This is a genomic window from Micromonospora sp. WMMD1102 (assembly GCF_029626265.1).
Taxonomy (GTDB): Bacteria; Actinomycetota; Actinomycetes; order Mycobacteriales; family Micromonosporaceae; genus Plantactinospora.
This window is the reverse complement of record NZ_JARUBN010000001.1, coordinates 1,373,998-1,431,035: the sequence shown is the minus strand read 5'-3', so window position 1 is coordinate 1,431,035 and position 57,038 is coordinate 1,373,998. Positions and strand designations below refer to the sequence as shown.

Annotated in this window: 55 protein-coding genes (2 of these 55 only partly in view); 17 read left to right on the top strand and 38 right to left on the bottom strand. The window is 72.6% G+C overall.

Annotated features, from left to right (window positions below):
- From tsf to O7626_RS06550, 3 genes are all read right to left on the bottom strand, one after another.
- Positions 1–8: the beginning of a translation elongation factor Ts gene (gene tsf, locus O7626_RS06560; RefSeq protein WP_278060264.1), read on the bottom strand. The gene continues 823 nt to the left of window position 1, outside the view; only the first 8 of its 831 coding nucleotides appear in the window; the start codon lies at positions 6–8; the stop codon falls past the left edge of the window.
- A 135-nt stretch (positions 9–143) separates the two neighbouring features.
- Positions 144–1,019: a 30S ribosomal protein S2 gene (rpsB, locus tag O7626_RS06555; RefSeq protein ID WP_278060263.1), complete on the bottom strand. Its 876-nt coding sequence runs from the start codon at positions 1,017–1,019 to the stop codon at positions 144–146.
- Between the two features lie 432 nt (positions 1,020–1,451).
- The gene (locus O7626_RS06550; RefSeq protein WP_278060262.1) at positions 1,452–2,807 is read right to left on the bottom strand and encodes a hypothetical protein; all 1,356 of its coding nucleotides are present in this window, start codon (positions 2,805–2,807) and stop codon (positions 1,452–1,454) included.
- Positions 2,808–3,033: 226 nt separating this feature from the next.
- Between O7626_RS06550 and O7626_RS06545 the strand changes: the two genes are divergently transcribed.
- The 7 genes from O7626_RS06545 (at position 3,034) to O7626_RS06515 (ending at position 10,785) form a co-directional block, all read left to right on the top strand.
- Positions 3,034–3,393, top strand: a complete 360-nt coding sequence (locus O7626_RS06545; RefSeq protein WP_278060261.1) for a YraN family protein — start codon at positions 3,034–3,036, stop codon at positions 3,391–3,393.
- 480 nt (positions 3,394–3,873) lie between these two features.
- Positions 3,874–4,281 carry a hypothetical protein gene (locus O7626_RS06540; RefSeq protein ID WP_278060260.1) on the top strand — a complete coding sequence of 136 codons (408 nt, stop codon included), beginning with the start codon at positions 3,874–3,876 and terminating at the stop codon, positions 4,279–4,281.
- A gap of 204 nt (positions 4,282–4,485) precedes the next feature.
- The gene (locus O7626_RS06535; RefSeq protein ID WP_278060259.1) at positions 4,486–6,003 is read left to right on the top strand and encodes a YifB family Mg chelatase-like AAA ATPase; all 1,518 of its coding nucleotides are present in this window, start codon (positions 4,486–4,488) and stop codon (positions 6,001–6,003) included.
- 185 nt (positions 6,004–6,188) lie between these two features.
- The gene (locus O7626_RS06530) at positions 6,189–7,388 is read left to right on the top strand and encodes a DNA-processing protein DprA (protein WP_278060258.1); all 1,200 of its coding nucleotides are present in this window, start codon (positions 6,189–6,191) and stop codon (positions 7,386–7,388) included.
- A 266-nt stretch (positions 7,389–7,654) separates the two neighbouring features.
- Positions 7,655–8,596, top strand: a complete 942-nt coding sequence (locus O7626_RS06525; RefSeq protein WP_278060257.1) for a tyrosine recombinase XerC — start codon at positions 7,655–7,657, stop codon at positions 8,594–8,596.
- A gap of 281 nt (positions 8,597–8,877) precedes the next feature.
- On the top strand, positions 8,878–9,372 hold the full coding sequence (locus O7626_RS06520) for a GNAT family N-acetyltransferase (protein ID WP_278060256.1): 495 nt from the start codon (positions 8,878–8,880) through the stop codon (positions 9,370–9,372).
- Positions 9,373–9,600: 228 nt separating this feature from the next.
- Positions 9,601–10,785 (top strand): aminotransferase class V-fold PLP-dependent enzyme, encoded by a 1,185-nt coding sequence (locus tag O7626_RS06515; RefSeq protein ID WP_278066076.1) that lies wholly within the window; start codon positions 9,601–9,603, stop codon positions 10,783–10,785.
- Here O7626_RS06515 and O7626_RS06510 read toward each other — a convergent pair.
- The gene (locus tag O7626_RS06510; RefSeq protein ID WP_278066075.1) at positions 10,769–11,359 is read right to left on the bottom strand and encodes a M23 family metallopeptidase; all 591 of its coding nucleotides are present in this window, start codon (positions 11,357–11,359) and stop codon (positions 10,769–10,771) included. The genes O7626_RS06515 and O7626_RS06510 overlap by 17 nt on opposite strands.
- 669 nt (positions 11,360–12,028) lie before the next feature.
- Here O7626_RS06510 and O7626_RS06505 point away from each other — a divergent pair.
- Entirely contained in the window at positions 12,029–13,240 is a 1,212-nt protein-coding gene (locus tag O7626_RS06505) for a sulfite oxidase (RefSeq protein WP_278060255.1), read from the top strand.
- Here O7626_RS06505 and O7626_RS06500 read toward each other — a convergent pair whose 3' ends face one another.
- The 13 genes from O7626_RS06500 to O7626_RS06440 form a co-directional block, all read right to left on the bottom strand.
- Entirely contained in the window at positions 13,241–13,564 is a 324-nt protein-coding gene (locus tag O7626_RS06500; RefSeq protein ID WP_007075222.1) for a DUF2469 domain-containing protein, read from the bottom strand.
- On the bottom strand, positions 13,561–14,373 hold the full coding sequence (locus tag O7626_RS06495) for a ribonuclease HII (protein ID WP_278060230.1): 813 nt from the start codon (positions 14,371–14,373) through the stop codon (positions 13,561–13,563). Before O7626_RS06495 ends, O7626_RS06500 begins: the two co-directional genes overlap by 4 nt.
- Before the next feature lie 3 nt (positions 14,374–14,376).
- Positions 14,377–14,835, bottom strand: coding sequence for an NUDIX domain-containing protein (locus tag O7626_RS06490; protein ID WP_278060228.1), 459 nt, complete (start codon positions 14,833–14,835; stop codon positions 14,377–14,379).
- Positions 14,836–14,924: 89 nt separating this feature from the next.
- Complete coding sequence (gene lepB / locus O7626_RS06485; protein WP_278060226.1) at positions 14,925–15,572, bottom strand: signal peptidase I; 648 nt, start codon at positions 15,570–15,572, stop codon at positions 14,925–14,927.
- The gene (gene lepB / locus O7626_RS06480; RefSeq protein WP_278060224.1) at positions 15,569–16,465 is read right to left on the bottom strand and encodes a signal peptidase I; all 897 of its coding nucleotides are present in this window, start codon (positions 16,463–16,465) and stop codon (positions 15,569–15,571) included. The genes lepB (O7626_RS06485) and lepB (O7626_RS06480) overlap by 4 nt, the downstream gene beginning before the upstream one ends.
- A gap of 275 nt (positions 16,466–16,740) precedes the next feature.
- Positions 16,741–17,097: a 50S ribosomal protein L19 gene (gene rplS, locus O7626_RS06475; RefSeq protein ID WP_278060222.1), complete on the bottom strand. Its 357-nt coding sequence runs from the start codon at positions 17,095–17,097 to the stop codon at positions 16,741–16,743.
- Between the two features lie 141 nt (positions 17,098–17,238).
- Complete coding sequence (gene trmD, locus O7626_RS06470) at positions 17,239–18,015, bottom strand: tRNA (guanosine(37)-N1)-methyltransferase TrmD (RefSeq protein ID WP_278060220.1); 777 nt, start codon at positions 18,013–18,015, stop codon at positions 17,239–17,241.
- A gap of 66 nt (positions 18,016–18,081) precedes the next feature.
- A complete protein-coding gene (gene rimM / locus O7626_RS06465; protein ID WP_278060218.1) occupies positions 18,082–18,648 on the bottom strand; it encodes a ribosome maturation factor RimM in 567 nt (188 codons plus the stop codon).
- A gap of 15 nt (positions 18,649–18,663) precedes the next feature.
- Positions 18,664–18,924 carry an RNA-binding protein gene (locus tag O7626_RS06460; protein ID WP_199853371.1) on the bottom strand — a complete coding sequence of 87 codons (261 nt, stop codon included), beginning with the start codon at positions 18,922–18,924 and terminating at the stop codon, positions 18,664–18,666.
- Positions 18,899–19,366, bottom strand: coding sequence for a 30S ribosomal protein S16 (rpsP, locus tag O7626_RS06455; protein WP_278060214.1), 468 nt, complete (start codon positions 19,364–19,366; stop codon positions 18,899–18,901). Before rpsP ends, O7626_RS06460 begins: the two co-directional genes overlap by 26 nt.
- A gap of 267 nt (positions 19,367–19,633) precedes the next feature.
- Positions 19,634–20,500: a carbohydrate ABC transporter permease gene (locus O7626_RS06450; protein WP_278060213.1), complete on the bottom strand. Its 867-nt coding sequence runs from the start codon at positions 20,498–20,500 to the stop codon at positions 19,634–19,636.
- Positions 20,497–21,501 (bottom strand): sugar ABC transporter permease, encoded by a 1,005-nt coding sequence (locus O7626_RS06445; RefSeq protein WP_278060211.1) that lies wholly within the window; start codon positions 21,499–21,501, stop codon positions 20,497–20,499. The genes O7626_RS06450 and O7626_RS06445 overlap by 4 nt, the downstream gene beginning before the upstream one ends.
- Positions 21,498–22,805, bottom strand: a complete 1,308-nt coding sequence (locus tag O7626_RS06440) for an extracellular solute-binding protein (protein ID WP_278060208.1) — start codon at positions 22,803–22,805, stop codon at positions 21,498–21,500. Before O7626_RS06440 ends, O7626_RS06445 begins: the two co-directional genes overlap by 4 nt.
- A gap of 139 nt (positions 22,806–22,944) precedes the next feature.
- Here O7626_RS06440 and O7626_RS06435 point away from each other — a divergent pair, with 139 nt between their 5' ends.
- A complete protein-coding gene (locus O7626_RS06435) occupies positions 22,945–24,003 on the top strand; it encodes a LacI family DNA-binding transcriptional regulator (RefSeq protein ID WP_278060206.1) in 1,059 nt (352 codons plus the stop codon).
- Positions 24,004–24,028: 25 nt separating this feature from the next.
- Here O7626_RS06435 and O7626_RS06430 read toward each other — a convergent pair whose 3' ends face one another.
- From O7626_RS06430 to ftsY, 14 genes are all read right to left on the bottom strand, one after another.
- Positions 24,029–24,673, bottom strand: coding sequence for a DUF402 domain-containing protein (locus O7626_RS06430; protein WP_278060205.1), 645 nt, complete (start codon positions 24,671–24,673; stop codon positions 24,029–24,031).
- Between the two features lie 20 nt (positions 24,674–24,693).
- A complete protein-coding gene (gene proS, locus O7626_RS06425; protein ID WP_278060203.1) occupies positions 24,694–26,100 on the bottom strand; it encodes a proline--tRNA ligase in 1,407 nt (468 codons plus the stop codon).
- 127 nt (positions 26,101–26,227) lie between these two features.
- On the bottom strand, positions 26,228–27,307 hold the full coding sequence (locus O7626_RS06420; protein ID WP_278060201.1) for an amidohydrolase family protein: 1,080 nt from the start codon (positions 27,305–27,307) through the stop codon (positions 26,228–26,230).
- A gap of 63 nt (positions 27,308–27,370) precedes the next feature.
- Positions 27,371–27,796 carry a Uma2 family endonuclease gene (locus O7626_RS06415; RefSeq protein WP_278066074.1) on the bottom strand — a complete coding sequence of 142 codons (426 nt, stop codon included), beginning with the start codon at positions 27,794–27,796 and terminating at the stop codon, positions 27,371–27,373.
- Between the two features lie 295 nt (positions 27,797–28,091).
- Entirely contained in the window at positions 28,092–29,636 is a 1,545-nt protein-coding gene (ffh, locus tag O7626_RS06410; protein ID WP_278060199.1) for a signal recognition particle protein, read from the bottom strand.
- 289 nt (positions 29,637–29,925) lie between these two features.
- Entirely contained in the window at positions 29,926–30,624 is a 699-nt protein-coding gene (locus O7626_RS06405; RefSeq protein WP_278060197.1) for a response regulator transcription factor, read from the bottom strand.
- A 44-nt stretch (positions 30,625–30,668) separates the two neighbouring features.
- Complete coding sequence (locus O7626_RS06400; protein ID WP_278060195.1) at positions 30,669–31,823, bottom strand: sensor histidine kinase; 1,155 nt, start codon at positions 31,821–31,823, stop codon at positions 30,669–30,671.
- Between the two features lie 45 nt (positions 31,824–31,868).
- Positions 31,869–32,744 carry an ABC transporter permease gene (locus O7626_RS06395; protein ID WP_278060193.1) on the bottom strand — a complete coding sequence of 292 codons (876 nt, stop codon included), beginning with the start codon at positions 32,742–32,744 and terminating at the stop codon, positions 31,869–31,871.
- Entirely contained in the window at positions 32,722–33,684 is a 963-nt protein-coding gene (locus O7626_RS06390) for an ABC transporter ATP-binding protein (RefSeq protein WP_278060191.1), read from the bottom strand. The genes O7626_RS06395 and O7626_RS06390 overlap by 23 nt, the downstream gene beginning before the upstream one ends.
- Before the next feature lie 194 nt (positions 33,685–33,878).
- A complete protein-coding gene (locus O7626_RS06385; RefSeq protein ID WP_347404753.1) occupies positions 33,879–36,254 on the bottom strand; it encodes a [protein-PII] uridylyltransferase in 2,376 nt (791 codons plus the stop codon).
- Positions 36,255–36,268: 14 nt separating this feature from the next.
- Positions 36,269–36,607 carry a P-II family nitrogen regulator gene (locus O7626_RS06380; protein ID WP_196205300.1) on the bottom strand — a complete coding sequence of 113 codons (339 nt, stop codon included), beginning with the start codon at positions 36,605–36,607 and terminating at the stop codon, positions 36,269–36,271.
- Between the two features lie 25 nt (positions 36,608–36,632).
- On the bottom strand, positions 36,633–38,030 hold the full coding sequence (locus O7626_RS06375; RefSeq protein WP_278060189.1) for an ammonium transporter: 1,398 nt from the start codon (positions 38,028–38,030) through the stop codon (positions 36,633–36,635).
- A gap of 230 nt (positions 38,031–38,260) precedes the next feature.
- Entirely contained in the window at positions 38,261–39,088 is an 828-nt protein-coding gene (locus tag O7626_RS06370; RefSeq protein ID WP_278060187.1) for an aminoglycoside phosphotransferase family protein, read from the bottom strand.
- A 51-nt stretch (positions 39,089–39,139) separates the two neighbouring features.
- Positions 39,140–40,333 carry a signal recognition particle-docking protein FtsY gene (gene ftsY / locus O7626_RS06365; RefSeq protein WP_278060185.1) on the bottom strand — a complete coding sequence of 398 codons (1,194 nt, stop codon included), beginning with the start codon at positions 40,331–40,333 and terminating at the stop codon, positions 39,140–39,142.
- A gap of 159 nt (positions 40,334–40,492) precedes the next feature.
- Between ftsY and O7626_RS06360 the strand changes: the two genes are divergently transcribed.
- Positions 40,493–42,256: an alkaline phosphatase D family protein gene (locus O7626_RS06360; protein WP_278060183.1), complete on the top strand. Its 1,764-nt coding sequence runs from the start codon at positions 40,493–40,495 to the stop codon at positions 42,254–42,256.
- 47 nt (positions 42,257–42,303) lie between these two features.
- Here O7626_RS06360 and O7626_RS06355 read toward each other — a convergent pair whose 3' ends face one another.
- Entirely contained in the window at positions 42,304–44,124 is a 1,821-nt protein-coding gene (locus O7626_RS06355) for an ABC transporter ATP-binding protein (protein WP_278060181.1), read from the bottom strand.
- 80 nt (positions 44,125–44,204) lie between these two features.
- Here O7626_RS06355 and O7626_RS06350 point away from each other — a divergent pair, with 80 nt between their 5' ends.
- The 5 genes from O7626_RS06350 (at position 44,205) to O7626_RS06330 (ending at position 47,688) form a co-directional block, all read left to right on the top strand.
- Positions 44,205–44,783 carry a TetR/AcrR family transcriptional regulator gene (locus O7626_RS06350; protein WP_278060179.1) on the top strand — a complete coding sequence of 193 codons (579 nt, stop codon included), beginning with the start codon at positions 44,205–44,207 and terminating at the stop codon, positions 44,781–44,783.
- A gap of 30 nt (positions 44,784–44,813) precedes the next feature.
- Positions 44,814–45,332: a DinB family protein gene (locus O7626_RS06345; RefSeq protein WP_278060177.1), complete on the top strand. Its 519-nt coding sequence runs from the start codon at positions 44,814–44,816 to the stop codon at positions 45,330–45,332.
- A gap of 99 nt (positions 45,333–45,431) precedes the next feature.
- The gene (locus tag O7626_RS06340; protein ID WP_278060175.1) at positions 45,432–45,734 is read left to right on the top strand and encodes a type VII secretion target; all 303 of its coding nucleotides are present in this window, start codon (positions 45,432–45,434) and stop codon (positions 45,732–45,734) included.
- On the top strand, positions 45,734–47,290 hold the full coding sequence (locus O7626_RS06335) for a hypothetical protein (RefSeq protein WP_278060174.1): 1,557 nt from the start codon (positions 45,734–45,736) through the stop codon (positions 47,288–47,290). Before O7626_RS06340 ends, O7626_RS06335 begins: the two co-directional genes overlap by 1 nt.
- Before the next feature lie 11 nt (positions 47,291–47,301).
- Complete coding sequence (locus tag O7626_RS06330; RefSeq protein WP_278060172.1) at positions 47,302–47,688, top strand: hypothetical protein; 387 nt, start codon at positions 47,302–47,304, stop codon at positions 47,686–47,688.
- 93 nt (positions 47,689–47,781) lie between these two features.
- On the opposite strand, the gene O7626_RS06325 is transcribed toward O7626_RS06330, so the two are convergent.
- The 4 genes from O7626_RS06325 to O7626_RS06310 form a co-directional block, all read right to left on the bottom strand.
- Positions 47,782–48,240, bottom strand: a complete 459-nt coding sequence (locus O7626_RS06325) for a protease inhibitor I42 family protein (RefSeq protein WP_278060170.1) — start codon at positions 48,238–48,240, stop codon at positions 47,782–47,784.
- 57 nt (positions 48,241–48,297) lie between these two features.
- Complete coding sequence (locus tag O7626_RS06320; protein WP_278060168.1) at positions 48,298–48,921, bottom strand: HAD-IA family hydrolase; 624 nt, start codon at positions 48,919–48,921, stop codon at positions 48,298–48,300.
- A complete protein-coding gene (gene smc, locus O7626_RS06315) occupies positions 48,922–52,500 on the bottom strand; it encodes a chromosome segregation protein SMC (protein ID WP_278060166.1) in 3,579 nt (1,192 codons plus the stop codon).
- A 392-nt stretch (positions 52,501–52,892) separates the two neighbouring features.
- Complete coding sequence (locus O7626_RS06310; RefSeq protein ID WP_203858414.1) at positions 52,893–53,087, bottom strand: hypothetical protein; 195 nt, start codon at positions 53,085–53,087, stop codon at positions 52,893–52,895.
- A gap of 418 nt (positions 53,088–53,505) precedes the next feature.
- Here O7626_RS06310 and O7626_RS06305 point away from each other — a divergent pair, with 418 nt between their 5' ends.
- Both O7626_RS06305 and O7626_RS06300 read left to right on the top strand, forming a co-directional pair.
- A complete protein-coding gene (locus tag O7626_RS06305) occupies positions 53,506–54,591 on the top strand; it encodes a CAP domain-containing protein (protein WP_278060162.1) in 1,086 nt (361 codons plus the stop codon).
- A 118-nt stretch (positions 54,592–54,709) separates the two neighbouring features.
- Positions 54,710–55,534, top strand: a complete 825-nt coding sequence (locus O7626_RS06300; protein ID WP_278060160.1) for an endo alpha-1,4 polygalactosaminidase — start codon at positions 54,710–54,712, stop codon at positions 55,532–55,534.
- 25 nt (positions 55,535–55,559) lie between these two features.
- Here the strand turns inward: O7626_RS06300 and mutM are convergent, their stop codons facing one another.
- Positions 55,560–56,420, bottom strand: coding sequence for a bifunctional DNA-formamidopyrimidine glycosylase/DNA-(apurinic or apyrimidinic site) lyase (gene mutM / locus O7626_RS06295; RefSeq protein ID WP_278060158.1), 861 nt, complete (start codon positions 56,418–56,420; stop codon positions 55,560–55,562).
- A gap of 13 nt (positions 56,421–56,433) precedes the next feature.
- Positions 56,434–57,038: the 3' portion of a ribonuclease III gene (gene rnc / locus O7626_RS06290; RefSeq protein WP_278060156.1), read on the bottom strand. 262 nt of this gene lie beyond the right edge of the window; the window shows 605 of its 867 coding nt (coding positions 263–867); its start codon lies off the right edge, out of view — the gene reads right to left on this strand; its stop codon occupies positions 56,434–56,436.

The following is a 57,038-nucleotide window of genomic DNA, read 5'->3' as shown; positions in this document are numbered from 1 at the left end:
TTGGACATGACTCTCTCTTCGGTGTGTAACGCGGCTGATTCGTGGTCTTCTGCTGGATTACCCGGATCGGGATCCGCCGTGCCTCGTACCGGGTCGGGGACCGCCGGCCGGAACGATCAGCCGGCGGATCCCGACGCCAGCGCTCACTCGGCGGCGACGCCCGCCGGCTCGCCGGCCTTCTGCTCCGCGTCGCCGGCAGGCTTCTGCTCCGCGTCGCCGGCCGCCTTCTTCTCGTTGTCCTCGATCAGCTCGCGCTCCCACTCGGCGAGCGGCTCGTCGGCGCCGACCACACCCGGCTCGGGCTTCTCGTCGGCACCCCGGCGCTTGCCGGAACGGGCGATCAGACCGTCACCGACGGCCGCCGCGATGACCTTGGTCAGCAGCTCGGCGGAGCGGATCGCGTCGTCGTTACCCGGGATCGGGAAGTCGACCTCGTCCGGGTCGCAGTTGGTGTCGAGCACGGCGATCACCGGGATGCCCAGCTTGCGGGCCTCGTCGACGGCGATGTGCTCCTTCTTGGTGTCGACCACCCAGATCGCGGCCGGGACCTTCTGCATGTCCCGCAGGCCACCGAGGGTGCGGGTCAGCTTGTCCTTCTCGCGGGAGAGCTGCAGGGTCTCCTTCTTGGTGTAGCCCTGCGCGGTGCCCGACAGGTCGCCGAGGGCCTCCAGCTCCTTCATCCGCTGCAGCCGCTTGTAGACCGTCTGGAAGTTGGTCAGCATGCCGCCCAGCCAACGGTGGTTCACGAACGGCTGGCCGACCCGGGTCGCCTGCTCGGCGATCGCCTCCTGGGCCTGCTTCTTGGTACCCACGAAGAGGATGCTGCCGCCCTCGGCGACGGTCCCACGCACGAACTCGTACGCCTTCTCGATGTAGTCGAGGGTCTGCCGCAGGTCGATGATGTAGATACCGTTGCGCTCGGTGAAGATGAAGCGCTTCATCTTCGGGTTCCAGCGCCGGGTCTGGTGCCCGAAGTGGACGCCGCTCTCCAGCAGCTGACGCATGGTCACTACGGCCATGGTGGGGTGCTCCCTTGTTGTCCCTGGTTGTCACGCCGGGCCGGCGGCCTGGCGTCCTGGCGCCTGATCGCCGGCCATGACGGACCCGATCGGAATCGGGACCAGGGGGCCGTCGCTCCGCGGACGGACCGTGGAGAGGGCACGCGAGGTCGACCGCGCGAGGCGGTCGCCAATGGCCAAGTGTACGCCCCGTCGTACCCACCAGCACACAACCCCCACCCGGCACCGCCCACCGGCGGATCCGGCCGAAACCCGGGTCGACTGCGAGGCCCGGTTGTCCGGTTTCCAGCGCTCCCGGGCGCCTGCCGGGCGCCCGCCGGGCGGGTTGTCCTCCTTCTGGCCGGATGTCCGGATCGAGTGTTCTGTCGGCCCGGCCGGTCAGCCGTCAGGGCTGGTCGTGGTGAACTCGGTCAGCCGGTGGCGAGCACGCGGTCAGCCGGTGGCAAGGGCGGCCGCGACGAAGAGCACGAGGCCGATGGGAAGATAGCCGGTCGGCGGACGGAGCCAGGCCCGGAGCGGATCGGCCAGGGCGGCGGTGCTGGTAGCCAGGCCGTACAGACCGGCGGCGAAGGCCGGTAGACCCAGCACCAGGAAGGTCCCGGAGAGGACCGCCGTCGGCCGGAGCGGATCGCCGAGGGCACCGTCGAGGAGCAGCCGTACCGCCGGCAGCTCGAAGACCACCGCGAGCACCGCGAGGACCACGGCCAGGGCGGGCCGGCGAGTCCGGTACACGCCGTCGCCGGGCGGCACCCCGAGCCCGCCGGGCACCCCGGGGGCCACCGAGCCGGGCGAGGCTCCGGATGCGCTGGAGGCGCTGGAGGCGCTGGGCTGGTGCGGAGCCGCCGGGGCGACGTGATCGGTGCGCCCGCCCAGCGGGTCGACACCCAGCGGCACGCCGCCCGCACCGGCTCGCGGATCGACCTGCGGTACCAGGTTGGTCGGCTGATCGAGCGCGCCGGCCGATCCGCGATCCGGCTGCCCGACGCTGGCTGCCCGTTGCGGCTGCACCAACGGGTATCCGGCCAGCGGTGACCTTGCCGGGTCCATGGTCGCGGACGAGTGCGCCGGGTCCGCTGCCGCGGACGAACGCGCCGGGTCCACGATCGGGGACGAACGCGCCGGATCGGCCGACGTGGCGAACGGCTGGCCCGGTTCGGCGGCTGGGACGCCGTGTCGGCCGCCCCCGCGAGCCGCGTCCGTCGCGAGGGCCACCGTGTCGGGTCCCCGTCCGGCCGGGGTGCCGCCCGTGGCCAACGGCGTGGAGTCGAGCCGGCCGGTGACGGCGGTCGCACCGGGGACGGTGCCCGGGATCGGTCCGGTCGGATCCGCTCCGGCCGGATCCGCGGCCCAGGCGGCGGGCGGGTAGGGCTGGGTCGCGGGCGGTGCGGCGCCGAAGCTCGGCAACGGCACCTCCAGGGAGTGCCGGGGCTGCTCGGAGGTGTCCGCCGGGACGAAGCCGGGATAACTGCCACCGTCGAGCGGGGCCCCGCCGCGCGGTTCCGGCGCCGCATACCGGTCCGGGCCGGACTCCGGTACGCCGAACCGGGGCGGGTCGGCGTACCGGTCGGTGCCGAACGGCTGCCCGTACCCACCGTCCGGTGCCGGTGTGGGCACGGGTGTCGGTGCGGGCACGGGCGTACCGGGCTGTGTCGGGGCCGCCGGCTGTTCGGTACCCGGGTGACGGTCTCCGCCGACGCCGGTCCAGCGCTGGTCGGCGTAGCCGCGGTCGTCGGCCCGCCAGCGGGGGGCCGGCTCGTCCGGGAAGTTGCGTTGCTGCTCCACGGTCACGCACCGTATGTGACCTGCCCCGGTACCCGCCAGTTGACCCTGTCGGACCGGTGCCGGAGTTCTCGCGCAGCCGGAGCGCTGGGTGACCGGAACGCCTCGTGTACCGGAACGCCTCGTATAGCAGACGTCGGGCTTGATCGTCCGCACGTCCACAGCACCCTCCGATATCCACAGCCGGGCACTTCGCGGTTGTCTCCGAGTACCGGCCAGGGCCAGGGTCCCAGCCATGACAGCGGCGAGACGGGCGATCGGCGCGTACGGGGAGCGGTGTGCCGTACGGCATCTGGTCGAGGCCGGGCTGCGGGTGGTGGCCCGCAACTGGCGGTGCGCGCAGGGCGAGATCGACATCATCGCCTGGGAGGGGGACGTCCTCGCCTTCTGCGAGGTCAAGACGCGGCGGGGCGACGCGTTCGGCACTCCGGCCGAGGCGGTGCTGGGTAGCAAGGCACAACGGTTGCGGCGGTTGGCCGTCGAGTGGCTGCGGAGCAGTGGCGTACATCCGGAGCAGGTCCGGTTCGACGTCGTCGAGGTGTACCCGGCCCGCAGCGGCCCGGCCCGCGTCGAGCACCTGCGCGCGGCGTTCTGAGTAGGGGCGTCGTCTTGTTGCATAAGATTGGCAACAAGGCGATGCCGAACGTCGCGGCCGGCACGCGTTCGCCGCGCACCCGCAGACCCACCTGGACGTGTGGGAACAGCGGGGCTACCAGGTCGTACACGGACTGCGGTTCCATCCGGTCGGCGACCGCCACCGGCTGATGACCGGGGCCGCGCTGGCGTCGGTCAGCGAACCACTGGCCGCGGTGGTCTGGGAGTTGCCGCAGCGGGACATCGGCGGGCAGCTTCCCGAGTGGGACGACCTGCGCGACCAGGTCGCGGCCGTCCGGGCCCGGGGTGCGGCGGCGCATCTGGACGGTGCGCGGATCTGGGAGGCGCAGACCTACTACCGGCGGCCATTCGCCGAGATCGCCGGACTGTTCGACACCGTCTACACTCGCTCTACAAAGCTCTGCTCGGTGTCCGGGGTGCCGTCCTCGCCGCCGACGCCGCGACCGTCGCCGAGGCGGCGGTGTGGCGGGCGCGGCTGGGTGGGGCGATCCACGACGCCTGGCCGCTGGCGCTGGCCGGCCTCGCCGGCCTGGACGACCTGCTGCCCCGGATGCCGCGGTTCCGGGAGCACGCGATCGCGATCGCCACCGCGATCAACACTGACGGTGTGGCCCTGGCCTGGCCCGATCCGCCGCAGACGCCGATCTTCCACGTCCACCTCCCCGCGTCGAAGGAGAACGTCGAACGGGCCGGCGCGGACCTGCTCGCCGCACACGGAGTGCAACTCTTCCCCCGGCTGCTCACCACTGCGGACCCGAGGAGGTGCAGCTTCGAGGTCACGGTGGGCGAACAGGCGATGGCCTTCTCCCCGGAGGAGGTGGTCACGCTGCTGCACGAACTCCTCGACCGGGCCGGATCCGGCCAGTAGGCGAGGTTGCGCAAGCCGGGCTCGCTCAGGTTTGTCCCCGTACCGACACGACGGCCCCATAGCACAGCCCCAGCTTGATCGTCCGTTCGTCCACAGAGGCCCTGGTTATCCACAGGCGACCGTGTCGGGCCCGCCGGACGGCGCCGTTCGGGGCACGGTCGACACCATGCCGATACCGCGAGACAGCTATCCCGGGCAGTGCCGATGAGCTACGCCAAGGTGCTCTGCGTGGGGCTGGTCGGAGTGGCCGGGCATGTCGTCGAGGTCGAGGCCGACCTGGCCACAGGTCTGCCCACCGTCGTGCTGTCCGGCCTGCCCGACACCGCGCTCAACGAGGCCCGCGACCGGGTACGCGCAGCGATCGTCAACTCCGGCCAGCGCTGGCCCAACCGCAGGATCACCGTCAACCTGCTGCCGGCGACGCTGCCGAAACATGGCTCGGCTTTTGACCTCGCGATCGCGGCGGCGCTGCTCGGTGGCTCGGGCGAGATGCCGCTCGCCCCGCTGGACGGGGTGGCCGTGCTCGGCGAGTTGGGGCTCGACGGGACGGTCCGACCGGTCCGGGGCGTACTGCCGATGGTCGCGGCGGCGGTCCGGGCCGGCATCACCCGGGTGCTCGTACCGCTCGGCAACGCCGCCGAGGCCTCGGTCGTACCAGGAGTACGGGTCCGGGCCGTCGACACCCTGCACCGGCTGGTGACCTTCATCCGGGACGGCACACCGCTGCTCGATCCGCCGTCGTCACCCCCGGTGCCACCCCTGCTCGGGCCCGATCTCGCCGACGTGGCCGGGCAGGGGCTCGGGCGGCGTGCCGTGGAGGTGGCCGCGGCCGGCGGGCACCACCTGGCCCTGCTCGGCCCGCCCGGGGCTGGCAAGACCATGTTGGCCGAACGGCTGCCCTCGATCCTGCCCGAACTCGACGACGAGGCCGCCCTGGAGGTGACCGCACTACACTCGATCGCCGGTCTGCTGCCGCCGGGCGGGCAACTGCTGCGCCGGCCGCCGTTCCAGGCCCCGCACCACACGGCCACCATCGCCTCGCTGGTCGGCGGAGGATCCGGGCTGGCCCGGCCCGGCGCGGTGTCGCTGGCCCACCGGGGGGTCCTGTTCCTGGACGAGGCTCCCGAGTACGCCCGAGGCGCGCTGGAGGCGCTGCGCCAACCGTTGGAAAGCGGCCGGATCGTCCTGACCCGGGCCCGGGGCGGCACCGAATATCCCGCCAGGGTGCAACTGGTGGTGGCGGCGAATCCCTGCCCCTGTGCGAAACCGTCCGGCGACATCTCCTGCGAGTGCACGCCACTTGCCCGGCGCCGCTACCTCGGCCGGCTTTCCGGGCCGCTGCTGGACCGGCTGGACGTACAGGTGACGGTGAGCCCGCTGCGGGCGGCGGAGCTGATGGCCGCCGAGCAGACCGTCGAGTCCTCGGCCGTGGTCGCCGAACGGGTCGGCAAGGCCCGGGCCGCCGCGGCTGCCCGTTGGGCGGCCGGCGGTTGGCGGGTCAACGCCGAGGTGCCGGGACCGCAACTGCGTCATCCACGGTGGCGGTTGCCGGCGGAGGACACCTGTGCGCTTCGCCGGCTGCTGGACAGCGGAGTGCTTTCCGCCCGTGGCTTCGACCGCGTGATCCGGGTCGCCTGGAGCATCGCCGATCTCGACGGTCGGCAACGTCCGGACGCCGATGACGTCAACGAGGCGATCCAACTTCGTACCGGGAGCATCTGATGACCAAGCCCACACATCCCGCACCGCAACCGCAACGGCAACGGCAACGGCAACGGCAACCGCAACCGCAACCGCAACCGCAACCGAGCGGATCCGACCCGAGCAGGGACGCCCCGAGCGGATCCAACCGGAGCAGGGACGCCTCGAGCAGGGACGCGGCGTCGGCGATTGACGAGCCGGCGGCGATGGAGGAGGACAGGCTGGCGCGGATCGCCCTGAACTGGCTCTTCGAGCCCGGTACCCGGGCGGTGTTCCGGCTCGTGGGCCAGTTCGGAGCGGCCGGGGCACTGCGTCGGCTGCTCGCCGGGAAGGTGCCGGACCATCGCCTCCGCTCGACGGTCGAGTCCCGGCTGGCGGCCGGGGACCCGTGGCAGGTCGCCCTCACCGCTGCCGAGCAGACCGAGCGGCTCGGTGCCCGCCTGGTGACCCCCGCCGATCCGGAATGGCCGGCTCGGCTGGACAGCCTCGGCCAGTTGAGTCTGCCCAGCGCCGATCGCAGGGTCGACCAGGAGACGGCGCCGCCGCTCTGCTTCTGGGTACGCGGTGCCTGGGCGCTCGGGGAGGCGTTCCAACGATCGGTGGCGGTGGTCGGGTCCCGGGCCGCCACCCCGTACGGACTGCACGTCGCCACCGAGATCGCCTTCGGGCTGGCCGAGCGGGACTGGAGTGTCGTCTCCGGTGGCGCGTTCGGCATCGACGCGGCGGCGCACCGGGGCGCCCTGAACGCGGGCGGCCTGACCGTGGCCGTACTCGCCTGCGGTGTCGACCGGCCCTATCCGGTCGGCAACACCGCGCTGTTCGACCGGATCGCCGACGTGGGCGTGCTGGTCAGCGAATGGCCTCCCGGGGCGGAGCCGCTGCGCCCCCGGTTCCTGATCCGCAACCGGGTGATCGCCGCGGCGACCGCCGGGACCCTGGTGGTCGAGGCGGCGGCCCGCAGCGGCGCCACCCAGACGATCCGCCGGGCGATCGCGATGAAGCGGCCGGCGATGGTGGTGCCCGGGCCGGTCACCTCCGCCATGTCGGTCGGCGCGCACGAGCTGCTCCGCGAGTATCCCGAGACACGGTTGGTCACCGGCGTGCCGCACGTCCTGGAGGAGGTGGGCCGGATCGGCGCCGATCTCGCTCCGCCGGTTCGTGGACCGGAGCGCCCTCAGGACTCGCTCGACGACGAATCCGCGCTGATCCTGGAGGCGGTGCCCCGACGCGGCCCGCTCGGTCCGGACGTACTCGCCGCACGGGCCGGCCTCGATCTGCGTACCACCCTGCGCAAGCTCTCCCTGCTGGAACAGTTGGGTCTGGTGGTACGCCGCGACGAGGGGTACGCGCTCGCACCGGCGGCGACCCGGACAGCCCGGGTCCGGTCGAGGCAGTCGGTCCGCTGAGTGCCGCCGCCCGGTAGCCCGTGCCATTACCGGCCGAGCGGCACGAACGGAAACCGCTGACCCATACCGGGTCGACGATCCCGACCAGCCGGCGTAAGCCAGCCGTCCCGACGAGACGACGTGAGCCAGCCGTCCCGACGAGACGACGTGAGCCAGCCGTCCCGACGAGACGACGTGAGCCAGCCGTCCCGACGAGACGACGTGCGTCGGCGGTCCCGGCGGGCCGGCTTGACCTGACCGACGGCCAGGGTCCACCGTCGCGGGTGATGAGTCAGCCCCGTCGCAGTACCCGTGCCCGGCACGAGGCCCTGACACCGGCCCTGCGGGAGAGCGTCGACGACTTCGCCCAGCATCTCGCCTCGGTCGAGAACCGGTCGACGCACACCGTCCGGGCGTACGTCGCGGACCTGGTCTCGCTGCTCGACCATGCCGCCCGGATGGGTTGTTCCAGCCCCCGCGACCTGGACATCACGGTGCTGCGGAGCTGGCTGGCGAAGCTGCGTACCCTCGGCGCCGCCCGCGCATCACTGGCCCGCCGGGCCGCGTCCGCCCGTACCTTCACCGGCTGGGCGCACCGGGCCGGGCTACTGGACACCGACGTGGGAGCGCAGCTGGCGAGTCCCCGGGCGCATCGGGAACTGCCGGCGGTGCTCCGGGCCGACCAGGCGGGCGAGCTGATGGGCTCGACCGGCGAGGGCGGAACCGCCGTGTCGCACCGGGACCGGGTGGTGCTCGAACTCCTCTATGCCACCGGCATCCGGGTCAGCGAACTGTGCGGCCTGGATCTCGGCGACGTCGACCCGGCTCGGCGGGTGATCCGGGTGCTGGGTAAGGGCGCGAAGGAACGAACGGTCCCCTACGGGCTGCCGGCACAGCGGGCACTCGACGACTGGCTGCGAATCGGCCGGCCACGCCTGGCCGGGCGGGACAGCGGCGAATCGCTGCTGCTGGGGGTACGCGGTGGGCGGCTTCAACCCACCGTGGTACGCCGGATCGTCGCCGACTACGCCCGCGCGGCCGGGCTGCCCCGGATCAGCCCGCACGGGCTGCGCCACTCGGCCGCCACGCACCTGCTGGAGGGTGGCGCCGACCTGCGCACCGTGCAGGAACTGCTCGGACACGCCGCGCTGTCGAGCACACAGATCTACACCCACGTCTCGACGGAGCGACTGCGGGCGGCGTACCGCCAGGCACACCCACGGGCCTGACCACCTCCGACCTCGCCACCCGGCCGCCGGACTCCTCGCAGGCAGGGGCCCGACCACATCCGACCTCGGCAGCCGGGCCACCGGATTCTGCGCAGTTCGGGAGCCGACGCTACGAGAACGCCATTCAGTCGTGCGGCGGCGACCTCCGGGTGCCTCCTGGCAACCCGGCTCGACACAGCGGCGGCCCGGTTCGACACAGCGGCGGCCCGGCTCGCGTCGGGCTGTCCTGGCGATCATGCCGGCACCCCGTGGTGGCTGCGTCGACCATAGGATCAGAGGTCATGCACGAGACGCAGCTGACAGTTCGGCGGGCGACCTTGGCGGATGTTCCCGCACTGGTGGAGTTGCGCCTGGCCAACGCCGAGGCACACCTCGCGCTTGACGCCGACACCTACCGGGTTCCACAGCGCGCGGCGGTGGTTCGCCACTTCGCGGGCACCCTCGCCGACGAGGTGGGGCGGGACGGCGTTCTCCTCGCCGAGGATCGCGAGGGCCGAGTGGTCGGCATGATCGAGGTATTGCCGCAGTCCGCTCCGCCGGAGCATCAGATCCTGCGGCCTGTGCCTTCGGCTCAGGTGCACACGGTGGTGCTACCCGATGCCAGGCGCCTCGGGGTGGGATCCACCCTGCTGCACGCGGCCGAACGGTGGGCGACCGAGCGGGGAATTCGGTACCTGTCGGCCGGCATCTACCACCGCAACCTCGAAGCAGTGCGCTTCTACAGTCGGCACGGCTACACCGAGGCCGGCCTGTCCCTCGGCAAGAGTGTGGACTAGCGCAACCGATGCCGGTCGTCGGGTTGGACGGCGCCGGTCATCGGGATCGGACGGTGCCGGCGCTCGCCCGGCCGCTCTCCCACGTGGCCACTTCCCACGTGGCCGCTCGCCCAGGTGGCCGTTTGCCCACCTGGTAGACCTTTCCGCGCATGCGGTGGCCGGCAGCTGCCGGCGGGCACGTTTCCGCTCGGTAGCCGACCGGTACCCGGCTACGATCACCGAATGAGCATCGCCGGGCCGTTGCCGCCCGTGCCGATCCCGGGCGCCCGTCTGCTGTTCTCGCTGGATCCCGGCGTCGCCCATCTGAACCACGGCTCGTACGGCGCGGTGCCGATCGGTGTGCAGCGCGCCCAGCAGCGGCTGCGGGACGAGACCGAGGCCAACCCGATGCGGTTCTTCAACCGGGGCCTGGTCGACCGGATCACACACGCCCGTCGGCACCTGGCCAGTTTCCTCGGCGCCGATCCGGACGGGACGGCGCTGGTCGGCAACGTGAGCATCGGAGCCGCCACCGTACTCCAGTCGTTACGGCTGGAGGCCGGCGACGAGCTGGTCGACACCGACCACGGTTACGGCTCGTTCGCCCTCGCCGTCGAGCGGGAGGCCCGCCGGACCGGGGCCGTCCGGCGCACCCTGAGCGTGCCGCTGACCGCCTCCGACGAGGAGATCGTCGAGATCGTCCGGGCCGGGATCCGCCCAGGACGGACCAAACTGCTCGTCGTCGACCAGCTCACCTCCGCCACCGCCCGGCTCCTCCCGGCAGCGGCGATCGCGGCGGTGGCCCGGGAGCGAGATGTGCCGGTACTCGTCGACGGTGCGCACGCGCCCGGAATGCTGCCGACTCCGGTGCAGAGCATCGGCGCCGACTTCTGGGTCGGCAACCTGCACAAGTGGGGGTACGCCCCGCGGGGCAGCGCCGCACTGGTGGTGGCGCCGCACTGGCGCCGACGGATCGAGCCGTTGGCGGTCTCCTGGCAGGAGGAGGCCGGCTTTCCCAGCCGGGTCGAATGGCAGGCGACGCTCGACTACACCGCCTGGCTCGCCGCACCGGTGGGCGTGTTCACGCTGCGTACGCTCGGGTTGGACCGGGTCCGGGCGCACAACGCCGAGCTGGCCGCGTACGGGCAGGGGGTGGTCGGCCGGGCACTCGGGATCGCGCCGGCCGATTTGGTCGACCCCGGCGGGCCGACGGTGTCGATGCGGATCCTTCCCCTGCCGCCCGGTGTCGCGACCAGCTATCCGGACGCGGTGGCGCTGCGGCAGCGGATCGCAGACAAACTCAACACGGAGGTGAACGTCAATCCCTGGCGCGGCCGGGGTTGGCTGCGACTGTCCGGCCAGGTCTACAACCGGGCGGAGGAGTACGACCGTCTCGCCGAGCGCCTACCGGCCCTGCTCACCTCGCTTTCCTGATCGACTCGGCCGCGTGTCCCGGGGCGGCTGAGGTCCGGCCGGACCAGGGGACCGGCAGGCTGCCCGCCAGCGGAAGCAGGCGGACTCGGCCGAGGCCCAGCAGGAGCAGAGGATCGAGATACTCGTCACCGCGCCGCAGGCCCCAGTGCAGGCAGGCCGATCCGGCCCCTGGGCAACCCGGATGACCGCTCAGGAGCACGCCGAGTGGGTCACCGGCCCGAACCGGCTGTCCGGCAGCCAGCCCTGGCCGGACCGGCTCGTAGGTGGTGCGCAGCCCACCGGCATGGGCGACGCTGACCAACGGGCGGCCAGCCACCGTACCGGCGAAGAACACCACTCCCGGGCCTGCCGCCCGGACCGCGGCGCCGGGTGGGGCAGCCAGATCGACGCCCCGATGTCCGGCCGCCCACGGCTGCGGGGGCGGATCGAACCGGCGGACGACCGGAGGCGTCCCGTCGAGCGGCCAGCGAAATCGTCGCGCAGCCGGCTGGAGCACCGGCATCGACCGGCGCGACAGCTCGGGTGTCGATCCCGCCCTCGCCAGGCTCGCGGCCGCGATCGGAGCCATGACCACGACCTGGGCGGCCGAGCTGCCGACCGGGCTGCTCGCCGGGCTACCGACCGGGCTACCGATCGAGCTGCCAGCCGAGCTACTGATCGAGCTGCCAGCCGAGCTGCCGGCCGAGTCCGTGACCGCCCGAACCGAAGTCGCGGGCAAAACCGCAGTTGCCCCGACCGACCTGCCGGGCGGGGCGGCGCCGGCCCGGACCGGTGGTGGACCCACCACCAGCAGCGACACCGCGAGCAGGATCACCGGCCCCGGCCTGTGCCATCTCCTCGTCATGGTCATGCAGCGTCACGGCGGCAGGCGCTCCGCGCAACGCCCCGACCCACTCCCTGTGCACAACCAGCACCGCTGTGGAAAACGTCCGCACTTCCCGATGATCTGCTATGCGCCGACCGGCCTCCGGGTGCCTACCGAGCGACCGGCCTACCGATCGCACCAGCTTGCCGGACAACCGGCCTACCCGACGCACCAGCCTGCGGGGCAACCGGCCTACCCGAGGCCGACGCCGACGCACCAGGCTGCCGGGCAACCGGCCTGCCGAGCAACCGGCTACCCGACCCGGGCGGTCCGCCCCGGCCCTGTTCACACCGCTCCGGCTCCGCCCACCAGGCTCGCCTAGGCTGGACGGCCGGGAGGCGGGAACCCGCTCGCCGCCGGACCGACCGAGGAGCGGCTATGAGCACAGTGGACGACGTCAGCCGGCCTTCCCGGCTGGCCGATCCCGACGAGGGCATCAGCATCGAGGAGTTGGGGCTCGCCGCGCGCAACCACGCCCTGCCGCTGGAGGCGCTGCGCTACGACGTCACCCCGGTGGGCCTGCACTACCTGCTGATCCACTACGACATCCCGGAGCTGGACGCGGAGCGGCACCTGCTGACCGTCGACGGCCGGGTCGACCGCCCGCTGACCGTCGATCTCGCGGCTCTGCGTGCCCGGCCCCGGGTCACCCGGCGGGTCACCCTGGAGTGCGCCGGCAACGGCCGTGCCCTGTTGACCCCCCGGCCGGTCAGCCAGCCGTGGCTCTCCGAGGCGGTCGGCACCGCCGAGTGGACCGGCACGCCACTCGCTCCGCTGCTGCGCGAGGCGGGGCTGTCGACCGACGCCGTCGATGTGGTCTTCTCCGGCGCCGACCACGGGGTGGAGCGCGGCGTCGAGCAGGACTACCAGCGTGGCCTGCCGGTCGCGGAGGCGCTGCGCGAGGAGGTGCTGCTGGCGTACGAGATGAACGGTGCCCCGCTGCTCCCCCAGCACGGCGCGCCGCTGCGCCTGGTGGTGCCGGGCTGGTACGGCATGGCGCACGTCAAGTGGCTGACCCGGATCACGGTACTGGACCGGGAGTTCGACGGATATCAGAACGCGGTCGCCTACCGGCTGCGCACCTCCGTTGACGACCCCGGTGTTCCGGTCACCCGGATCGAGCCCCGTGCCCTGGTCCAGCCGCCCGGCTTCCCGGACTTCATGTCCCGGACCCGGGTGGTACGTCCCGGACCGTGCACCGTGCGGGGCCGGGCCTGGTCCGGCCACGCGCCGGTCACCTCGGTCGAGGTGACGACGGACGGAGGTCTGACCTGGGCCGCCGCCACCCTCGCCCCGGCCACCCCGGAGGGGCGGCACGGGCCGGGCGGGCAGAACGAGCAGGACGGGCGGGACGGGCAGAAGAGGCCGGACGACGACGGGCGCTGGGCGTGGCGCAGCTGGCGGTACGAGTGGCCGGCGACCCCGGGGCGGTACACGCTCGGTGCGCGGGCCAGCGACGCGTCCGGGCGTACCCAGCCGGTCGAGCAGCCGTGGAACCGGGGCGGGTTCGCGAACAACCTGGTGCAGCGGGTGGAGGTCGTGGTCACCGGGGAGCGCCAGGTCAGCGAGCCGCGCCGGCTGTCCCCTTGATCAACCACCGAATCCAGAGTCAGCGGGAAGGGAGATGTCCGGCTTTTCGAGTTCTTCGACGTTGACATCCTTGAAGGTCATTACTCGGACATTTTTCACGAAGCGCGCCGGCCTGTACATATCCCAGACCCAGGCGTCGTGCATCTCCACCTCGAAATACACCTCACCGTCGGAGTTGCGGACGTGCAGGTCGACCTGGTTCGCCAGGTAGAACCGCCGCTCGGTCTCCACGACGTAGGAGAACTGGCGCACGATGTCGCGGTACTCCCGATAGAGCTGCAGCTCCATCTCGGTCTCGTACTTCTCGAGATCTTCCGCGCTCATCCCACTCCGCCTTCCATGGCCACATCTTCCCCCACCAACGCCGACGGCCGAAGCCGCTCGCCCAACGCCACGCCGACGGTACTCCCTGCCCGGCCTCCGTGCGCCATCGACTCGATGCCGCCGAGGTGCGCCGGACGCCGAGAGCGCGGCGGCCGGCCGGCCCGGCCGGACACGGTGGCGACGTTGACGTACGAAAAGCGATGCTCCGGGCACGGACCGTGTCGTTCCAGGGCGGCGCTGTGCTCGGCGGTGATGTATCCCTTGTGCTCGGCGAAACCGTAACCGGGGTGCTGTTCCTCCAGCTTCACCATGATCCGGTCCCGGGTGACCTTGGCCAGCACGCTCGCCGCCGCCACACAGGCCGCGACCTGGTCACCCTTCCAGACGGCGAGGCCCGGCACCCCCAGCCCGTCCACCCCGAAGCCGTCGGTGAGCACGTAGTCCGGCACGACCGGCAGCGAGGCCAGCGCCCGGCGCATCGCCGCCAGGTTGCACACGTGCAGCCCTCTGGCGTCCACCTCGGCGGCCGGGATGACCACCACGGCGTACGCCAGGGCCCGGGCCACCACCTCGGCGTAGATCCGCTCCCGGGCGGCCGGGGTGAGCAGTTTCGAGTCGGTCAGCCCGTCGATCTCGCCGCGCCGGCCCTCCGGCAGCACCGCGGCGGCGGCCACCAGCGGCCCGGCGCAGGCTCCCCGGCCGGCCTCGTCGGCACCGGCGACGTGCGGGAAGCCGCGCCGCCGCAGGGCCCGCTCCATGGCGTAGATGCCGCCCTCGCGGCGGATCACCGTACGGGGTGGGGTCAGCACGGGCTACTCGCTCTCCAGCGCCCGGCGCAGCAGCTCGGGCAGGTCGGTCGGATAGAACCGTTCCGTCGTCCGGTCCAGCTCGTCGGCGGACCACCAGCGGTGGGTGTCGATCGTCTCCTGCTCGACCGCGTCGAACCCGGCCGTGTCGACGGCCCAGGCGGCGACCCGGACCAGGAAGAAGTGCTGTTCCTGCCGGTACCACAGGCCACCGAAACTGAACTCGGCGACCTCCTGCCGGATCGGCGCGCCGAACTCGGCGGGACGCAGCCGCAGCCCGGTCTCCTCGGCCAGCTCGCGGGCAGCACCGGCTGCCGGTGTCTCGTCCGGATCGAGGCCGCCGCCCGGGGTGAACCAGTAGCGGAATTCGGGGCGGGCCGGGTCCCAGCCGTGGAACAGCAGCACCCGGAGTCCGGCGTCGACCAGGAGCACCCGCGCGGCCTGGCGGGGGGTGAACACGGTCACCCGGTCAGCCTAGCCCCGCCGTTGCCGGACCCGCCGCCGACGGCGGCGGCGTGCCGCCCCCGGACCGCCGTCGATCGCACGGACCGCCGTCATCCCTGCGGGTCGGGGACCGCGCCGTAGGAATCGGGTACGGAGAGCCAGGTGGCCCGGCCGACCGGCCAGAAGACGGTGAAGGCCCGCCCCACCACCGACTCCTCCGGAATCGTCGCCAGCTGGATGTCCTTGCGGCTCTGCTGCCAGTGCTCCAGCGAGTCGCCGGAGGCGGAGCGGTGGTCGCCCATCACCCAGAGCCGGCCGGCCGGCACGGTGATGTCGAACTCCTCGTCGGCCGCCGGGTCCCGCACCCCGTTCTCGGTGAAGATGTACGGCTCGTCCAGCGACTGCCCGTTGATCGTCAGCCGGTCCTGCTCGTCGCAGCAGACCACCCGGTCCCCGCCGACCCCGATGACCCGCTTGATGAAGTCCTCACCCTTCGGGTTGCCGGTCCACTGGGTGGGCGCTTTGAATACGATGATCTCCCCCCGGTGTGGCGACCGGAAGTCGTAGACCAGCTTGTTGACGAGCACCCGGTCGTAGATGTCGAGGGTGTGCTCCATCGACGGCGACGGGATGTAGAAGGTCTGCAACACGAACGCCCGGACCAGGACAGCGACCAGGACGGCCACGCCCACCAGGATGGGCAGCTCCCGCCAGAAGGAGCTGCGGGGCTTGGACTTGTCGGTCTGCTCGTCAATCACGGGTGGAGCCTACGATGCCGGGTCCGACGGAAGCGCCGGGAACGCGCGGTGACGAGTAGCGAGCCCAAGATTGGCATTGCAATTGCTGTTTCTCCCGTGTCTGGGCCGTTCTGCGGGTTGTCGGCCGGGCTGTGCTGCGGGTTGTCGGCCGGGCTGTGCTGCGGGTCGTCGGCCGGGCTGGGCCGGCCGGTGTCGGCAGGCGATCCTCCGGGCGCGGGCGCCGCCGCCGGTCTGGGCAGTTCGTCGAAGGTGTCCGGCACCGGCAGCGAACTCCAGTTGGCGAATGGCCAGACGACCACGAAGGCCCGGCCGATGACGTTCTCGATCGGTACCGGTCCCTGGCAGCGGGCGTCCTGCGACACCAGCCGGTGATCGCCCATCACGAAGATCTGGTCCGGCGGGACCACCACCTCGTCGAACCGGCGCGACCGGCACTCCTGGCGGTTCGGCGGTACGTCCAGTGGGGAGTTCTCCAGCACGTACGGCTCGTCGATCGGGGTGCCGTTGACGGTGACCCGCCCCTGGTCGTCACAGCAGAGCACCCGGTCGCCGGGGAGTCCGACCACCCGCTTGATGAAGTCCTTCTCGCCCGGCCGGCTCACCCCGACCAGGTCGCCGACGGTGCGGCCCAGCTTGGCCACGAACCCCGGATCGGCCTCCTCGCGGACCTCGGGCGCCCAGGCGGCCGTGCCACGGAAGACCACGATCTCGCCGCGCACCGGGTCGCGCACGTCGTACACGATCTTGTTGACCAGGACCCGGTCGCCGATCAGCAGGGTGTCCTCCATGGATCCCGAGGGGATGTAGAACGCCTGGAGCAGGAAGGTCCGGATCAGCACCGCGAGGCAGAACGCCACGATCAGCAGTAGTGGCAGCTCCTGCCACAGTGGCATCTGCTTACGGGTGCGTCGGGATCGTCGCCGACGACGCCACGGTTCGACATCGTCCTCGTCGTCCACCCTACGCACCACGCAACTCCCCGGTCCCGAGATATCGCGCCGTCACCCGCTGGCCGGGCGACGGGCACCGCGAGCGGAAGCGCGGGGGTGACAGGCGACCCCGGCGGTTGCCGGGGTCGCGTCGTCTCGCGTCTGCCCGTCCGGCCAGCGTAGTCGGCGTTGGCCGGGACGGCACCCCGCGATCGGTGTCGGCGTGCCCGACGGGAAGGTCAGCCGACCCGCTTCTCGCGACGCTCCTTGATCTTGGCCTTCTTGCCGCGCAGCTCACGGAGGTAGTAGAGCTTGGCCCGGCGGACGTCACCACGGACGGTCACCTCGATGCGGTCGATCGCCGGACTGTTGACCGGGTACGTCCGCTCCACGCCGACACCGAAGCTGATCTTGCGGACGGTGAAGGTCTCCCGCAGGCCCGCGCCGTGCCGCCGGATGACGACGCCCTCGAAGACCTGCACCCGGGACCGGCTGCCCTCGACGACTCGGGCGTGCACCTTGACGGTGTCACCGGCCCGGAACTCCGGAATGTCGGTCCGCTGCGACTGGGCGTCGAGGGCGTCCAGGGTGTTCATCGCTGCATCCTTGAAGGCTCACGGCGCACCGGGCGTCGGCGCGCGGATGGGTGATTCTGATCTCCACGGCGGGGTCCGGAACGGCGACCCCGGCGGAGATCCTCGCAGCCGTCCGTGGCACGGGCGACTGCGGCAACCCCCCTACTTTGCCATATCACCGGCCGGAGGCTGAAATCCGGCCCCGGCCAGCGCGCTGACGTCCCGGTTGTCCAGCCGCTCGGCGGGCAGCGCGGCCAGCATGTCGGGCCGGCGCCGGGCCGTCCGGACCAGCGCCTGGTCGCGCCGCCACCGGGCGATCCGGCCGTGGTCGCCCGAGCGCAGGATCTCGGGTACGTCCTGACCGCGCCAGCTCGGCGGCTTGGTGTAGACCGGTGCCTCCAGCAGCCCGTGCGCGTGCGACTCCTCGACCAGCGAGTCGGCGTTGCCGAGCACTCCCGGCAGCAGGCGGGTCACCGCCTCCATGATCACCAGTACCGCGACCTCGCCACCGAAGAGCACGTAGTCGCCGAGCGAGACCTCGGTCACCGGCATCCGGGTGGCGGCGTGGTCGAGGACCCGCTGGTCGATCCCCTCGTACCGGCCGCAGGCGAAGACGAGGTGCGACTCGGCGGCCAACTCGTGCGCCATCGGCTGGTCGAACGGAACTCCGGCCGGGGTGGGCACCACCAGCCGGGTCCCGGGCTCCCGGCCGGGCGGCACCAGGGCGTCCAGCGCCTCCCCCCACGGCTCGGGCCGCATCACCATGCCCGGCCCGCCGCCGTACGGGCTGTCGTCGACCGTACGGTGCACGTCGTGGGTCCAGGTCCGCAGGTCGTGCACGGCGACGTCGAGTACGCCGGCCGACCGGGCCCGCCCGATCAGCGACAGCCCCAGCGGGGCGAGATAGTCGGGAAAGATCGACACCACGTCGACGCGCATGTAAGGAAGGGCCCCCTCTTATCGCATTCTGTATAGGAAGGGGCCCTTCCTAACAGACCTCGCCGCTCAGAGATCCAGCAGGCCCGGCGGGGCGTCCACCACCACCCGGCCGGCGGCCAGGTCCACCTCCGGGACGATCGCCCGGACGAACGGGATCAGCGCGGTACGCCCCTCCGGGCGGCGCAGCACCAGCAGGTCGGAGGCGGGCGCGTGGTCGATCCGGGCCACCTCGCCGAGGGACTCGCCGGCCGGGGTGACCACGGCGAGCCCGATCAACTGGTGGTCGTTGAACTCGTCGGGGTCGTCCGGCGGCGACAGCTCGGCGCTGTCGACCACGAGCAGGGTGCCGCGCAGCGCCTCGGCGACATCGCGGTCGTAGACGCCGTCGAAGGCGACGAGCAGCCTGCCCTGATGCCACCGGACCGCCTCGACGGTGAGCCGGTCGGGCACCCGGAACAGCTCTCCGGGCCCGCTGTCGAGCGGTGCCGGGGCTTGGCCGGCTGCCGCCGCCGGGTCGGTGCGCAACACCGTCCCGACGGCGAACCGCGCCTCGGGCTCGTCGGTCCGCACCTCAACGGTCACCTCACCGCGGATGCCGTGCGGACGGCCGATCCGGCCGACGGTCAGGAGCATCGAGGAGTCCGCGGGTCAGTACGAGTCGACGATGTCGACGCGTACCCCACGGCCGCCGATCGACCCGATCACCTGGCGCAGTGCCTTCGCGGTACGGCCGCTGCGGCCGATCACGGTGCCCAGGTCCTCGGGGTGCACCCGCACCTCCAGGCGCTTGCCGCGCCGGGAGTCGACCATCCGGACCCGTACGTCGTCCGGGTGGTCGACGATGCCCTTGACCAGGTGTTCGAGCGCTGGCCGGAGCGCCACGTCAGGCCTGCTCGCCGGAGTCCGCACCGGCCTGCTCCTCGGTCTTGGGTGCCTCGGCCTTGGGCTCCTCGGCCTTGGCGGGGGCCGCCTTGGCCGCCTTCTTCGCCGGCTTGGCCGACTCGGTCAGCCCGGCCGCGGCCTTCGCCTCGGCCTCGTAGGCCGCCGTGCGGTCGGCCTTCTCCGGCGCCACCAGCAGCGGCGGCGGGGCCGGCAGGCCCTTGAACTTCTGCCAGTCGCCGGTCTTCTCCAGCAGGCGCTGGACGGCCTCGCTCGGCTGGGCGCCGACCGAGAGCCAGTACTGCACCCGCTCCGACTTGACCTGGATCACCGAAGGGTCTTCCTTCGGCTGGTAGATCCCGACGAACTCGATCGCCCGGCCGTCACGCTTGGTGCGCGAGTCGGCGACGACAATACGGTACTGCGGGTTGCGGATCTTACCCATCCGCAGAAGCCGGATCTTTACGGCCACAGTGTGTTCGCTCCTGTTGCGATTCTCACCGGCCCGGACACGGGCGGTGCGCGGGTGAGAGCCGACCGGCACAGTGGGGTTTGAGCCGGGGACTGCTCGATGGACTGGCGACGCGCCCGGGTTAGAGGGCGCCGGACGCGCGCCGGATACCAGCGACCTATTGTGCCAGACCCGGCCCGGGAAGCTCACACCGGCCGGCGAACTCGCCGGCCGGTGTGAGCTGGTGGGTGATCGAGATCGGCCCGATCCTGACGGCGGACCGCCCCGTCACCCCTTGACCGCGCCCTGGAGACCACCGACGATCTGCTTCTCGGCGAACGTGAAGAACGCCAGCGCCGGCAGCATCGCCAGCGAGGTGAAGGCGAGAATTCCCGCCGTGTCCGCGGTGTACTGGCTCGAGAAGTTCTGCACGCCCAGGGGCAGCGTGTGCAGATTGACGTCGCTGAGCACGAGCAGGGGCAGCAGGAAGGCGTTCCAGCTCGCCACGAAGGCCAGGATCCCGACCGTGACGAGCGCGGGGCGGGACAGCGGCAGCACGATCATCCAGAGGAAGCCGAGCCGCCCGGTGCCGTCGATCGCGGCGGCGTCCTCCAGCTCGCGGGGGATCGCGGCCAGGAACGGTCGCAGGATCACGATCGTGAGCGGCAGGGCGAAGGCGATCTGCGGCAGGATCACCGCGTAGTAGGAATTGACCAGGCTCAAATCGCGCAGCATGAGGTAGAGCGGCAGGATCGCCGCGCCGGCCGGGAAGAGCAGACCGAGCGTGAAGAAGGTGTAGAGCGCCTCGCGCCCGCGGAAGGTGTACCGGGCCAGCACGTACGCCGCGCAGACGCCGAGCACCACCACCCCGAGCGTGGTGCCGAAGGCGATCACCGCGCTGTTGAACACCTGGCCCCAGAAGTCGCCGCGGGTCAGCACCCTGGCGTAGTTGTCGAACACCCACGGGTCGGGCAGGCCGGCCGGGTTCGCGACGATCTGCGGGGTGGTGCGGAAGCCGCCGACGATCACGTAGACGACCGGGGCGATCGACACGGCCGCCACCGCGAGCGCCAGCGCGTAGGTGAGCGGGTTACCCCACGACACCGGACGGCGCTGGGACGGTCGGGGCAGGGCTGCGTTCGCGGCCACGGTCATTTCACCCTTCTGGTGGTGATGGCACCCTGGATGTCACGGCGGAGCAGGAACCGCTGGAAGAGCAGCGCCGCGACGAAGGAGATGACGAAGAGGATCACGGCGACCGCGTTGCCGTAGCCCCACAGCCGGGCGAAGAAGCCGTTGTCGACCATGTAGGTCGCCATGGTGGCCGACGCGCCGAGCGACCGCACCGCGGGCACCGAGGTCACCCAGATCACGTCGAAGACCTGCAACGAACCGATCATCGACAGGAACATCCAGATCCGGATGGTGGGGCCGAGCAGTGGAAGCGTGATGTGCCGCTGCACCTGCCACCAGCTCGCCCCGTCGATCGCGGCGGCCTCGCTCAGCTCCGGCGGCACGTTCGACAGGCCGGCGAGCAGCAGGATGATGGCGAAGCCGACGTACTTCCAGGTGAGGACGAAGAGCAGCGTCCAGATGACGATGTCGAGGTCGGCGAGCCAGGCCTGCACGAAACTGCCCAGCCCGAGCGAGCGCAGCAGCGCGTCGACCGTCCCGCCGTCGGTGAGGATCAGCTTCCACATGATGCCGACGGTGACCTCGGCGAGCACGTAGGGCACGAAGACCAGCAGCCGGAACACGGTGCGGCCGCGGAAGCGGCGGTTGAGCAGCAGGGCGACGGCCAGCGCGATCGGACCCTGCACCAGCAGCGACCCGACCACGACGATGGCGTTGTTGCGCAACGCGTCGAGGAAGATCGGATCCTCGAAGGCCAGCACGTAGTTGTCGAAGCCGACGAAGTCGGTGGGCGCTCCGACCCCACGCCAGCGGAAGAGGCTGTAGTAGACCGCGAAGCCCATCGGCACCAGCACGAACATCACGTAGACGATGATCGCCGGCGTGGTCAGCCCGATGATCTCGTACCACTTGCGTCGGTTGTCGGCTCCGCGGGAGGACGCCCGCCGCCGGGCGGGCCGGGCGCCCGCCGGCGGCGCGGATGCGCCGCCGGCGGGGTTCAGGGTGGGGTTGGTGGCGGTCACTTGCGTGCGGCCGCCTTCATCGCGTCGACGACCTTCTCCGGCGTACCGTTGCCGGCGAAGATGGCGACGATCGCGTCGTTCATCGCGGTGCCGACGGTGCTGCCGAACGCCGTGTCCAGCCAGAGCTGGACGTAGGTCGCGTTCGCCGTCGCCTCCAGGATGGACTTCAGCGCGGGATCCTCGACGGCGGACGCCGCGTCCTTGGTGACCGGCAGGCCGGCGCCGGTGGCGGCGTAGCCCTTCTGCACGTCGGGGCTGAGGATGTACTTGAGGAACTCGACGCACTCGGCCGGCGCGTTCTTGGCGCAGGAGAACCCGTCGCCACCGCCGAGGGCGGCCTTCGGGTCACCGGCAGAGCCGGAGATCGCCGGCACCGGGAACCAGCCGAGGAACTTGGCCAGCGCCGCCTTGTCCTCGGCGACGGACTCCAGGGTGCCCTTGTTCCAGTCGCCCATCAGTTCCATCGCGGCCTTGCCGTTGGCCAGCAGCCCGTTCGCGCTGGTCGGGTCGTGTTGGCCCGGGGTGGCGATGAAGTTGGGCTGGAACGGGTTGGTGTCGATGAAGGCCTTCAGGTCCTGGCCGGCCTTGACGAAGCACGGGTCGTCGAAGGTGGTCTCGGTGGAGGCCTTCTTCAGGGTGTCGACCGAGCAGGCACGCAGGGCGAAGTTGTACCACCAGTGCGCCGCCGGCCACTTGTCACCGGCACCGAGGGCGATCGGCACCACGTTGATGGCCTTGAGCTTGGTGACCGCGTCGTTCAGCTCTTCGAAGGTGGTCGGCGGCGCGGTGATGCCCGCTCGCGCGAACATGTCCTTGTTGTACCAGATGCCCTCGATACCCATCCGGTACGGCAGACCGTACTGCTTGCCGTCCACCGCCCAGATCTCGGTGGCGCTGCCGATGTTCTCGACCTCGGTCTTGGTCTGCTCGGTGATGTCCTTCAGGTAGTCGGCCTCCACCTGCTCCCGGACCTCGCCGCCACCCCAGGACGCGAAGATGTCCGGCGGGTCGTTGCTCAGCAGGGCGGCCGGGATCCGGGTCCGCTGGAGCTGGTTGGTCTCGATCGCCTCGATCTGGATCGTGACGGTCGGGTGCAGCGCGGAGAAGTCCTTGGCGACCTTCTCCCAGTAACTCTTGCCGGGCCCGTCCTGTGACTGGTTGTGCCACCAGGTCAGGGTCACCGGGTTCTTGTAGAGCTCTTCCTCAGCGGGCGCTTCTTCGCCGCCGCCACTACATCCGGCAGCAAGGAGTGCGCTGGTCGTAAGCAGCGCCAGGACGGTGCCCGCGCGGCCTTTCATCGCCATCGAATGTCTCCTCGACTATCAGTCGCGGTACTCACCTGAACGGCGAGTTTTACAGCCACGTAACGCGGTGTCAACCGTTGTCGATAACGTTTTCGACTCCCCTGTCACAGGGCGCTTGCCGCCCTCTATCATCGTCGGCGTGGCGTTCCCGAGGCGTGTCAAGATGTCGGACGTGGCCCGTACGGCCGGCGTCTCCGTCGCGACGGTATCCAAGGTGGTCAATGGCCGGTATGGCGTGGCCCAGGCGACCGTGGAACGCGTGCAGCAGGTCATCCACCAGCTCGGGTACGAAGCCAGCCTCGGGGCGCAGAGCCTGCGCAGTCACCGCACCAACGTGCTGGGCATCCTGGTCGCCGAGTTCGAGCCGTTCTCGACCGAACTGCTCAAGGGCGCGTCGCGGGAGGTGGTCGGCACCGGCTACCAACTGCTGGCCTACTCCGGCGGCGACGGCGCCGGCACCGCCATCGGCTGGGAGCGGCGGTCGCTGGCCCGGCTCTCCGGAACGCTCATCGACGGAGCCGTGATCGTCACGCCAACCGTGGTCGAGACCAACCAGGGCTTCCACGTCGTGGCCGTCGACCCGCACACCGGCCCGTCCGGGCTGCCCACCGTCGACTCCGACAACTTCGCCGGCGCCGTACTCGCGACCAACTACCTGCTCTCGCTCGGGCACCGCCGGATCGGGCACATCAGCGGCCGCTCCGACCTCGAGTCGGCCCGGCTGCGCGAGGCCGGGTTCCGCAAGGCGATGGCCGACGCCGGCGTACCCGTGGACGAACGGCTGGTCCGGGTCGGCGGCTTCCGCACCGCCAGCGCCGCCGGCCCGGCCGCCGAGCTGCTGGCCCTGCCCGACCGGCCGACCGCGGTCTTCGCCGGAAACGACCTCTCGGCCATCTCCACCCTCGACGTCGCCCGGCACCTGGGCCTGCGGGTGCCCGACGACCTCTCCGTGATCGGCTTCGACAACGTACCGGAGTCGGCGCTCGTCAACCCGCCGCTGACCACGATCATGCAGCCGCTGCAACGGATGGGGGCCGAGGCGTTGCGCCTGCTCATCGACCTGGTCGGCGGCACCGAACGGGACACCCACATCCGGCTACCCACCGAACTGGTCATCCGGGCCTCCTGCCGCCCGTACGCCCCTCCCCGGCAGGCGGGGCCGGCACTGTCCGCCAACGTCGCGCCGGCCGGCAACTGAGCCGGGCCGGCGGCGGTCCGGGCGTTCAGCGCACGGGTGGGCGGTCCCAGCCGGGCGGCAGCTCCGGCGCGGTCCAGGCCGGGTCGGGGACGAAATCGCACCAGGTGCCGTCGAACGGAAACTCTGCCGCCTCGGCGATCTTGATGACCCGCTCGCCCTCGGCACGTACCGCCGCCGCGTCCGGCACCCAGTAGTGCTCCGGGAGCGCCAGCCGCTCGGCGAACTCGCCCTCGTCCTTCCACGCCCAGCTGTGGTCCGGCCGGACCACCACGTCGAGGTCCTGGTCGACCATGTCGACCCCGGCCAGGTCGCCGTCGTCCCAGCGGACGCCGTGCTCCTCCAGGTTGACGTACCAGCTGGCGAACCGGTCGGCCTCGTCCCGGAAGAACCAGACCGAATGGTCCGCACCGGCCGGCAGGAACTTCAGCACCGGCGGGCCGGCCCAGGTGGCGACCCGCATCCGGTACGTCGATGTGATCCACTCGGTGAACGGCATCGCCCGCATCCCCTGGCCGTCCGCGCTGACCTCGCTGGCCACCTGGGTGCCCCGGGCGACCCAGAGCAGCAGGCCACGGTCGTCGTCGCTGACCACCCGGGCCGGGCGGACCCAGCCGATCCGCCCCCGCCGGACGTTGCGGTGCACGACGACGCGGCCCGGCGAAAAGCGCATCCCGGTCTCGACCCCCCGGATCAGTAGGAACGGGCCAGGATGGCGGTCAGCTCCGGTTCGTCCTCCGAGTCCGGCACCGAACCGTCGGCCCGGCGCAGGCAGCGCACCGTCACGCCCTGGGCGTTCGCGGTCGCCTCCCCCTCGGCGCCGACCGCCGACCACGGCACCCGGGCGAAGCCGGTGCCGGCCGCCTCGATCGCCTCGGCCAGCGAGTCCACCGACACGGTCTGCGACTCGCGCCGGGCCAACGCCTCGTCGTAGAGCGCCTTCTGGTCGGCGTCGAGCGCGGCGAGCACCCCGGCCACCACGTCCGGCACCGGGACCGGGGTCTTGGCGCCGGTGGTCCGGCGGACCAGCACCGCGTTGCCGGCGGCCAGGTCGCGGGGACCGAGCTCCACGCGTACCGGATAGCCCTTGAGCTCGGCGTCGACGGCCCGGCGGCCGAACGGGGTGTCCACCCGGTCGTCGAGGGCGACCCGGACCCCGGCGTCGCGCAGCGCGTCGCAGAGCTTCGCGGCCGCCTCGGCGACGCCGTCGCCGGCCTTCACCACCATCACGTACGCCTGCACCGGCGCCAGCTTCGGCGGCACCCGCAGCCCGTTGTCGTCGCCGTGGCACATGATCAGCCCGCCGAGCATCCGGGTGGAGCTGCCCCACGAGGTGGTCCAGGCGTGCTCGACACTGCGCTCCGCCGAGGTGTAGGTGATGTCGAAAGCCTTGGCGAAGTTCTGTCCCAGCTCGTGCGAGGTGCCCATCTGCAACGCCTTGCCGTCACCCATCATGCCTTCGAGGGTGTACGTGCGGGTGGCACCGGCGAACCGCTCCCGGGCGGTCTTCAACCCGACCAGCACCGGAATGCCGAGCACCCCGACCATGAAGTCCTCGTAGACCTCGTGCAGGATCTTCCGGGCGTACGCCCGCGCGTCGGTCTCGTCGGCGTGCGCGGTGTGCCCCTCCTGCCAGAGGAACTCGCTGGTCCGCAGGAAGATCCGGGGACGCAGTTCCCAGCGCACCACGTTGGCCCACTGGTTGAGCAGCAGCGGCAGGTCGCGGTAGGAGTCGACCCACTTCGCCATGAACTCGCCGATCACGGTCTCGCTGGTCGGCCGGACCACCACCGGCTCGGCGAGCTGCTTGCCGCCACCGTGGGTGACCACCGCCAGCTCGGGCGAGAAGCCCTCGACGTGCTGTGCCTCCCGGCGCAGGTAGCTCTCCGGGATGAAGAGCGGGAAGTACGCGTTCTCCGCGCCGGCCAGCTTGATCCGAGCGTCCATCTCGGCCTGCATCCGCTCCCAGATGGCGTAGCCGGCCGGTCGGATGACCATGGTCCCCCGCACCGGGCCGTTGTCGGCGAGCTGCGCCTTGGCGATCAGGTCCTGGTACCAGCGGGGGAAGTCCTCCGCACGGGGAGTGAGCACGCGTGCCATGAGGGCACATCCTATGCGCCGCCGCCGAAGCCGACGCGCCCGGCCCGGGTGAAAGGAAGGGCCCCTCCTTATCGCTTTTTGTTGTAGAAGGGCCCCCGCCTTACAGCTCAGGCTGGTGGGGGCTGGGTCAGCGCAGCAGCCGGCCGCGCAGCACGATCCGCTCCGGTGTGCGTACCACCCGCAGGTCGGTGCGCGGGTCGCTGGGATAGACCACCAGGTCGGCGAGGCCGCCCTCGACCAGGCCGGGGAAGCCGAGCCAGTCCCGGGCCCGCCAGGAGGCGGCGGCCAGCACGTCGACCGGGGACATCCCGGCCCGCTCGTGCAGCAGCAGCATCTCCTCGGCGGCCAGCCCGTGGTCGATCCCGCCGCCCGCGTCGGTGCCGACGTAGATCGGCACGCCGGCCTCGTACGCCGCCCCGACCACCGCCGGGAAGTTGTCGCGGAGCGCGAGCATGTGCTTGGCGTACCCGGGGAACTTCGCGGCGGCCCGCTCGGCGATCTCGCCGAAGGTGGCGATGTTGATCATGGTGGGCACCAGTGCGGTGCCCCGCCGGGCCATCTCGTCGACCAGTTCCAGGCTGAGCCCGGTGCCGTGCTCGACCGAGTCGACCCCGGCCCGGACCATCAGCTCGACCCCGACCTCGGAGAAGGTGTGCACCGCGGCCCGCGCCCCGGCCGCGTGCGCGGCGGCCACCGCGGCGGCCACGGTCTCCGCGTCCCAGGACGGCGCCAGGTCGCCGACCTCCCGGTCGATCCAGTCGCCGACCAGCTTGACCCAGCCGTTGCCGGCCCGGGCCTGCTCGGTCACCGCCGCCGGAACCTCGGTGGGCTCGACCTCGACCGCGATGCCCCGCAGGTAGCGCCTCGGCGGCGCGACGTGCCGGCCCGCGCGGGCCAGCCGGGGCAGGTCCGGCTCGTCCTCCAACTCCGGGTACGCGAACGGCGAGCCGGCGTCCCGGATCGCCAGCACCCCGGCGTCCCGGTCGATCCGGGCGAGTTCGCGGGCCTGGTCCAGCGAGGTGACCGGCACCGAGCCCGGGGCGATCCCCGGATGGCAGTGCGCGTCGACCAGACCGGGCAGCACGAAACCGCGGTCGGCCACCGTCACCGCACCGGGCACCGGGGTGAAGGTCACCCGGTCACCGACCAGCCACAGGTCTCGGACCTCGTCGTCCGGGAGCACGACCCCTCGTACGTGCAGCGCCATGCGCACATTCCTACCCGATGGAAGCCCGGCGCACCGCCGCGCCCCGGCGCGGCCCGCCGGAGGTCACCGCTCGGCGCGGTCGCGCAGCCCGGCCCAGCGGCTGGTCAGGGCCGGCAGGTCGACGGTGACCTTCCACGGCCGCTCGGTGTCGAAGACGTCGTCGGTGTGCGCGGCCGGCTCGTATTCACCCGTCGGGCCGAGCACGAACTCGGTCAGGGTCATCCGCTCGTGCAGCGGGTCCACCACCCAGTAGGTCGGCACCCCGGCGTGGCCGTAGACCCGGGCCTTGTCGTACATGTCCTGGAAGGTGGAGTCGGGTGAGATGACCTCGACCGCGATGACGGCGTCCCGCACCGGGACCGGGCTGCGGGTGACGTGCTCCCGGCGCAGTGCCACCACGTCGGGCCGGGGCTCGTTGCGCCGGTCGACCCGCATCGACAGGTCGATGCCGACCACGTACTCCGGCGGACAGTTCGCCTCGAGTGCCAGCAGGATTTCGACACAGAGGTCCTGGTGCAGGTGGGTGGGGACGGCAGGATCAACCTTCCGTTGACCAGTTCGTACGGAAGGTCCTTCGGCAGCTCGCCGAGGTCGTCAACCGTCCGCTCCTGCCGCTCCGGCAGCATCGGCGCCGCGGTCATGACCACCCCTTCCCGCTGACGCCGTCACTCTACGCGGTCAGGCTATCGCCCACTGTCCCGTACGACGGACAGCACGTCCGTCGCCGCCGGCCTCCGGGACGCCCGGCCGCCACCCGAACTGTCACCGGCCACCAGTCGCACCGTCACTTGTCGTTCGGGCGCTTGCCGAGCTTGTTGAAGTCCAGTTTCGGCAGCTTGAAGCCGGGCGGCAGGCCCTGGCCGCCGCCCGGCAGCGCGTTCGGGTCCAGCCCCGGCGGCAACTGCGGCATGCCACCCGGGAAGCCGCCGGCCGGACCGCCGACCCGGGGCCGGCCGCCGCCCTTGGTGCCCTTGCGCTTGTTCTTCGGCGACTTGGTCGCCTTGCGCCGGCCGCCGGGCAGGCCCATCATGCCGCCCATCTGCTTCATCATCTTCTGCGCTTCGGCGAAGCGGTTGAGCAGTTGGTTGACGTCCATCACGGTGACCCCGGAGCCGGTGGCGATCCGGGCCCGCCGCGAGCCGTTGATGATCTTCGGGTTGGTCCGCTCGCCTGGGGTCATCGACCGGATGATCGCGGTGACCCTGTCGAAGTGCTTGTCGTCGACCTCGGCCAACTGGTCCTTCATCTGCCCCATCCCGGGCATCATGGCCAGGACGTTCGCGATCGGCCCCATCCGGCGTACCGCGATGAGCTGGTCGAGGAAGTCCTCCAGGGTGAACTGCTCGCCGCCCATCAGCTTGGCGGTCATCTTCTCTTTCTGATCGGCGTCGAAGGCCTGCTCGGCCTGCTCGATCAGGGTCAGCACGTCGCCCATGCCGAGGATCCGGCTGGCCATCCGGTCCGGGTAAAAGACGTCGAAGTCGGCCAGCTTCTCGCCGGTCGAGGCGAAGAGGATCGGCTGGCCGGTGACCTGGCGTACCGAGAGGGCGGCACCGCCGCGGGCGTCACCGTCGAGCTTCGACAGGACCACGCCGGTGATCCCGACACCGTCCCGGAACGCCTCGGCGGTGCGTACCGCGTCCTGACCGACCATCGCGTCGATCACGAAGATGACCTCGTCCGGGTCTACCGCGTCGCGGATCGCGGCGGCCTGCGCCATCATCTCGGCGTCGATGCCGAGCCGGCCGGCGGTGTCCACGATGACGATGTCCCGGGCTGCGCGCCGGGCGTGCTCGATCGACGCCTTGGCGACCTGGACCGGGTCGCCGACCCCGTTGCCCGGTTCCGGCGCGAAGACCTCGACCCCGGCCCGGCCGCCGAGCACCTGCAACTGGTTGACCGCGTTCGGCCGCTGGAGGTCGGCGGCGACAAGCATCGGCTGGTGTCCCTGCCCCTTCAGCCAGCCGGCCAGCTTGCCGGCCAGGGTCGTCTTACCCGAACCCTGGAGACCGGCGAGCATGATCACCGTCGGGGGCTGCTTGGCGAACTGCAACCGGCGGCCCTCGCCGCCGAGTACGGCGACGAGTTCCTCGTGGACGATCTTGATCACCTGCTGGGCCGGGTTGAGCGCCTGGGACACCTCGGCGCCCCGGGCCCGCTCCTTCAGGCTGGCGATGAAGGACTTGACCACGGGCAGGGCGACGTCCGCCTCCAGCAGCGCCAGCCGGATCTCCCGGGCGGTGGCGTCGATGTCGGCGTCGGTGAGACGGCCCTTGCCGCGCAGCTTGGTGAAGATCCCGGACAGGCGGTCACTCAAAGTGTCAAACACGGCGCAGCATCCCGTTTGTCGTATTTACCCGAGCATGGCAGAGCCGAGACACGGGTTCCCGGCCACCGCAAGGGTAGCCGCCCGCATCCTCCGGCGCCTCCGCCCCGCCCGAGCAGCCGACGACGGCCCGCACGCACAGCCGGGCGGCTCGCCGGTCCGGCGACGAACCCCGACCGAGCCGTCGACACCGGGCGGGTGCACAACCGGGGCAGCTCGACAGCCTCGTGGGCGAATCTCCACCCCGGCCGGGCCGAGGAGCCGGCCGGGGAGTCGCGGCCGTGCCGGCGGGTCAGGGCCCGACCAGACCCGACTGGTACGCGTACACGACCAGTTGGGCCCGGTCCCGGGCACCCAGCTTGACCATCGCCCGGCTGACATGGGTACGCGCGGTCGCCGGGCTGACCAGCAGCCGGCCGCCGATCTCGTCGTTGCTCAGCCCCTCGCCGACCAGCCCGACCACCTGCCGCTCCCGGTCGGTCAGGGTGTCCAACCGAGGGTGCGGGCGGAGCACCCGGGACGGCCGGGTGGCGAACTCCCGGACCACCCGACGGGTCACCGACGGGGAGAGCAGCGCCTCGCCACCGGCCACCAGCCGGATCGCCCGGAGCAGTTCCACCGGCTTGGTGTCCTTGGTCAGGAAGCCGCTGGCGCCGTGCCGGAGCGCCTCGAAGACGTACGAGTCGAGTTCGAAGGTGGTCAGCACCACCACCCGGGTCCCGGCCAGTTCCGGGTCCGCCACGATCCGCCGGGTCGCCTCGATGCCGTCGATTCCGGGCATCCGGACGTCCATCAGCACGATGTCGGGTCGTTCCCGCCGGGCCACCGCCAGCGCGCCCAGCCCGTCGGCCGCCTCACCGACCACCCGCAGATCCGGCTCACTCTCGACCAGGGCCCGCAGGCCCAGCCGCACCAGGTCCTGGTCGTCCGCGATCAGCACACCGATCGTCGTCCCGCTGCCCCCGGTCGTCCCGCTCTCTCCGGTCATCATTCCGCTGTCCTCGTCATTCCGCTGTCCTCCCGGACGGTCCTCGGTCAGTCCCGTGCCGGCGCGGGCAGCCGCGCGAAGATCCGGAACCCGCCACCGGGACGCGGCCCGACCTCCAGGGCGCCGCCGAGGGCGTCGAGCCGCTCCCGCATCCCGGTCAGTCCGTGCCCGGCGCCCGGCCCGGCCGCCCCCGCCCCGCCGTGTCCGGTGTCCAGCACCTCGACGGTCACCTCGGCCGGCAGGTACCCGATCCGCACCGTCGCGCTGGCGGCGCCCGCGTGCCGCAGCACGTTCGTCAGCGCCTCCTGCACGACACGGTACGCGGCCAGGTCGACCGCCACCGCCAGCGGCCGGCGGTCACCGGTGATCTCCAGGGTGACCGGCAACCCGGACCGGCGCAGCCGGTCGGTCAGCGCCGCCACCTGGTCAAGTCCGGGCACCGGCGCCCGCTCGACCGCGGCGTCCCGACGGACAACCGAGAGGGTCACCCGCAGTTCGTCAAGCGCCTCCCGGCTGGTGCGGCTGATCGCGGTCAATGCCGTCTCCGCCTGCTCCGGCCGCTTCGACAGCAGGTGCAGGGCGATCTCGGCCTGCATGTTGATCGCGGCCAGCCCGTGCCCGACCACGTCGTGCACCTCCTGGGCGATCCGGAGCCGCTCGTCGTCGGCGATCCGCCGGGCCTGCTCGACCCGGGCCTGGGCGGCGGACTGCCGGTTGACCCGCACGGTGGCACCGACCGCGAACGGCACGACCGCCCAGGCCGAGCCGGGCAGGAGACCGACCAGCCCCTGCGGGCTGGCCCGGACCGACAGCACCGTGTGGGCCAGCAGCACCACCAGGGAGACGGCGGTGCCGACCGCCGCCGGGCGTACCGGCAGGTGTGCCGCCACCGTGTAGACCGCGACCAGATAGCTGAGCAGCATCGGCCCGTACGGGTAGCCGACCACCAGGTACGTCGAGACGGCCAGTGTGCAGAGCGCCAGCGTGCCGATCGGCCGGTGGCGACGTACCGTCAGGCTCAGCGTGCCGAGCGCGATCAGCGCGTAGCCCCAACCGTCCACCTCGGTCGCGCCGGGCATGTTCCGGCCGATCACCGTGCTCGCCGGCACGGTGACCGCGAGCAGTCCGACCGCCAGCGCGCCGTCCGCCAGCCAGATCCACCGGCCCGGCCCGGCTCCCGCCACCGGCTCGGTCGAGGTCATCGGTGCCGCGTCCAGGTCATCGGTTCCGCCTCCCGGGTCATCGGTTCAGAGGATGTCACGCCGGCGGAGCACGGCACCGGCCAGCAACGCGAATCCGACCAGGTAGCCGGCGACCGTCAGGGCCGCCTGCCCGCCTCCGACGACCTGCTCGACCCCGGGCGTGCCCGGGCCGGCGCCGAGCGCGGCGACCAGGGAACCGGCCGTCGGTCCGGGCAGCCCCTTCTGCGCCTGCGCCACCCAGTCGAGCAGCGGTGCGGCGAGACTGGCCAGCAGGTTCTGCACGGCCAGCAGCCAGACCAGTCCCAGCCCGACCGGCAGCGCCACCCCGCGCAGCAGTACGGCCAGCAGCACCCCGAAGGTCGCCCACATCATCGCGACCAGCCAGCCCGCACCCACGCCGACCGCCAGCTCGCCCGGCGACGGCCAGTGCACCGGCTGCCCCTCGATGCCGGCGACTCCCGCGCTGGCGGCGGCGCCCAAGACGAAGATCGCCAACACCGTGACCAGGGTCGCCACGGCCAGGGTGCCGAGTTTGCCGGCGTACCCGGCCAACCGGGGCGGGCCCTGGGTGAACAGGGTCTTCCAGGTGCCCCAGCCGTACTCGCCGCCGACCGTCAGCACGCCGAGGATCAGCATGATCGCGCCGAGGAAGATCGGCAGCCCGCCGATCGAGTTGCCGACCAGCTCCGCCGGCAGCAGTCCGGTCAGCCCGTCCCCGGCCGCCTCCGCCGGGCCGCCAGAGCCAGGGCCGGGGCCGGGGCCGGCCGGCTCGGCGCCGTCGACGTATCCGGCGTACGGGACCAGGTAGGTGAAGGTCAGACTGAGCACCAGGGCCACCGCCAGCAGCAGCCAGTTCGCCGGCCGACGGACCAACTTGACCAGCTCGGCGGCGAGTACGTCAGGCAGTCGCCGGAACGCCATGTCCGACCTCCTTCGTCGTCCGGTCGGCACCGGCGGCGTCGGTACCGCCGGTGAGTTCGAAGAACACCTGCTCCAGATCACGTTCCCGGGGACGCAGCTCGCGTACGGCCAGCCCGGCCTCGACGAACGCGGCGTTCAGCCAGGCCGCTCGCTCGGGTTCGACCGCCAGGTCGAGTCCGCCGTCGACCACCCGGACCCGGTCCGGGCCGAGCAGTGCCCGGGCGCGCTCCTCGGCGGCGCCGAGCGGGTCGGCCAGCACCCGCAGGCTGGTTTTGCCGCGCAGCTCGGCGACCGTGCTCTCGGTGACGAGTCGTCCCCGGGAGACCACGCCGACCCGGTCGCAGACCTGCTGCACCTCGCCGAGCAGATGGCTGGAGAGCAGCACGGTGCAGCCGCCCGACGCCAGTCGGCGGATCAGCGCCCGCATGTCGGCCATCCCGGCCGGATCCAGCCCGTTGGTCGGCTCGTCGAGGATCAGCAGCCGGGGGTCCTTCAGCAGCGCGGCGGCGACCCCGAGCCGCTGCTTCATCCCGAGCGAGTAGGTGGAGTAGCGGTCACCGGCCCGGTCGGTCAGGTCGACCAGTTCGAGCACGGTGCGGATCCGGACCGACGGGGTGCCGGCGTACCGGGCCAGCACCCGCAGGTTGTCCCAGCCGGAGAGGTAGGGGTAGCAGGCCGGTCCCTCAATCAGCGCGCCGACCCGGTCCAGTTGACCGGGTGCGCCGGGTGGCCGGCCGAAGAGCCGGACGGTGCCGGCGGTGGGGCGGACGAGGCCGAGCAGCATGCGCAGCGTACTGGTCTTGCCGGCGCCGTTCGGGCCGAGGAAGCCGTACACCTCGCCGGCCCGCACGGTGAGGTCGAGTGAGTCGACGGCGACAATTTCGCCGTACCGTTTGCTCAGGCCGATGGTCTCGACCGGATGGGATGGGGTTTCGGTCATGGCTCCGACGATCCCGCCCGGCGGGCCTGCCGGCGTCGCCCTGCGGGCGGCCCCGCGACTACGTCCGCTGACGTAGTCGCAGCGGCCCGCCGCCGAGCCGGCCGCACCGCTGACGTCGTCGCACCGGCCCACCGCAGCGCACCTGTCGTGCCGTGCCGCACCCGCCGTGCCGCGCCTGTCGTGCCGCCGGCGGGTCAGCCTGCGGCGGCCAGCACGGCGGCCTCGACCCGGTCCCGCTCGGCCTCGTCGGGCCAGCTTCCGACCAGGTAGAAGGCGTCGACCACGTCGCCGCCGAGGGTGGAGATCCGGGCGGCCCGGACCTGGGCGCCGGCCTCGTCGAGTGCGCTGGTGACCCGGTAGAGCAGGCCGCCGGCGTCGGCGGCGCGCAGCTCCAGCACCACGGCGTCGGTGGCGGCGGCCCGGTGCCAGACCACCCGGGGTGGCGAGCCGCCGCCCCGGGCCGCCAGCGCGCGCCCGCGCAGCCGCTGGGTCACCGAGACGTCGCCGGTGACCGCCCGGCGCAGGTCGGCGGCGAGCGCGACCGGATCCGGCGGGGTGCCGTAGCGGGGTTGCACCAGGAACTCGACCAGGGCGGTCTCCTCGACCATGCAGGCGTCGGCGGCCAACACCTCCAGCCGGTGCAGGGCCAGGCAACCGGCGACCGCGGCGAGCAGGCCCCGCCGGTCCGCCGCGGCCACCGCCACCCGGTCCCCCTCCAGGTGTACGGCCGGCAGCGGCCCCGCCACCAGCGCCGGGTCCGGGCTCGGCGGCTCGGGAAGCTGGCCGGTGTCGAGCCGGGTGTGCACCCGGCGGACCAGTTCGGCGATCAGCCGGGCCTTCCAGTCCGACCAGGCTGCCGGCCCGGTCGCCCGCGCGTCGGCCCGGGCCAGCGCGTGCAGCAGGCTCAGTGTGGTGCTGTCCTGCACCGCCTCGGCCACGCGTGCGATGGTGACCGGGTCGGCGAGGTCCCGCCGGGTCGCCACCTCGGGCAGCAGCAGGTGCAGCCGGACCAGCTTCCCGACCAGTTCGACCTCGGCCGGCGGCAGTCCGATCCGAGCGGCGATCCGGGCCGCGATCGGCGCACCGACCTGGCTGTGGTCCCCGCCCAGCCCCTTTCCGACGTCGTGCAGGAAGGCGGCGAGCAGCAGCAGGTCGGGCCGGTCGACCTCACGGGCGTACCCGGTCGCCTCGGCGGCGGCCTGCACCAGGTGCCGGTCCAGGGTGAAGCGGTGCACCGGATTGTGCTGCGGCAGGCTGCGCATCCGGGGCCACTCCGGCAGCCAGCCGTCGACCAGGCCGTACCGGTCACAGGTTTCCCAGGTGGTGACCAGGCCGGGGCCGGCGCCGAGCAGGGTGATCAGGGCGGCCCGGGCGGCCGGCGGCCACGGTGTCGGCAGCGGCGGGCAGTACGCGGCCAGCCACTCGCAGGTGGCCCGGGCGATCGGCAGCCGGGCGCTGGCCGCGGCGGCGGCGACCCGCAGCGACAGGCTCGGGTCGGGGCGGGCTCCGATGGCGGTCCGGGCGAGTACGAGTTCGCCGTCCTGCTCGACCACGTCCCGGGCGACCGGGCGGCGCAGCGGCCGGCCGTCGGCGCCGCGGCGTCGCCCGGAGCGGAGCCGGTCGGCGGCCCGCCAGGCGTCGTCCAGGGCGTGGCTGATGGTGCGGGCGTCCCCGGCGACCTGGCGCAGCAGCGCGTCGCCGGGCTCGGCGGCCCCGCCCGCCGACTCTGCCGTCTCGGGCAGCAACTGGCGGGGCGGACCGTCGGCGCGCCGGGGCGGGCGCAGGCCGAGCAGGTCGGCGACCGCGGCCCGTTCCTGGGCGAGCAGCCGGTCGACGCGGCGGCCGACCGAGGTGTGCAGGGCGTCCCGGGTGTCCAGCATCCGCAGGTGCGCGGCCCGGACCGCCGGGCGGAGCGTGTCGCTGATCCCGGCGAAGGCGATGGCCCGGAGCAGCGCAACGTCCCGCAGACCGCCGGCCGCCTCCTTCAGGTCGCCCTCCAGCAGGAAGGCCAGTTCGCCGTGGGCCTGCCAGCGGGTCGTGGTGACCTCGCGCAGCGCCGGCAGCGCGCGTACGGCGGTCCGTCGCCACTGGTCGGCGGCGGCGCCGACCAGCCGGGCGGAGAGTTCGCGGTCCCCGGCGACGTGCCGGGCGTCGAGCAGGCCGAGGGTGACCTTGACGTCGTCGTGCGCGACGGAGAGCGCCTCGGGGATGGTCCGCACCGAGTGGTCCAGCCCGAGCCGGGCGTCCCAGATCGGATACCAGAGCGCTGCGGCCAGCTCCTCCATCCCGGGCACCCCGGCGTGCAGCAGCACCAGGTCCAAGTCGCCGCAGGGTGCGCACTGCCGGCGGCCGAGCCCGCCGACCGCGATCAGGGCCACCCCGTCGGTCGAGGTCGGGTCCGTTCCGCCGCGCCGGCCGGCGGTCTCTCGAAGCCCGGCGGCGAGCAGCCCGGTCAGCCAGGCGTCGAGCGCCGCCGCACGCTGCTCGCGTGCGGCGGCGCCGATGCCGGGGATGACCAGGGGCTTCGGATCGACCTGACCGGTGGTCAGCGGCACGGGTCCCCTGGTCATCAGTGATGATCTCCCTAGAGCGCGTCGAGGCCGCGCTCGCCGGTACGGACCCGGATGACGTCCTCGACGCCGGTCACCCAGACCTTCCCGTCGCCGATCTTGCCGGTACGGGCGGCGGTGACCACCGCGTCGACCACCTTGTCGACGTCGATCTCGTCGGTCAGCACCTCGACCCTGATCTTCGGCAGGAACTCCACCGTGTACTCGGCACCCCGGTACACCTCGGTGTGGCCCTTCTGCCGTCCGTACCCCTGGACCTCGCTGACGGTCAGGCCGGCCACGCCCAGGGCGTGCAGTGCCTCCTTGACCGCGTCCAGCTGGTACGGCTTGATGACCGCAGTCACCAGCTTCATATCCAACCCCTCCATCGCAGAAACGTTAGCCGGCGACCTTCTCGCTGACCGGGGCGGCGGGCTCGGCCGCCGGGGTGCTGCTGTTCGGCGTGCCGATTCCGGCCATGGCGAACGCGCCGCCACCGCTGCCGGAGGCCGTGGAGAGGTCGTAACCGCTCTCCGCGTGCTCCGCGATGTCGATGCTGTCGACCTCGGCCTCCTGGGAGACCCGGAAGCCGATGGTCTTCTCGATCGCGAAGGCCAGCAGCCAGGCGACACCGAACGACCATACGGTGACGATCACGCCGGCCAGCGCCTGCCGGCCGAGCTGGGTCGCCCCGCCGCCGTAGAAGAGGCCGTCGGAGGCACCCACCACGTCGGTGATCGCGCTGTTGACGCTGTTGGTGGCGAAGAGGCCGAGCCAGAGCGAGCCGATCCAGCCGCCGACGAAGTGCACGCCGACCACGTCCAGCGAGTCGTCGTAGCCGAGCCGGTACTTGAGGCTGACCGCGAGCGCGCAGACGGCACCGGCGACCAGGCCGAGCAGTACCGCCGCCCAGGGGGCGATGAAGCCGCAGGCGGGGGTGATCGCGACCAGGCCGGCGATGGCACCGGAGGAGGCACCGACCAGGGTCGGCTTGCCACCCTTGATCCACTCGACGACGATCCAGCCGAGCACCGCGGCGGCGGTGGCCAGCTGGGTGTTGATGAAGGCCAGCCCGGCGACCGAGTCGACGGTCAGCTCCGAGCCGGCGTTGAAGCCGAACCAGCCGAACCAGAGCAGGCCGGCACCGAGGGCGACCAGCGGGATGTTGTGCGGCTTCATGACCTCCTTGGGCCAGCCGAGCCGCTTGCCGAGCACCAGCGCCACACCGAGCGCGGCGGCACCGGCGTTGATGTGCACCGCGGTGCCACCGGCGAAGTCCAGCGCGTGGATGTCACCGCCGATGATGCCGCCGCCCCACACCCAGTGCGCGACCGGGAAGTACACCAGGGTCGCCCAGCCGAACGCGAAGAGCAGCCAGCCGGCGAACTTGGCCCGGTCGGAGATGGCGCCGCTGATCAGCGCGACGGTGATCACCGCGAAGACCATCTGGAACGCCATGAAGACGTAGAGCGGGACGCCGATGCCGCTGGGGTTCTCGGCGGTCGCACCCCACAGGTCGGTCTCGGCGAGGAAGGTCTTGGTGCCCAGGTATTGACCCGGGTCGCCCCAGAAGCCGTTCACGTCCGTGCCGAACGCCACGCTGAAACCGTAGAACCACCACAGAACAGAGATGAGCCCGATGGCGGAGAAGCTCATCATCATCATGTTGAGCACGCCCTTGGACCGGTTCAGGCCGCCGTAGAACAGCGCCAGACCGGGCGTCATGAGCAACACGAGCGCCGTCGACACCAGCAGCCACACGGTGTTGCCGGAGTCGATCGTCGGTGCTTCAGGCACGCTGGCCTCCTAAAGTTGGTTACCCTCCTTCCCGGCCCACGAAAGGCAGCATCGCCCGTACGCCGGTTGCGCGGAAGCTTCCTGGCTGGAGGTTTCACGCGTGGTGCCCACTTGGTTTCCAAGGGGTCACGGGTTGTTTCCAACGTGTGAAGAAGTCCGCACTATCGATGGAACGGACAGGGGCATACCAGCCGAATAGCCCGCCGTGGATGTACGGAAAGCGACAACGGCTACCGGAGTGCGTACTCCAGGGTGTGCCGTTCGTAGTCGAGCAGCCGCAGATCGCGCATCGGCCGCCGGAGGTGGCCCCTGTGCACGATCCGGACGAACGCCGGGTCACCGGCCGCCGCCATCCGGCGGATCCCCTCCACGTGGTCCACGATCCGCTTCCGGATGGTCCGGACCAGCCGGTGCCGGTCCCGGGGGATCAGCCCGTACGCGTCGGCGAAGAGCCGCAGCCGGCGTGGGCGGTTCGGCCGCTGCCAGCCGAGGGTGTAGGAGTCCCGGTCGGAGAAGAGCGGCACCCAGGTCCAGGCCGCGTACGCCACGTCGTAGATCCGGGCACCCGGCGAGGCGAGGTCGAAGTCGATCAGGGCGAGGGTGCCGTCCGGCCGCCAGATCACGTTGTGCGGGGCGGCGTCGTGGTGGCAGATCACCTCGGTGTCCGGCGGCGGCGGCCCGAACGACCGCCAGACCGCGTTCGGCGGCGGCTGGAAACCGTACTGCGCGTCGTGGAACATCCGCAGCATGGTGGCGACGGTGACCAGCGCCTCGTCGGTGACCCAGTGCGGGGCGAGCGGGTACTCCCCGCACTCCCCCTCCAGGTAAGAGAGCACCTCGCGGTTGCGGGAGTCCATCCCGAGGGCCCGGGGCGAGCCGGTGAAGCCGACGTATTCCAGGTGCCGGAGCAGGGCGTGCACCGACGGGGTCCACGGGCCGGCGTTGCGCCGGACCGTGTCGCCCACCCGGACGACGGTGCTGACGTTCCCGCCGTGCAGCGGGATCTCCTGCGAAGTCACGTACGTCTCTCCTGTGCAGCGGCGCTGGACCAGCGTCACCGGACCCGCCCGGGGCAACCGGGCGGGGTTTTGCGGGGCAGTCCCCCGAGATTACGCGTCCACGCCAAGCGGCTCGGTGCCGAGGAGCGCGTCGACGAACTGCGCCGGATCGAAGGGGGCGAGATCGTCCGGCCCCTCGCCGAGCCCGACCAGCTTGACCGGGATGCCGAGCTTGCGCTGCACCGCGATCACGATCCCGCCCTTGGCGGTGCCGTCGAGCTTGGTCAGCACCACGCCGGTGACGTCCACCACCTCGGTGAAGACCCGGGCCTGCTCCAGGCCGTTCTGCCCGGTGGTGGCGTCCAGCACCAGCAGGGTCTCGTCGACCGGGCCGTGCCGGGAGACCACCCGCTTGATCTTGCCCAGCTCGTCCATCAGGCCGATCTTGTTCTGCAACCGGCCGGCGGTGTCGATCAGCACGGTGTCGACGGACGACTCGATGCCGCGCTGCACCGCGTCGAAGGCGACGCTTGCCGGGTCCGCCCCCTCGGGACCGCGGACCACCTCGGCGCCGACCCGGCCGGCCCAGGTGGTGAGCTGCTCGGCGGCGGCGGCCCGGAAGGTGTCGGCGGCGCCGAGCAGCACCGTACGCCCGTCGGCGATCAGCACCCGGGCCACCTTGCCGCAGGTGGTGGTCTTGCCGGCACCGTTCACCCCGACCACCAGCAGCACCGCCGGGGTCTCGCCGTCCCGGGTCGCCCGCAGCGACCGGTCCAGCGTCGGGTCGAGCACGTCCACCAGCTCGGCGGCGAGCAGCGCCCGCAGCTCGGTCGCGGTACGCGTGCCGAGCACGGCGGTACGCTCCCGCAGCCGGTCGACGATCTCCCGGGTCGCCTCGACCCCGACGTCGGCGCCGATCAGGGCGTCCTCGATCTCCTCCCAGACCTCCTCGTCGAGGTGGTCCCGGGAGAGCAGGCTGAGCAGGCCCTTGCCGAAGACGTTCTGTGACCGGGAGAGCCGGGCCCGCAGCCGGACCAGCCGGCCCGCGGTCGGCTCCGGCCGCTCCACCACCACCGGCGCCTCGACCTCGGTCGGTGCCGGTGGCGCCTCGGCGGGCGGAGTCAGCACGTCCGTCGGCACCGTGGGGCTGGGTGGCACCGGCGGGACCGGCGGGGCGGGCGGGATCGGCGGCAGTGGCGGGGCGGCCCGACCGCCCCGGCGGGTCACCACCAGCCCGACCGTCAGGCCCACCGCGAGCAGCACCAGCACGCCGGCCACGACCAGCATGACGACGAGGTTGTCCATACGGCCGATCCTGTCAGACGGCGGGCGGCTCGGCGCAGCCGCCGCACCTGCGCGGGGGTGTCACCGCCGAGTAGGCTCGCCGCGAAGCTCCGGTGGTGCCCCCGACCAGCGGGGCGGCACGAATCGTTGCGCCACCCCTCGTCCGCTCGGAGGTCCGCCATGTCCAGCGCCCGGTTACTGATCGGCCCGGTCCTGCGCCGGGTGGTCGGCTCCAGGGCCACCGTCTGGGTGGAGACCAGTGGGCCGGCCCTGGTCCGGGTCACCACCGGGGACGGCGCGGCCGGCGAGGCGGCCACCTTCAGCGCCTTCGACCACCACTACGCACTCGTCGTGGTGGACGGGCTGGAGCCGGGCAGGATCACGCCCTACCAGGTCTTCCTGGACGACGACCAGGTCTGGCCGGAGCCGGAGGGGAAGTTCCCGCCGAGCATGATCAGGACCCGGCCGGCCGGCGACTCCGACGCCCGGCTGATCTTCGGCTCCTGCCGGGAGACCACCCAGCACGCCACCGCCCGAAAGCTGCCGCCGGACGCGCTGGACGCGTACTCCCGGCGACTGATGGCAGCGGTCCGGGCCGGTCGACCGGGCGCGGCCGGCGGGGCGACGGACGCCGGTGACGACTGGCCGGACCTGATGGTGCTGCTCGGCGACCAGGTCTACGCCGACCAGACCTCGCCGACGGTACGCAAGCTGCTGCGCCGCCGCCGCAACCGCACCGCCGACGCCCCGGCCGACCAGGTGGTCAGCTTCGACGAGTACACCAAGCTCTATCTGGAGTCGTGGCGGGATCCGGAGATCCGCTGGCTGCTCTCCTGCGTGCCGAGCGTGATGATCTTCGACGACCACGAGATCATCGACGACTGGAACACCTCGGCGCCGTGGCGCACCGAGTCGCACCAGGAGTCCTGGTGGTCGGAGCGGATCGCCAGCGGGCTCGCCTCGTACTGGGTCTACCAGCACCTCGGCAACCTGGAACCGGACGAGATCGCCGCCGACCCGGTGTACGCGAAGGTGGTCGCTGCCGAGGACGCCAGCTCGGTACTGCGCGAGTTCGGCGCCCGGGTCGACGCGGAGGCGAGCGGCTACGACGCGGCGCTGGGCGAGGGGAAGTCCCCGGCCGAGGCCACCCCGCCCGGCCGCTACCAGTGGAGTTACTCGCTGGACGTCGGGCGTACCCGGCTGGTGGTACTGGACAACCGGTGCAGCCGGGTGCTCGACCGGCGGCACCGGGCGATGCTGCCGCCGACCGAGTGGTCCTGGTTCACCGACCAGGTGCACGGGGAGTACGACCACCTGGTCGTCGGCTCGTCGCTGCCCTGGCTGCTGCCACCGGGAATCCACCACCTGGAGTCCTGGAACGAGCGGGTCGCCGACTCGGACCGGCCGCTGCTGGCGGGCTTCGCCGAGCGGCTGCGCCGGGCGCTCGACCTGGAGCACTGGGCGGCGTTCCGCCGGTCGTTCGACGCGCTCGCCCAGGTCTTCGTCCGGCTCGGCAGCGGGCCCGCGGGGCAGCCGGGCGACCGGGTGGGCACCGGGCCGGCGTACCCGCCACCGGCGTCGATAAGCGTGCTCTCCGGCGACGTGCACCACTCGTACGTGGCGCGGGCCCGGTTTCCCGGCGGGCCGGCCACCACGCCGGTACACCAGTTGACCTGCTCGCCGATCCACAACCAGATCCCCGGGCCGATGCGGCCGCTGCTCCGGCTCGGCTGGTGGCACGGCCCGTCGGTGGCGGCCCGGCTGCTGGCCCGCTCGGCGGGGGTGCACCACCCGCCGGTGCGCTGGCGCAAGCTGGACGGCCCCTACTTCGGCAACGCGATCAGCACGCTGCGGCACGAGGGCCGCGCCGCCGAGGTGACGATCGAGGGCACCGCGTCGAACGGCAGCCTGCGCACGGTCGCCCGGCGCAGCCTCACCGGCTGACCGCCGCCCGTCGGCCGCCGTCCACGTCCGCCGGCTGCCGGTCCTGCTCAGCCGGTGACCGGTGCGGCCAGTGCCGCCGGTCGGCGCGGCTGCCCGGCGTCGGCGGCGATCCGCAGGGCCTCGACGAGTTCCCGGTAGAGCTCGTCGCCGGCCAGCAGTTCGGCGTGGCTGCCCCGGGCCCGGATCCGACCGCCCTCCATCACCACGATGGTGTCCGCGTCGATCACCGTGGAGAGCCGGTGCGCCACGGTCACCACCGCCGCCTCGGCGGCCCGGGCCTGGATGACGTCGTGCACGGCCGCCTCGGTCAGCCCGTCGATCTGCGCAGTCGCCTCGTCCAGCAGCAGCACGTCCGGGGTACGCAGGATGGCCCGGGCCAGCGCGATCCGCTGCCGTTCGCCGCCGGAGACCGACGACGAGGTGAGCGGGGTGTCCAGCCCGTCGGGCAGTGAGTCGATCTTGTCGGTCAGCCGGACCTGGGCGAGTACCCGGCGAACCTCCTCCTCGCCGGCGTCCGGGTGGGTGAAGAGCAGGTTCTCCCGGATGGTCCCGGGCACCACCGGCGTCTCCTGCTCGACGTACGCGAGCCGGCGGCGCAGCTGCGCGTGGGTGTACTCCCGGTACGGCCGGCCGTCCAGCAGCAGCTCGCCCTCCTGCGGTTCCAGGAAGCGCAGTACCAGGGAGAAGATGGTGGTCTTGCCGGCGCCGGAGGGCCCGACGATCGCGGTGTGCCCGCGGCGCGGTACGGCCAGGTCGACGCCGTGCACCGCCGGGGCGGCGTCCGGCCCGTACCGGGCGGTGACGGCGCGCAGTTCGAGTACCGGGCTGTCGGAGTCGGTCGGGGCGCCGCCGGTGCGGGGGCGGGCGGGCCCGGACCCCGGGGCCTCCAGCTCGATCGCGTCGACCTGGCGGATCCGGCCGGCCGCCGCGATCCCGGACTGCAACGCGGTGACGTTCTGGCTGACGTCGGTGATCGGGCCGAGCAGGCCGAACGCGTAGAGCAGGAAGGCGATCAGGCTGGAGACCTCCAGCTGGCCCGAGTCGACCCGCCAGGCTCCGATGCCGAGGATCATGATGATCGCCAGTTGGATGCCGGACCAGACGATCGTCCAGGCGGTCGCCTCCCGGCGGACCGCCCCGACGCTGAACCTGGCCACCTCGCCCGCCTCGGCCAGGATCCGGTCGGACTGCCGCTCCTCGGCCCGGCTCGCCTTCACGGTCCGGACCGCCCGCAGCGTCCCCTCCAGCAGGCCGCCGAGCCGGCCGAGGTGCTCCTGGGCCCGCTCGTGCGCCTTGGCGATCCCCGGCATCAGCAGGCCGAAGAGCACCGCGACCACGACCACCGCCCCGACGGTGGTGCCGAGCAGCACCAGGTCGAGCACGCCCATCAGGACCAGTGTGCCGGCCATCATCACCACACCGTTGATCAGGCCGATCAGGCTTCCGGAGGCGGCCTGGTGCAGCAGTACGGTGTCCGAGGTGACCCGGGCGACCAGCTCGCCGATCGGCCGGCGGGTCACCTCCGGCACGGTGGCCCGGAACAGCCGGCGGACGATCGACTCGCGGGCGTCCAGCACGATCCGCTGGCCCAGCGTGCCGAGCAGGATCCACTGCCAGAGCCAGATCGCGCTGCCGACCACGAGCAGCACGGCCAGCGCGGCGACCGGCCCGGCCAGTGACGTCGCGCCGCCGAGCGAGTCGAGCACCCACTTGGTGACCATCGGTGATGCCAGGCCGGTCGCCGAGCCGACCAGGGCCAGCAGCAGGCCGAGGAGGAGTTTGCCGAGGTGTGGTCGCGCGAACGACCAGATGATCCGCAGTCTCGCCCAGGCGAGTTGATCACTGCCGGTCTTTTCCGCAACAGTCATGCTCGTTAGTGGAGCACGGTTGTTCCAGTAAAGGCAACCAGTATTCAAGAAGGGGAGGGATCCTGTCTAAACTCCTCGGCATGGCGGACCAGAACACCGACGCCGAGAGCCGGGTCCGGGCGCGCACCCGACGGGCGATCCTCGACGCCGCGATCACGGTCCTCGCGCAGCACAGCACCGCCTCCCTCGGCGACGTCGCGGACGCGGCCGGGGTGGGCCGGACCACCCTGCACCGCTACTTCCCGGAACGCGCCGACCTGCTGACCGCGCTCAGCACGGACGTACTGGCCCGGATCGACGCGGCCGCGCAGCGGGCCGAACCCGAGCGGGGCCCCGCCCCGGACGCCCTGGAGCGGATGTGCCAGGAGTTCTTCGAACTCGGCGACATCCTGATGTGCGTCTTCTCCCAGCCGGAACTCGTGAACACCCCGACCTGGGAGGAGTGCAGCGAGGCGGACCGGACACTGCTCCGGCTGGTCCGGCGCGGGCACGCCGAGGGCACCCTCGACCCGGCCCTCGACCCGGCCTGGGTCCAGCAGGTCCTCTGGTCCATGCTGTACGCCGCCTGGCAGCACACCCGGGAGAACGCCGTCTCCAAGCACCGCGCCCTGGACCTCTGCCTCCGCAGCCTCCGCAAGGTCGTCGCGCCACCCGGCTGACCACCGGACAGCTCATGCGATCATCAGCCGATGACCTGGACCGCTCCCGCCGTCGACCGCCACCGGGCACCCGTGGTCGCCGACGAACGCACCATGCTGGAAGGCTGGCTGGACTTCCACCGGCAGACCCTGCTCACCAAGTGCGCCGGACTGACCGCCGAACAGCTCCGCACCGCCAGCGTCGAGCCCTCCGGGCTGACCCTGCTCGGCCTGGTCCGGCACTGCGCCGACAACGAGCGGTACTGGTTCCGCCAGCAGTTCGCCCAGCTCGACGTGCCGTGGCTGTACTACACCCCGGAGCAGCCGGACCGTGACCTCCAGGACGTCGCCGACGCGGACCCGGCCACCGAGCTCGCCGTCTTCGCCCAGGAGGTCGAACTCGGCCGGCAGGCCGTCGCCGGCCGCTCCCTGGACGACACCTTCGTCAGCACGCGCGGCAACGACGTCAGCCTGCGCTGGGTCTACCTGCACATGATCGAGGAGTACGCCCGGCACAACGGTCACGCCGACCTGATCCGCGAACGCCTCGACGGCACGACCGGCGAGTAGTTAGCGCACACCGGAGTTGTCCACAGCCACCACCCACGGGACTCCGGAGTTCGCCCCGAACCAATAGGGTGCCGGGCAACGGCAATGGAAGGCTGGCAGATGGTACGGGTGGACACCGCCGCGTTGCGGACGGCGGCGAAACAACTCCGCGACGAGGCGGCGGACGTGGTCGGCAAGGCGGTCCAGGCCACCGGGAACACCGAGGGTCGCACGGTGCTGGGCTTCGCCTTCGACCAGTACGGCAGCTACGACGGCTACCAGAGCGTCGCCAAGGCGTGGCGTGGCGAGCTGGGCTGCCTCGCCGAGGCGCTGCGCCAGCTCGCCGAGGCGATGGAGCAGGCGGCCGACAACTACGACCGTTCCGACGAGAACGCCAGGACCCGGATGGGCGGGACAGGCTGATGGCCGACGACAACACGCCGCTGCCCCGGCTGAAGGACCTCGAACGCGACGTCGCGGAGCAGAACGGCATCTGGAACGCGGGCGCCCTGCACTACTCGATCCGGAACGCCCTACAGGTCGCCGGACCCGCCGGCACGCCGTCCACACTGGACGAGCTGGCCGCCGACCACGCCCGGGCGGAACAGCACCTGGACGCCGCCCTGCTGGCGGTCGGCCGGCTGCGCCGCACGACGCTGCCGACGATCTGGGCCGGCGACACCCAGGGCGCGGCCGGGGACGCGCTGGCCGCCGCCGAACGCGGACTGGAACGCGGCGTCGAGGTGCTCGGCAAGGTCGCCCAGGGACTGCGCGGACTCGCCGACGCCATCGAGGGCGGCAAGTCGCGGGACACCGCCGCGCTGGCCCCGCTGCGCGAGGCGTACGAGTTGACCGAGGAGATCACCGCCGGCCCCTTCATCGACCCGCTCAACTACGACGGCGACACGATGCACCGGGCACACCAGTTGGCCAAGGGCGGGATGGCGGAACGGGTGGCGGCGCACACGGGCGTCGCGGAGGCGTCCCGGGAGGCGAGCAGCACCTTCCACGACCTCGCGTCGCAGGCCCGGTTGCAGCGGCTGGCCGACTCCCCACTGTCCGCCCTGGACGAGCTGCTGCTGGCCGACGCCGGCAGCACCGGCGACGGTGTCGACACGGCCATCCTCTCCGCCGCGATGGCGGACCGGGCGGCCGACCGGCTGGCCGGGATGAGCGAGGCGGACCGGGCCCGGCTGGAGCAGCTGCTCGGCTCGGCGGGCAGCCCGGAGCACCGGGCCTACCTGATGCGCGCCCTGGCCGCCGGCTACGACATCGACCGGATCAGCGAGTTCAACCGGCTGATCGGCCCGTACGGCGACGACCCGGCCTGGCTGCGGGAGCACCTCAACCCGCTGGGCGCGGGCGGCCCGTCCTCGGGCGGGCAGCAGCCCACCACGTTCGACGGCGTGGAGTGGACGCAGGGGCAGTACCCGACCTGTGTCGCCTCCTCCACGGTCACGGCCCGGGCCGCAGTGGATCCGCTCTACGCCCTGCAGCTCACCACCGGCGGCCATCCGGGCGACCCGGCGTACGACAACGGTGCCGCGTTCGCCGAACGGCTCCGCGACGAGCAGGTCCGGGTCTACGGCGGCGAGCGCTCCTGGGTGCAGGACCTGCCCGTGCTGGGCAGCGACGGGATGACCAACGACCAGTCGGAGACCATCGCCGACCAAGAGATCGGCGCGCGCACCGGCGCGGACTACCAGAACCGGGACGTGGACAACAGCGACGAACGCCGTGCGGTGCTGCCGGAGATCGAGCGGGCGGTGGACGAGGGTCACGCCGTACCCTTCTCCAGCCACGACGACAGCGGCGGGCACCAGATGCTGATCATCGGTCACGAGGGCGACAAGCTCCAGGTCTACAACCCGTGGGGCTACACCGTCTGGGTCGATTCCGACGACTTCGTCAACGGCCGGCTCGACTCGATCGGCAACGGCGTACCGACCGAGTTCACAAGCGTCCGGCTGCCCGGCTGAGGAGTGTGGTGATGACCTACCCGAGGACCGACGAGGACGAGCTGCGGCGCGTCGACGTACCGGCCGAGTTGGCTGCCTGGCTGCGGGCCGGCCGCCCGCCGGCCGGCGAGGTGACCGTCGCCGCCGCGCTGGCGGCGGACCGGCTCGGCACCGAGCCCCGGTCGCTGACCTTCCTGGCCGAGGTGGTCCGGCGGGGCGGGACCGGCTACGCCGGTACCCTGCCGGAGCCGCTGCCGACCCCGGAGCAGGCGGCGCTCGCCGCGACCTGGCTGGCCGCCGCGAACGGCGTCGAGGTGTCGGAGCGCCGGCCCGACCACGACGAGACGGTGGCCCGCTGGCTGGAGAACGTGGCGCTGGTGGTGGCGGCCCGCCGCCGCGCCGGAGCGGCTGCCGGCTGAGACAGCGACCCGCCCAGGAGACGCCTGGTCAGGAGAGACGTCTGATCAGGCAACGCCTGATCAGACGCTGTCCACTCAAGAGGCGGCGTCCACTCAGGAGATGGTCACCGTCCAGGTGACCGTCTCCGACGCCGCCCTGGTCCGCTCGCTGCCACAGCCCTGGAAGCAGTTCGTCAGGGTGATGGTGACCTGCCCGGACCGGCGGGCGTCGAACAGGAAGTAGCGGTTGCCGCCGCCGCCGCCGTCGGACGGCCCGAAGATCCGGTCCGCCAGGCTGCCCGAGACCAGCTCGTCCTCGACCAGTGCCACCGCGTCGGCCGGCTCGGCGGTGGCGGTCCAGTTGTCGCCGACCGAGGCACCCCGGTCCGGGACCCGGACCGAGAAGCGGTCCCCGGACTCCACGGTGGCCGAGGTCGCCTGCCGGTCCAGGACGGTTCCGTACCGGGCGTCGCGCCGGATCCTCAGCCCGACGACCGTGGCCAGGCCGACCACCAGCACCAGGGCGATGGCTGCGCCGACGAGCACGAACACGAGACGCTTAGGCGAGGACACAGCGGACGACGATACCGGGCCGCGGCCACCGGCGTGCGTGCCGCCGGCCAGGGCCGCTCACCGGGCCAGCGCGGCGCGCAGGTAGCGCAGGTCCGCCGGCCCGTTCCACCGGTACGCCGACAGCCCCGCCACCCGGGCGCCCCGGACCGACCGGTCCGAGTCGTCCACGAAGAGCACCTGGGCCGGCGGTACGCCGACAGCCAGGCAGGCCTGCTGGAAGTACTCCTTGGCCGGCTTGGCCACGCCCAGCGTCGAGGAGTTGACCACCACGTCCACCTCGTCGGTCAGGCCGAGCAGCGCCAGGTCGGCGTCGAGCAGGTCGGTGGCGTTGCTGGCCAGCCCGACCCGGATCCCGGCGGCGCGTACCTCCCGGACGAAGCCGAGCACGTCCGGGTCGACACTGCCCCGGTCGGCCTGCCACTCATCCACCGCCGCCCGGGCCCGCTCCGCCCCGCCGGCCGGCTCGGCGAGCGCCTCGGCTACCCCCTCCAGCCAGCCGGCGTGACTCAGCTGCCCGGTGACCGCCGGTTGCAGCAGCGACCACCGCATCGCCGTGTCGTAGAGCGCGCCGGCCGGCAACCCGTACCGGCGCTCGACGGCGGCACCGGTCTCCGGGTCCCAGCGGCGGAGCACTCCGTCCAGGTCCACCAGCAGGGCGGTCGGGCGTTCCCGCCGGGCCATTCAGTCCTCCTCGTTGCCGAGCCGCTGGCTGATCACCTGGGTCACGCCGCTGCGCATGGTCACCCCGTACAGGGCGTCGGCCACCTCCATCGTCCGCTTCTGGTGGGTGACCACGATGAGCTGGCTCTTCTCCCGCAGCTGAGCCATCAGGGTGATCAGCCGGCCCAGGTTGACGTCGTCCAGCGCCGCCTCGACCTCGTCCATGATGTAGAACGGGCTGGGCCGGGCCCGGAAGATCGCCACCAGCATCGCCACGGCGGTCAGCGACCGCTCGCCGCCGGAGAGCAGCGACAGTCGCTTGATCTTCTTGCCCGGCGGCCGGGCCTCGACCTCTACCCCGGTGGTCAGCAGGTCCTCCGGGTCGGTCAGCACCAGCCGGCCCTCGCCACCGGGGAAGAGCACGGTGAAGACCTGCTCGAACTCCCGGGCCGTGTCGTGGTAGGCGCTCGCGAAGACCTCCAGGATCCGGTCGTCCACGTCCTTGACCACGGTGAGCAGGTCCTTGCGGGTCGCCTTCAGGTCTTCGAGCTGCTCGGAGAGGAACTTGTAGCGCTCCTCCAGGGCGGCGAACTCCTCCAGGGCCAACGGGTTGACCTTGCCGAGCAGGGCCAGCTCGCGTTCCGCCTTGGCGGCCCGCTTCTCCTGCACCGGCCGCTCGAACGGCACCGGCTCCGGCACCGGCCGCTCGTCCCGCTCGGCGGCGGCGATCTCGGCCTGGCTGGGCGGTACGGGCTGCTGCGGGCCGTACTCGGCGACAAGCATCTCCACGTCCAGCCCGAAGTCCTCGGCCGCCTTCGCCTCCAACTGCTCGATCCGCAGCCGCTGCTCGGCCCGGGCCACCTCGTCCCGGTGCACCGCGCTGGTCAGCCGTTCCAGGTCGGCGCCGAGCCGCTTGGCCGCACCGCGTACCTCCTGGAGTTCGGCCTCCCGGGCGGACCGGGCCGCCGCGACCTCGTCCCGGGTCTGCTCGGCCGAGGCCAGCGAGACCGCCAGCCGGGTCAGCGCCTCCCGGGCGCCGAACTCGACGGCCCGGGCGATGGTGGCGCCCCGGGCCCGGGCGGCCCGCCGGGCGGCGGCCCGCTCCCGGGCGGCCCGTTCGGCGGCGGCCTGCCGGGCCAGCGAGTCGGCCCGGCCGGCGATCGAGGCGACCCGCTCCTCGGCGGTACGCACCGCCAGCCGGACCTCCATCTCGTTCTGCCGGGCCTGCGGCAGGTACACGGCCAGTTCGTCCCGCTCCTCGGTGGACGGGTCGGCGTCGATCGGGGTCGCCTCGGCCAGCCGGAGCCGCTCCTCCAGCTCGGCCAGCCCGGCGAGGTCCCGCTCCCGGGCCTGCTCGGCCCGCGCCCGCGACTCGGCCAGCCGGTCCATCTCGGCCTTGGCCGACCGGGCGGCGGCGCCCAGCTCGGCGAGCCGGCGGGCGGCGGCATTGCGCTGCCCCTCCGCGTCCCGCTTCACCGCGGCGGCGGCGGTCACCTGCTGCTTGCGTTCCGCCACCGCCTCGCGGGCCTCGCCGAGCTGTTCGCGCAGCTCGGCGATGGTCTGCTCGGCGGTCGCCCGGTTGGTCCGGGCCTCCTCGACGGCGGCCTGCACCTCCAGGAAGCTCGGCGCCTTGGCCGAACCGCCGGCCGCCGCGTACCCGCCGACGACGTCACCGTCGGCGGTCACCGCGCGGAGTTCGGGGTTGCCGGCCACCAGCCGGGTCGCCGCCTCCAGCGTGTCGACGAGTACGACGTCGCGCAGTGCCCGGTGCACCGCCGGGCGTACCTCGTCCGGGCAGCCGACCAGGTCGGGAGCCCAGCGCGCGCCGTCGGGCAGCGCGGGTCGGAGCGCCTCCGGCGACCCGATCATGCCCGGCCCGGCCTGCCCGCCGACCAGCAGCTCGGCCCGGCCGGCGTCCTGGATCTTCAGCCAGCGCATCGCCTCGGCCGCCTCGTCGACCCCGGCCACCGCCACCGCGTCGGCGAGCGAACCGAGCGCAGCGGCCAGCGCCGCCTCCTGGCCGGGCGCGACGGTCAGCAGCCCGGCCAGGCTGCCGAGCAGCCCCGGCACCTGGTCGGCGCGGGCCAGCAGCGCCCCGGCACCGTCCTTGCGACGCAGCCCCATCGCCAGCGCCTCTTCCCGGGCCTTCCAGGTCGCCGCGTCCTTCTCGGCGGCCCGTTCGGCGTCGGAGAGGGTACGCACCCGGGCCGCCGCCTCTTCCTGGGCGGCGACCGCCTCGGCGTGCCGGGCGTCGAACTCGGCGTTGTCGCGATCCGCCTCCGAGGACTGCTCGGCGACGGCGTCCAGCTCGGTCTGGGTCTGCTCGGCCCGCAGCTGCGCGTCGGCGTGCGCGGCGGCGAGCCGTTCGATCTCCTCGGCCGCCGAGCCGGTACGCGCCCGCGCCGAGTTGACCTGCCCGGTCAGCTTGGCCAGCCCCTCCCGCCGGTCGGCGATCGCCTTGGCCGCGGCGACAAGTGCCCGTTCCGCCTCGGCGAGCTGCCGTTCGAGCTGCTGGCGGCTCTCCACCGCCTCGGCCAGCCGGATCTGGTCCTCGGTGAGCGCGGCGCGCAACTCCTCCTCGTGCGCCCGGACCTCCTCGGCCTCGGCTTCGAGCCGGTCCGGGTCCCGGCCGGGGCGCTCGTCGTCCGGGGTGGTGCTCAGGTGCCGCAGCCGCTCCCGGGCCAGCTGCTCGGTCGAGCGGAACCGCTCGGTGAGCGCGGAGAGCTTGTACCAGGTCTCCTGGGCGCGGGCCAGCAGCGGGGCGTCTTCGGCCAGCGCCTCCTCCAACTCGGCGAGCCGGGACTGCACCTCGGTGTGTTCGGTCTCCGCCTGCTCGCGGCGCTGCCGCAGGGCCGCCTCGTCGGCGATCTCCTTGTCCAGGGTCGAGCGGAGCGTGGCGAGGTCGTCGGCGAGCAGCCGCAGCCGGGCGTCCCGCAGGTCGGCCTGGATGCCCTGGGCCCGCCGGGCCACCTCGGCCTGCCGGCCCAGCGGCTTGAGCTGCCGGCGCAGCTCGGCGGTGAGGTCGGTCAGCCGGTTCAGGTTGACCTGCATCGCGTCGAGCTTGCGCAGGGCCTTCTCCTTGCGCTTGCGATGCTTGAGTACGCCGGCCGCCTCCTCGATGAAGGCCCGCCGGTCCTCCGGCTTCGCGTGCAGTACGGCGTCGAGCTGGCCCTGCCCGACGATGACGTGCATCTCCCGGCCGATGCCGGAGTCGGAGAGGAGTTCCTGGATGTCCAGGAGCCGGCAGGAGTCCCCGTTGATCTCGTATTCGCTCTCGCCGGACCGGAACATCCGACGGGTGATCGACACCTCGGTGTAGTCGATCGGCAGCGCGCCGTCGGTGTTGTCGATCGTCAGGGTGACCTCGGCCCGACCCAGCGGTGCCCGGCCGGCGGTGCCGGCGAAGATCACGTCCTCCATCTTGCCGCCGCGCAGCGCCTTGGCGCTGTGCTCGCCGAGTACCCAGGCGATCGCGTCGACGACGTTCGACTTGCCCGAGCCGTTCGGGCCCACCACGCAGGTGATCCCCGGCTCCAGCTTGAAGGTCGTGCTGGAGGCGAAGGACTTGAAGCCCTTCACCGTCAGGCTCTTGAGATACACGTTCCCGATCCTCGTCCGGCAGGGCCACCGGGCAGACTCAGCACTTCCCGGTCGTCCCGCTCCCCCTCCTCCGGCGCCGCCCCGACCGGGTCATCAGCCTCCCGGCCGCATCCCGACTCGGTGGAAGGGCCTGCCCCCGCGGCGGGAGCCTGGTCAACCCGCAGGGTAACCCGGGCCGATCGCCGGGCTCGACGCGGCACGCGCCGGCCAGCCTATCGGATCGCCGGAGACCACCCCTGGCGGCGCGGATGCCGACAGGAGGCCACCGGGCGTCCGTACCCGGAGTGATTGCCCGGAAACAGAACTGCGCGCCGCCACAGGAGTGTCGGCGCGCTTTTTCTGGTGCGATTCAGTTGTCAGGCGGGGGCGCCGGTTTCCCGACGCCCGGAAGCTCAGGTCAGCGCGGGCTCGGCCAGCCGCAGCAGATCGTCTGCCTCGGCCGCCGCCGCCGCGAGCCGATCGTTCTCGGCACGCAACCGCGTCGTCTCGAACTCCAGTGCCTGAACCCTGGCACGCAGTCGGGTGACCTCGTCGAGGAGGCGCCGGTCGGGCGCCGCACCAACGTGGCCGTAGAGGGCCTTCGCCATATCGTCTCCTTGTAATGCGCTGCCGGAAAGGCCGGCCAACGCGCGCCCAACTCGAACGCGACTACCTGCCCGCAGGGCACACGCGGGCATGGTCGGGCGCGACTGGCGACACTTATATAGTGTGCCGATGTCCCGGCTTAGTCAAGTTTCACCGGGGCACGGGCCAGCTGTGCCGTCGGCCACTCGCTGAGCGAGGGCTTGCCGCGCGGGCACGGACCGGGTCGCTGTCCGGACGCGGGAAGTCTATCCCCTGTCGATGTCCGAGACGACGTCGGCCCAGGCCAGCCGCAGGATCCCGCCGGTGGGTCCCCCCTTATATCTTCCTTAGCCACGTTGCCCCCGCCGGACGGGCCCGCGTAGCGTCCGCACGGTCAGCGACCAGGCGATAACCGTGAATCGGTAGCAACGGAGGCGCAGCGTGCAGGGGTGGAACGAGCAGACCGACTGGGAGGACGGCAGCGACTGGAGCGGCCGGCCCGACAACGGTGCTGCCTACCCGGCCGACCGCGCCGGTCATCCGGACGACCCGGCAGGCCCGGCCCGGCAGCCCGGCCCAGCCGGCGAGGGTCGCGATCCCGACCACGACTGGCTGGACGAGCCGGTCGGGCGGCGGCAGCAGGCCGCGGCCCGCTGGGCGGACGAGCCGGCGGACCTCGGCGCGTTCGAGCTGAGCCGGGAGGCCGACGGCGACGCCGGCCGCCGGTCACGGTCCGGCGCCCGCCACCCGGCCGGCGGGCGAGCCGACCGGGGCGGTGCCGGCCGGCACCGCCGGCCGACCCCGCTGCGCGGCCCGGTGGGCCTGGGCGTCGCGGTGACCGCACTGCTCGGCGTCCTCGGCGTCGGCGCGGCAATGCTGCCGCCGAGCCTCGCCGACGCGCCGACCGGCAACCGGGGCGGCCAGCCGGCGGTCGACGCGGCCGGTCCCGAGGAGCCGATCGAACCGACGACGGACCCGGCCACCGCCACCAGCCAGCCGACCGCGACGCCGACCGCGACCGCCACCCGGCCGGCTCCGAAACCGAAAGTCACCACCACGGCGCCGAAGCCGCCCCGGACGACCAGCCCGGCCGCCCGGCGCACACCGGCCCGGTCGTCCGGGTCCGGGGCGAGCACCGCCGGGAGCAGCCAGGAGGCGCAGGTACTCGCGATCGTCAACCGCGAGCGCTCCGACGCCGGCTGCGGTGCGGTGGTGCTCAACGGCGACCTGACCGAGGCGGCCCGGCTGCACAGCCAGGACCAGGGCGAGCACACCAACATGTCGCACACCGGCAGCGACGGCAGCGACTTCGTGGAACGCGCCCGGCGGGCCGGCTACGACCGGCCGATCGGGGAGAACGTCGCGATGGGTTATGCGAACGCCGCCGCCGTGATGGACGGCTGGATGAACAGCTCCGGACACCGGGCCAACATCCTCAACTGCGACGCCAGGGCGATGGGCGTCGGGGTGGCCACCGGGGCCGACGGCCGGCTCTACTGGACCCAGGTGTTCGGCTCCGTCGCCTGACCAGCGGCGCCGGCGTACCGCCGCCGGGCACTTCCGCGCGCCGCCGTGCCCGGCGTACGGGCTGGCTCGTTGGCCGGTACGAGGGGGTGCGCGGGCGTGTTCAGCGCTGCGGAATGAGGTGTCCGGGCTGCGCCGGGGCGTCGGACTGTTCCTCGCGGTCGCGCTGCTGCTGCCGACCGGAGGATGCCGCCCGCTGCTGGACCGGTCCGCCCCGGTGCCGCCCTGGCCCGGCGGTCCGACCCCGAGCTGGCAGTGGCAGCTCACCGGCCGGCTCGACCCGACGGTCGACGCCCAGGTGTACGTGCTCGACGGCTTCGACACCACGCTGGAGACCGCCCGGCGGCTCCGGGCCGACGGGCGGCGGCTGGTCTGCCACGTGGAGGTCGGGATCTTCCTGGAGACCCGCTCCGACGCGGGAAGGTTCCCGGCCGGCGTCCTCGGCGCACCGGCCCGGGCACCCGGCCAGCCGTCCCGTACGCCACGCGGCCGGTGGCTCGACGTCCGGCAGTGGTCGGCCCTGGCACCGGTACTCGCCGACCGGTTCCGGCTCTGCCGGGGCAAGGGTTTCGTCGGCGTACTGCCGGTGGGGATGGACGGCTACGCGCACCGCTCCGGATTTCCGCTGACCTTCGACGACCAGCTCGGGTTCAACCGGCGGGTCGCCGGCCTCGCCGGGCAGACCGGACTCGCCGTGGGGCTGACGAACGACATCGACCAGGTACTGGCGCTGGAGCCGTACTTCGACTTCGCGGTCAACGAGGAGTGCGTACGGCGTACCGAGTGTGGCCGGCTGGTGCCGTTCACCGAGGCCGGCAAGCCGGTGTTCCACGTCGAGTACCAGGGGTCCACCGACGAGTTCTGCGGCACGTCGGTCGGGTACGGCCTCACCTCGATCCGCAAGGACCGCGACCTCGGGGTACGCCGGGACGTCTGCCCGCCGTAACGACCCGCCCGCCCGGCCGGGGACGTCAGCGGGCCGGGCGGGCGGCCCGGGGCCGGGGCTGGCAGCGGGGACAGCTGAACGACGACCGGTTCATGAACGCCTCGCGGCGGATCGGCGTACCGCAGCGCCGGCAGGGCAGGCCCTCCCGGCCGTACACGTTCAGTTCGCGGTCGAAATAGCCGCTCTCGCCGTTGACGTTGACGTAGAGCGCGTCGAAGCTGGTGCCGCCCTGCTGGATCGCCTCGCCGAGCACGTCCCGGACGTGGCCGAGCAGCCGGGTGACCGCCGGGCCGGTCAGCGCCTCGGTCGGCCGGGCGCCGTGCAGGCCGGCCCGCCACAGCGCCTCGTCGGCGTAGATGTTGCCGACCCCCGAGATCAGGGTCTGGTCGAGCAACGCCCGCTTCACCTCGGTACGCCGTCGCCGGGTCGCGACCACGAACCCGGCGTCGGAGAACTCCGGGTCCATCGGGTCCCGGGCGATGTGCGCGATCTCGCCGGGCAGGGTGGCGCCGCCTTCCGAGACCGCCAGGCCGCCGAAGGTGCGCTGGTCGACGAAACGCAGGTCGGTGCCGCCGTCGTCGAAGGTGAACCGGATCCGCAGGTGGGTCTCGTCGGCCGCCTCGGTCGGCCGGACCAGCAGTTGCCCGGACATCCCGAGGTGCCCGACGATCGCGTCGCCGCTGTCCAGCGGCAGCCACAGGTACTTGCCGCGCCGCCGGGCGTCGGTGATCGTCCGCCCGGCCAGGACCGCGGCGAAGTGCCCGGCTCCGGGCAGGTGCCGGCGTACGGCGCGCGGATGGCGTACCTCGACGGCCGCGATCCGCCGGTTCGTGACCCAGCGGGACAGCCCTTCCCGGACCGTCTCCACCTCGGGCAGCTCAGGCATGTGCCACCTTCGTTCAGTTGGCGGCCGGGTCGCCGGCCGTACCCGCACCCTCGACCGCGAGCCCCGGGTCGTCGGCTGCCAGCGTCGTGTCGTCGGTGGCCGGGCCGGCGGCCGGATCGGCGGCGATGCCCGCACCGGCGACCGCGGCCGGGCCGGCGGTGGGCTCGTCCTGCTGCTCGGAGAGGGTCCGCCAGGCGGCCTCGGCGGCCCGCTGCTCGGCTTCCTTCTTGCTGCGACCGTCGGCGCCGCCGTACTTGCGCCCGGCCACCACCACCCAGGCGGTGAAGGTCTTGGCGTGGTCCGGCCCGGCCTCGTCGATCCGGTACTCCGGGACACCCAGCCCGAGCGCGGCGGTCAGCTCCTGGAGGCTGGTCTTCCAGTCCAGCGCAGCTCCCCGGCCCGCCGACTCGGCCATCAGCGGGTCGAAGAGCCGGTGGATGACGATGGCGACGGTGTCCAGCCCGTACTGGAGGTAGATCGCGCCGAGCAGCGCCTCCAGGGTGTCGGCGAGGATGCTCGCCTTGTCCCGCCCTCCGGTGCTCTCCTCGCCCTTGCCGAGCAGCAGGTACGGCCCGAGCCCGGCCGGCCCGAGCCGCCGGGCGACGTCGGCCAGCGCCC

Coding starts and splice junctions, on each gene's coding strand:
- O7626_RS06395 (WP_278060193.1), bottom strand. CDS start 32,744: ATGGCGTTCCGGCGACTGCCTGACGTACTCGCCGCCGAGCTGGTCAAG.
- O7626_RS06420 (WP_278060201.1), bottom strand. CDS start 27,307: ATGGCGCTGCACGTACGAGGGGTCGTGCTCCCGGACGACGAGGTCCGA.
- O7626_RS06380 (WP_196205300.1), bottom strand. CDS start 36,607: ATGAAGCTGGTGACTGCGGTCATCAAGCCGTACCAGCTGGACGCGGTC.
- trmD (WP_278060220.1), bottom strand. CDS start 18,015: ATGCGCGTCGACGTGGTGTCGATCTTTCCCGACTATCTCGCCCCGCTG.
- O7626_RS06320 (WP_278060168.1), bottom strand. CDS start 48,921: ATGGCCCGGCGGGAACGCCCGACCGCCCTGCTGGTGGACCTGGACGGA.
- O7626_RS06505 (WP_278060255.1), top strand. CDS start 12,029: ATGAGCACAGTGGACGACGTCAGCCGGCCTTCCCGGCTGGCCGATCCC.
- rimM (WP_278060218.1), bottom strand. CDS start 18,648: ATGCTCCTGACCGTCGGCCGGATCGGCCGTCCGCACGGCATCCGCGGT.
- rplS (WP_278060222.1), bottom strand. CDS start 17,097: ATGAACACCCTGGACGCCCTCGACGCCCAGTCGCAGCGGACCGACATT.
- O7626_RS06350 (WP_278060179.1), top strand. CDS start 44,205: ATGGCGGACCAGAACACCGACGCCGAGAGCCGGGTCCGGGCGCGCACC.
- O7626_RS06450 (WP_278060213.1), bottom strand. CDS start 20,500: ATGACCGTGGCCGCGAACGCAGCCCTGCCCCGACCGTCCCAGCGCCGT.
- O7626_RS06360 (WP_278060183.1), top strand. CDS start 40,493: ATGTCCAGCGCCCGGTTACTGATCGGCCCGGTCCTGCGCCGGGTGGTC.
- O7626_RS06385 (WP_347404753.1), bottom strand. CDS start 36,254: ATGACCAGGGGACCCGTGCCGCTGACCACCGGTCAGGTCGATCCGAAG.
- O7626_RS06545 (WP_278060261.1), top strand. CDS start 3,034: ATGACAGCGGCGAGACGGGCGATCGGCGCGTACGGGGAGCGGTGTGCC.
- rpsB (WP_278060263.1), bottom strand. CDS start 1,019: ATGGCCGTAGTGACCATGCGTCAGCTGCTGGAGAGCGGCGTCCACTTC.
- O7626_RS06355 (WP_278060181.1), bottom strand. CDS start 44,124: ATGACTGTTGCGGAAAAGACCGGCAGTGATCAACTCGCCTGGGCGAGA.
- lepB (WP_278060224.1), bottom strand. CDS start 16,465: ATGCCACTGTGGCAGGAGCTGCCACTACTGCTGATCGTGGCGTTCTGC.
- O7626_RS06430 (WP_278060205.1), bottom strand. CDS start 24,673: ATGCGCTTTTCGCCGGGCCGCGTCGTCGTGCACCGCAACGTCCGGCGG.
- O7626_RS06535 (WP_278060259.1), top strand. CDS start 4,486: ATGAGCTACGCCAAGGTGCTCTGCGTGGGGCTGGTCGGAGTGGCCGGG.
- O7626_RS06310 (WP_203858414.1), bottom strand. CDS start 53,087: ATGGCGAAGGCCCTCTACGGCCACGTTGGTGCGGCGCCCGACCGGCGC.
- O7626_RS06530 (WP_278060258.1), top strand. CDS start 6,189: ATGGAGGAGGACAGGCTGGCGCGGATCGCCCTGAACTGGCTCTTCGAG.
- O7626_RS06335 (WP_278060174.1), top strand. CDS start 45,734: ATGGCCGACGACAACACGCCGCTGCCCCGGCTGAAGGACCTCGAACGC.
- O7626_RS06340 (WP_278060175.1), top strand. CDS start 45,432: ATGGTACGGGTGGACACCGCCGCGTTGCGGACGGCGGCGAAACAACTC.
- O7626_RS06500 (WP_007075222.1), bottom strand. CDS start 13,564: ATGAGCGCGGAAGATCTCGAGAAGTACGAGACCGAGATGGAGCTGCAG.
- proS (WP_278060203.1), bottom strand. CDS start 26,100: ATGGCACGCGTGCTCACTCCCCGTGCGGAGGACTTCCCCCGCTGGTAC.
- O7626_RS06525 (WP_278060257.1), top strand. CDS start 7,655: ATGAGTCAGCCCCGTCGCAGTACCCGTGCCCGGCACGAGGCCCTGACA.
- O7626_RS06405 (WP_278060197.1), bottom strand. CDS start 30,624: ATGATGACCGGAGAGAGCGGGACGACCGGGGGCAGCGGGACGACGATC.
- O7626_RS06400 (WP_278060195.1), bottom strand. CDS start 31,823: ATGACCTCGACCGAGCCGGTGGCGGGAGCCGGGCCGGGCCGGTGGATC.
- mutM (WP_278060158.1), bottom strand. CDS start 56,420: ATGCCTGAGCTGCCCGAGGTGGAGACGGTCCGGGAAGGGCTGTCCCGC.
- O7626_RS06390 (WP_278060191.1), bottom strand. CDS start 33,684: ATGACCGAAACCCCATCCCATCCGGTCGAGACCATCGGCCTGAGCAAA.
- O7626_RS06345 (WP_278060177.1), top strand. CDS start 44,814: ATGACCTGGACCGCTCCCGCCGTCGACCGCCACCGGGCACCCGTGGTC.
- O7626_RS06520 (WP_278060256.1), top strand. CDS start 8,878: ATGCACGAGACGCAGCTGACAGTTCGGCGGGCGACCTTGGCGGATGTT.
- O7626_RS06440 (WP_278060208.1), bottom strand. CDS start 22,805: ATGGCGATGAAAGGCCGCGCGGGCACCGTCCTGGCGCTGCTTACGACC.
- O7626_RS06330 (WP_278060172.1), top strand. CDS start 47,302: ATGACCTACCCGAGGACCGACGAGGACGAGCTGCGGCGCGTCGACGTA.
- ftsY (WP_278060185.1), bottom strand. CDS start 40,333: ATGGACAACCTCGTCGTCATGCTGGTCGTGGCCGGCGTGCTGGTGCTG.